Annotated in this window: 46 protein-coding genes and 2 tRNA genes; 23 read left to right on the top strand and 25 right to left on the bottom strand. The window is 44.8% G+C overall.

All coding sequences use genetic code 11. The annotated features are described in order from the left end of the window. From R8O10_RS21685 to btuD, 4 genes are all read left to right on the top strand, one after another. Positions 1-1,383, top strand: a 1,383-nt coding sequence (locus R8O10_RS21685; RefSeq protein WP_318191722.1) for a M3 family oligoendopeptidase, incomplete at its 5' end; no start/stop codon positions are given. 274 nt (positions 1,384-1,657) lie between these two features. Beyond that, complete coding sequence (locus R8O10_RS21680) at positions 1,658-2,686, top strand: succinylglutamate desuccinylase (RefSeq protein ID WP_017820882.1); 1,029 nt, start codon at positions 1,658-1,660, stop codon at positions 2,684-2,686. Positions 2,687-2,768: 82 nt separating this feature from the next. After that, complete coding sequence (gene btuC, locus R8O10_RS21675) at positions 2,769-3,764, top strand: vitamin B12 ABC transporter permease BtuC (RefSeq protein ID WP_054576447.1); 996 nt, start codon at positions 2,769-2,771, stop codon at positions 3,762-3,764. After that, complete coding sequence (gene btuD / locus R8O10_RS21670; protein ID WP_080960060.1) at positions 3,751-4,518, top strand: vitamin B12 ABC transporter ATP-binding protein BtuD; 768 nt, start codon at positions 3,751-3,753, stop codon at positions 4,516-4,518. Before btuC ends, btuD begins: the two co-directional genes overlap by 14 nt. Before the next feature lie 69 nt (positions 4,519-4,587). On the opposite strand, the gene R8O10_RS21665 is transcribed toward btuD, so the two are convergent. The 3 genes from R8O10_RS21665 to R8O10_RS21655 all read right to left on the bottom strand — a co-directional run bounded on the left by R8O10_RS21665 (position 4,588) and on the right by R8O10_RS21655 (position 7,158). Next, complete coding sequence (locus R8O10_RS21665) at positions 4,588-5,163, bottom strand: nucleoside triphosphate pyrophosphohydrolase family protein (protein WP_318191721.1); 576 nt, start codon at positions 5,161-5,163, stop codon at positions 4,588-4,590. Positions 5,164-5,272: 109 nt separating this feature from the next. Then, on the bottom strand, positions 5,273-5,845 hold the full coding sequence (locus R8O10_RS21660) for a DUF1415 domain-containing protein (protein ID WP_115385896.1): 573 nt from the start codon (positions 5,843-5,845) through the stop codon (positions 5,273-5,275). Between the two features lie 89 nt (positions 5,846-5,934). After that, complete coding sequence (locus R8O10_RS21655; RefSeq protein WP_318191720.1) at positions 5,935-7,158, bottom strand: MFS transporter; 1,224 nt, start codon at positions 7,156-7,158, stop codon at positions 5,935-5,937. A gap of 106 nt (positions 7,159-7,264) precedes the next feature. On the opposite strand from R8O10_RS21655, the gene R8O10_RS21650 reads away from it, so the two are divergent. Next, the gene (locus R8O10_RS21650) at positions 7,265-8,134 is read left to right on the top strand and encodes a LysR family transcriptional regulator (RefSeq protein ID WP_182016179.1); all 870 of its coding nucleotides are present in this window, start codon (positions 7,265-7,267) and stop codon (positions 8,132-8,134) included. A 27-nt stretch (positions 8,135-8,161) separates the two neighbouring features. Here R8O10_RS21650 and R8O10_RS21645 read toward each other — a convergent pair whose 3' ends face one another. Continuing rightward, positions 8,162-8,392, bottom strand: a complete 231-nt coding sequence (locus R8O10_RS21645) for a glutaredoxin family protein (RefSeq protein WP_005377871.1) — start codon at positions 8,390-8,392, stop codon at positions 8,162-8,164. Between the two features lie 138 nt (positions 8,393-8,530). Between R8O10_RS21645 and R8O10_RS21640 the strand changes: the two genes are divergently transcribed. Together R8O10_RS21640 and rlmF are read left to right on the top strand one after the other, a co-directional pair. Beyond that, positions 8,531-9,046 (top strand): M48 family metallopeptidase, encoded by a 516-nt coding sequence (locus R8O10_RS21640; RefSeq protein ID WP_054574069.1) that lies wholly within the window; start codon positions 8,531-8,533, stop codon positions 9,044-9,046. Continuing rightward, the gene (gene rlmF / locus R8O10_RS21635; RefSeq protein WP_318191719.1) at positions 9,033-10,160 is read left to right on the top strand and encodes a 23S rRNA (adenine(1618)-N(6))-methyltransferase RlmF; all 1,128 of its coding nucleotides are present in this window, start codon (positions 9,033-9,035) and stop codon (positions 10,158-10,160) included. The genes R8O10_RS21640 and rlmF overlap by 14 nt, the downstream gene beginning before the upstream one ends. A gap of 71 nt (positions 10,161-10,231) precedes the next feature. Here the strand turns inward: rlmF and R8O10_RS21630 are convergent, their stop codons facing one another. The 6 genes from R8O10_RS21630 to R8O10_RS21605 all read right to left on the bottom strand — a co-directional run bounded on the left by R8O10_RS21630 (position 10,232) and on the right by R8O10_RS21605 (position 16,760). Further along, a complete protein-coding gene (locus R8O10_RS21630) occupies positions 10,232-10,552 on the bottom strand; it encodes a hypothetical protein (RefSeq protein ID WP_005397755.1) in 321 nt (106 codons plus the stop codon). 70 nt (positions 10,553-10,622) lie between these two features. Continuing rightward, a complete protein-coding gene (locus tag R8O10_RS21625; RefSeq protein WP_053303156.1) occupies positions 10,623-12,218 on the bottom strand; it encodes a S41 family peptidase in 1,596 nt (531 codons plus the stop codon). A 364-nt stretch (positions 12,219-12,582) separates the two neighbouring features. Beyond that, positions 12,583-13,347, bottom strand: a complete 765-nt coding sequence (locus R8O10_RS21620) for a hypothetical protein (protein WP_005377865.1) — start codon at positions 13,345-13,347, stop codon at positions 12,583-12,585. A gap of 30 nt (positions 13,348-13,377) precedes the next feature. Continuing rightward, a complete protein-coding gene (locus R8O10_RS21615; protein WP_139060186.1) occupies positions 13,378-14,052 on the bottom strand; it encodes a GntR family transcriptional regulator in 675 nt (224 codons plus the stop codon). Positions 14,053-14,204: 152 nt separating this feature from the next. Then, entirely contained in the window at positions 14,205-15,737 is a 1,533-nt protein-coding gene (locus tag R8O10_RS21610; RefSeq protein WP_318191724.1) for an aldehyde dehydrogenase (NADP(+)), read from the bottom strand. A 21-nt stretch (positions 15,738-15,758) separates the two neighbouring features. After that, positions 15,759-16,760 (bottom strand): 4-hydroxyproline epimerase, encoded by a 1,002-nt coding sequence (locus tag R8O10_RS21605; RefSeq protein ID WP_005389764.1) that lies wholly within the window; start codon positions 16,758-16,760, stop codon positions 15,759-15,761. 109 nt (positions 16,761-16,869) lie between these two features. On the opposite strand from R8O10_RS21605, the gene R8O10_RS21600 reads away from it, so the two are divergent. The 7 genes from R8O10_RS21600 (at position 16,870) to R8O10_RS21570 (ending at position 24,680) form a co-directional block, all read left to right on the top strand. Then, positions 16,870-18,126: an FAD-dependent oxidoreductase gene (locus R8O10_RS21600; protein WP_318191718.1), complete on the top strand. Its 1,257-nt coding sequence runs from the start codon at positions 16,870-16,872 to the stop codon at positions 18,124-18,126. A gap of 124 nt (positions 18,127-18,250) precedes the next feature. Next, complete coding sequence (locus R8O10_RS21595; RefSeq protein ID WP_017633955.1) at positions 18,251-19,324, top strand: polyamine ABC transporter substrate-binding protein; 1,074 nt, start codon at positions 18,251-18,253, stop codon at positions 19,322-19,324. 87 nt (positions 19,325-19,411) lie between these two features. Beyond that, positions 19,412-20,386, top strand: coding sequence for an ornithine cyclodeaminase family protein (locus R8O10_RS21590; RefSeq protein WP_213915734.1), 975 nt, complete (start codon positions 19,412-19,414; stop codon positions 20,384-20,386). A gap of 56 nt (positions 20,387-20,442) precedes the next feature. After that, on the top strand, positions 20,443-21,357 hold the full coding sequence (locus tag R8O10_RS21585) for a dihydrodipicolinate synthase family protein (protein ID WP_005377851.1): 915 nt from the start codon (positions 20,443-20,445) through the stop codon (positions 21,355-21,357). Positions 21,358-21,430: 73 nt separating this feature from the next. Beyond that, positions 21,431-22,552, top strand: a complete 1,122-nt coding sequence (locus R8O10_RS21580; protein ID WP_005377849.1) for an ABC transporter ATP-binding protein — start codon at positions 21,431-21,433, stop codon at positions 22,550-22,552. Next, on the top strand, positions 22,549-23,829 hold the full coding sequence (locus R8O10_RS21575; RefSeq protein WP_191116081.1) for an ABC transporter permease: 1,281 nt from the start codon (positions 22,549-22,551) through the stop codon (positions 23,827-23,829). Before R8O10_RS21580 ends, R8O10_RS21575 begins: the two co-directional genes overlap by 4 nt. 2 nt (positions 23,830-23,831) lie before the next feature. Further along, positions 23,832-24,680 carry an ABC transporter permease gene (locus tag R8O10_RS21570; RefSeq protein ID WP_006741629.1) on the top strand — a complete coding sequence of 283 codons (849 nt, stop codon included), beginning with the start codon at positions 23,832-23,834 and terminating at the stop codon, positions 24,678-24,680. A gap of 120 nt (positions 24,681-24,800) precedes the next feature. Here the strand turns inward: R8O10_RS21570 and R8O10_RS21565 are convergent, their stop codons facing one another. Further along, positions 24,801-25,235, bottom strand: a complete 435-nt coding sequence (locus R8O10_RS21565; protein ID WP_318191717.1) for a hypothetical protein — start codon at positions 25,233-25,235, stop codon at positions 24,801-24,803. A gap of 302 nt (positions 25,236-25,537) precedes the next feature. On the opposite strand from R8O10_RS21565, the gene R8O10_RS21560 reads away from it, so the two are divergent. After that, the gene (locus R8O10_RS21560; protein WP_318191716.1) at positions 25,538-27,982 is read left to right on the top strand and encodes a collagenase; all 2,445 of its coding nucleotides are present in this window, start codon (positions 25,538-25,540) and stop codon (positions 27,980-27,982) included. A 161-nt stretch (positions 27,983-28,143) separates the two neighbouring features. On the opposite strand, the gene R8O10_RS21555 is transcribed toward R8O10_RS21560, so the two are convergent. The 7 genes from R8O10_RS21555 to R8O10_RS21525 all read right to left on the bottom strand — a co-directional run bounded on the left by R8O10_RS21555 (position 28,144) and on the right by R8O10_RS21525 (position 36,924). Beyond that, a complete protein-coding gene (locus R8O10_RS21555; protein WP_017820900.1) occupies positions 28,144-29,940 on the bottom strand; it encodes an aminopeptidase P family protein in 1,797 nt (598 codons plus the stop codon). Then, on the bottom strand, positions 29,940-30,932 hold the full coding sequence (locus R8O10_RS21550; RefSeq protein ID WP_318191715.1) for an oligopeptide/dipeptide ABC transporter ATP-binding protein: 993 nt from the start codon (positions 30,930-30,932) through the stop codon (positions 29,940-29,942). Before R8O10_RS21550 ends, R8O10_RS21555 begins: the two co-directional genes overlap by 1 nt. 9 nt (positions 30,933-30,941) lie before the next feature. Then, positions 30,942-31,925, bottom strand: coding sequence for an ABC transporter ATP-binding protein (locus R8O10_RS21545; protein WP_017820901.1), 984 nt, complete (start codon positions 31,923-31,925; stop codon positions 30,942-30,944). A gap of 10 nt (positions 31,926-31,935) precedes the next feature. Next, entirely contained in the window at positions 31,936-32,868 is a 933-nt protein-coding gene (locus R8O10_RS21540) for an ABC transporter permease subunit (protein WP_005377839.1), read from the bottom strand. Positions 32,869-32,877: 9 nt separating this feature from the next. Continuing rightward, positions 32,878-33,798: an oligopeptide ABC transporter permease OppB gene (gene oppB / locus R8O10_RS21535; RefSeq protein WP_005377838.1), complete on the bottom strand. Its 921-nt coding sequence runs from the start codon at positions 33,796-33,798 to the stop codon at positions 32,878-32,880. 144 nt (positions 33,799-33,942) lie between these two features. Next, positions 33,943-35,553 (bottom strand): peptide ABC transporter substrate-binding protein, encoded by a 1,611-nt coding sequence (locus R8O10_RS21530; RefSeq protein ID WP_318191714.1) that lies wholly within the window; start codon positions 35,551-35,553, stop codon positions 33,943-33,945. Positions 35,554-35,817: 264 nt separating this feature from the next. Further along, a complete protein-coding gene (locus tag R8O10_RS21525; protein WP_115385911.1) occupies positions 35,818-36,924 on the bottom strand; it encodes a M20/M25/M40 family metallo-hydrolase in 1,107 nt (368 codons plus the stop codon). A 538-nt stretch (positions 36,925-37,462) separates the two neighbouring features. Between R8O10_RS21525 and hppD the strand changes: the two genes are divergently transcribed. The 8 genes from hppD to R8O10_RS21485 all read left to right on the top strand — a co-directional run bounded on the left by hppD (position 37,463) and on the right by R8O10_RS21485 (position 43,075). Continuing rightward, a complete protein-coding gene (gene hppD, locus R8O10_RS21520) occupies positions 37,463-38,536 on the top strand; it encodes a 4-hydroxyphenylpyruvate dioxygenase (protein ID WP_005377835.1) in 1,074 nt (357 codons plus the stop codon). Beyond that, positions 38,529-39,659 (top strand): homogentisate 1,2-dioxygenase, encoded by a 1,131-nt coding sequence (locus tag R8O10_RS21515; protein WP_318191713.1) that lies wholly within the window; start codon positions 38,529-38,531, stop codon positions 39,657-39,659. The genes hppD and R8O10_RS21515 overlap by 8 nt, the downstream gene beginning before the upstream one ends. Positions 39,660-39,668: 9 nt before the next feature. Continuing rightward, positions 39,669-40,706, top strand: coding sequence for a fumarylacetoacetate hydrolase family protein (locus R8O10_RS21510; protein WP_318191712.1), 1,038 nt, complete (start codon positions 39,669-39,671; stop codon positions 40,704-40,706). Between the two features lie 21 nt (positions 40,707-40,727). Beyond that, complete coding sequence (maiA, locus tag R8O10_RS21505) at positions 40,728-41,396, top strand: maleylacetoacetate isomerase (protein WP_005377832.1); 669 nt, start codon at positions 40,728-40,730, stop codon at positions 41,394-41,396. Between the two features lie 195 nt (positions 41,397-41,591). Further along, entirely contained in the window at positions 41,592-42,251 is a 660-nt protein-coding gene (locus tag R8O10_RS21500) for a DUF2726 domain-containing protein (RefSeq protein ID WP_047100684.1), read from the top strand. Between the two features lie 119 nt (positions 42,252-42,370). Continuing rightward, positions 42,371-42,709: a hypothetical protein gene (locus R8O10_RS21495; protein ID WP_005377830.1), complete on the top strand. Its 339-nt coding sequence runs from the start codon at positions 42,371-42,373 to the stop codon at positions 42,707-42,709. 179 nt (positions 42,710-42,888) lie between these two features. Beyond that, positions 42,889-42,965 (top strand) — tRNA-Val (locus tag R8O10_RS21490). 33 nt (positions 42,966-42,998) lie between these two features. Further along, positions 42,999-43,075 (top strand) — tRNA-Val (locus R8O10_RS21485). A 257-nt stretch (positions 43,076-43,332) separates the two neighbouring features. Here R8O10_RS21485 and R8O10_RS21480 read toward each other — a convergent pair. The 7 genes from R8O10_RS21480 to R8O10_RS21450 all read right to left on the bottom strand — a co-directional run bounded on the left by R8O10_RS21480 (position 43,333) and on the right by R8O10_RS21450 (position 47,489). Then, positions 43,333-43,563: a hypothetical protein gene (locus R8O10_RS21480; RefSeq protein WP_017820907.1), complete on the bottom strand. Its 231-nt coding sequence runs from the start codon at positions 43,561-43,563 to the stop codon at positions 43,333-43,335. A 129-nt stretch (positions 43,564-43,692) separates the two neighbouring features. Further along, on the bottom strand, positions 43,693-44,331 hold the full coding sequence (locus R8O10_RS21475; protein WP_213915745.1) for a DJ-1/PfpI family protein: 639 nt from the start codon (positions 44,329-44,331) through the stop codon (positions 43,693-43,695). 164 nt (positions 44,332-44,495) lie between these two features. Further along, positions 44,496-44,894: a VOC family protein gene (locus R8O10_RS21470; protein WP_031780991.1), complete on the bottom strand. Its 399-nt coding sequence runs from the start codon at positions 44,892-44,894 to the stop codon at positions 44,496-44,498. Between the two features lie 205 nt (positions 44,895-45,099). Then, on the bottom strand, positions 45,100-45,738 hold the full coding sequence (locus tag R8O10_RS21465) for a hypothetical protein (protein ID WP_054865570.1): 639 nt from the start codon (positions 45,736-45,738) through the stop codon (positions 45,100-45,102). A gap of 126 nt (positions 45,739-45,864) precedes the next feature. Continuing rightward, positions 45,865-46,314 carry a nuclear transport factor 2 family protein gene (locus R8O10_RS21460; protein ID WP_005377826.1) on the bottom strand — a complete coding sequence of 150 codons (450 nt, stop codon included), beginning with the start codon at positions 46,312-46,314 and terminating at the stop codon, positions 45,865-45,867. A gap of 128 nt (positions 46,315-46,442) precedes the next feature. After that, positions 46,443-46,832 carry a lysozyme inhibitor LprI family protein gene (locus tag R8O10_RS21455; protein ID WP_318191723.1) on the bottom strand — a complete coding sequence of 130 codons (390 nt, stop codon included), beginning with the start codon at positions 46,830-46,832 and terminating at the stop codon, positions 46,443-46,445. A 405-nt stretch (positions 46,833-47,237) separates the two neighbouring features. Then, complete coding sequence (locus R8O10_RS21450) at positions 47,238-47,489, bottom strand: TIGR03643 family protein (protein WP_005377824.1); 252 nt, start codon at positions 47,487-47,489, stop codon at positions 47,238-47,240. Positions 47,490-47,674 lie beyond the last annotated feature (185 nt).

The following is a 47,674-nucleotide window of genomic DNA, read 5'->3' as shown; positions in this document are numbered from 1 at the left end:
GAGCCTAGTGCGGTGAAAGTTGCACGCTGGGTTCTTAGAGGGACGGCACTTGGTAACAAGTGTCGTCTACTCGACAACCTATACGATAACCTGACTGGCTCATTGAAAGTGAAGCTTGAGTACACAGATGGTAATAGTGAAGAGCTTGGATTTTCTCAAGCGGCAAGCATTCTTTATGGTTCTGAATTCGAGCGTCAAGAAGCCGCGTGGCGTGGCGTACAAGATGCAATGCAAACGCACCAAGAATCATTCGCTGCGATTTTGAATGCGTTAGCAGGATGGCGCTTAACTGAAAACAAAAAGCGTTCTACGAAGCGTGAAGTTCACTTCCTAGAGCCGAGTTTGCATGGTAGCCGAATCCAAGCTGAAACTTTAAATGCGATGATGACAGTAGCCAAAGACAGTCGAGCTATTGGTCAGAAAGCAGGTTTATTGATGGCGCAAGTACATGGTCTGGATGAGATGAAACCTTGGAATCATCTGGCGGCTATGCCTGCTTTGAGCGGTGAAGCGAAGGTTTACGACTTTGATGAAGCGATTGATGTTATTTGTGAAGCATTTGAAACAGTAAACCCTGAGATGTCGGAGTTTGTCCGTTTGATGGTACAAAATGGTTGGATTGATGCCGCGCCAAATGCTAACAAGCGTCTTGGCGCATACTGCACCAAACTGCCAGCAACGCGAACACCACTTGTGTTTATGACTTGGAGTGGCAGCCGTTCAGACCTTATGACTCTGGCACATGAACTTGGCCATGCGTTCCATAACTGGGTTATTCGTGATTTGCCACTTTGCCAAACTTACTACCCAATGACGTTAGCAGAAACCGCCTCTATCTTTGCAGAAAACATCGTTCGTGATCATTTGATTTCGAAAGCTGAGAGCGTTGATGAAAAGCTCGAGATGTTGTGGGAAGAGTTGTCATCTGCGCTAGCTTTAATGATCAACATTCCGGTTCGCTACGAGTTTGAAAAATCGTTTTATGAACGCCGCCAGGATGGAGAGTTAACCGCAGATGATTTCTGTGAGTTGATGTCAGAAACTTGGAAAGAATGGTATGGCGACGTAATGAGCGAACCGGATCCGTACTTCTGGGCAAGCAAGCTGCACTTTTCTATTGATAGCGTGAGCTTTTATAACTACCCATACCTATTTGGCTTCTTGTTTAGCAAGGGTATCTATGCACAGCGAGAAACCAAAGGCGAAGCGTTTTACACCGATTACATCAATTTGCTGCGCGATACAGGCTGCATGATGGCGGAAGATGTCGTCGAAAAGCATCTGTCTATGGATTTAACCCAGCCAACGTTTTGGCAGCAGAGTGTTGAGCTAGTGCGTGAAAAAGTCGATGAGTTTGAGCGTTTGCTCGTACAGCGCGGCTAAGTTTTTCGCAGTGTTGATGCATAATCTGCTTTATAGCTACAAAAATTTGATCAAATCATAATGATCTTAATCAGGGCTGTGGTAAAGTTCACAGCCCTAACACTTTGTAATTGTTTGAAAATTAAACGCCTCAATGCTTGATTTGAGTGCCTGGCGCGAAAAGGCATCGGATTTTCGAGGGAAATAGTGATTTCTACTCATAAGTGAGATCGCAGCAACAAAAATCCTTTGTACAATTTATTAACATATCCGCCGTGCTATTAAGGAGTAACGCATGACGAAGTCTCTCTTTCGCCAATCGTTTTTAACTGACACGTTAGATGTTCATATTGATGTTGCACCAGCGGAGCAGGTGCTTTCTAGCGGTGTAAAACTTAAACTCTATCAGCGTGGTGTATTAGAAGTAATCCCTGCGAATTATACTCAGGATACGAAGAACATCATCATCTCTTGTGGAGTTCACGGAGATGAAACCGCACCGATGGAGCTGGTGGATTCCATTATTCAAGACATAGAATCTGGGTTCCAGACGGTCGATACCCGTTGTCTGTTCATTATCGCTCACCCAGAATCCACTCTGGCGCACACGCGATTCCTCGAAGAAAACCTCAACCGTCTGTTTGACGAAAAAGAACACAAACAGACAAAAGAGCTTGTTATCGCCGATACACTTAAGCTGCTTGTTCGAGATTTTTATCAGGATACCGACCCGACAACACGCTGGCACCTTGATTTACACTGCGCGATTAGAGGCTCGAAGCACTATACGTTTGCAGTAAGTCCTAAGACTCGTCATCCAGTGCGCAGCAAGGCATTGATCGATTTCTTGGACAGTGCACACATTGAAGCTGTGCTCCTGTCAAACTCACCATCGAGTACGTTTAGCTGGTACAGTGCTGAGAACTTTGGTGCGCAGGCTCTCACGATGGAGCTTGGACGTGTGGCTCGTATTGGTGAAAATGACCTCGATAAACTGACCGCGTTTGATTTGTCTTTACGTAATTTGATTGCGGAAACGAAGCCAGAACACCTACCAAAACCATGCATTAAGTATCGCGTAAGTCGCACAATCGTTCGTTTGAACGAAGACTTTGACTTTATGTTCGACGACAATGTTGAAAACTTCACCTCATTTGTTCACGGCGAAGTGTTTGGTCATGATGGCGACAAACCATTAATGGCAAAGAACGAAAACGAAGCGATTGTCTTCCCAAACCGCCACGTCGCAATAGGTCAACGCGCAGCTCTGATGGTTTGTGAAGTGAAAACCCGTTTTGAAGAGGGTGAGTTGGTTTACGATTAATCCAACATTGCTTTGAGAAGTTAATTGCAATTTACCGAGGCTTAACTGTAAGGTTAAGCCTCGTCTGTTTTTATCGGCTGCTATGGATTTTCAACAACTTATCCTGAACAAGGAGCGACGCTGGCAACGTAACCTGATGGTTATGTCGATCGTGCTCGCTGTACTCTCTGCCATTCACTTGATGGTCGGAGAAATTTTCCTTTCTCCTTTTCAATCCTTATCTGCATTTGAACAGAAGTTATTGGTGGACTTGCGTTTACCGAGGTTAGTGTCTGCGGCAATTATTGGTGCTGCGTTAGCGGTATCTGGCGCGACGTTACAAGTGTTGCTTGGGAACGTGTTGGCTGAACCTGGCGTGCTTGGTATCTCTGGTGGTGCAAGCTTAGCAATGGTCTTAATCATGTTCGCGTCACCTGTTCTTCCTACCCCGATTGTTTTTATGTTGGCAGCGATTGCAGGCTCGATGGTATTCACGTTTGTTTTGGTGGCGATAGCAAGGGCAATGGACCTGACGACGGCTCGATTGCTTTTGGTTGGGGTCGCATTGGGTATTTTATCGAGCGCGATTGTGACGTGGGCATTTTACTTTAGTGATGATCTCAGTTTACGCCAACTGATGTATTGGTTAATGGGTAGTATTGGCGGTGCAAGTTGGTATCAACATACCGTTACTTTGGTGATGTTACCGGTGCTCATCTGGTTATGTTGTAAAGGCAAGTCGCTTGATAAATTGATGCTGGGTGAGATTCATGCGACCCAATTGGGTGTCGATGTGCATCAAATGCGTTGGAAATTGATCCTCGCCATTTCTGTTTTGGTGGGTAGTTCAGTCGCTTTGGGTGGCATCATCAGTTTTGTTGGTTTGGTGGTGCCGCACTTGTTGCGTTTGGCTTTTGGTACGGAAAACCGTTATTTATTGCCACTTTCTGCAATATCTGGTGCTGCGTTGCTTGTATTTGCTGACATCGGCGCAAGACTGTTATTGGACTCCGCAGAGTTACCTTTAGGTGTCATGACAACATCGATTGGCGCACCTATTTTCATCTGGATGCTGGTGAAGAGTCATGATGCACGTTAAACATATGTCGGTTGGTAGTCGATTATTGCCTCTTTCTTTTGAATGCAAAGCTGGCGAAATCGTACATATCGTTGGGCCTAATGGTTCCGGTAAGAGTACTTTATTGGCTGCGATTTCTGGTACGTTAAGTCACCGAGACGGTATGAGTGGTGAAGTGTACGTTGGCAACAAAAACTTGCTTACTTTACCGTTGTCAGAGCAAGCTCATGTTCGAGGTTATTTGTGTCAGCAATCGCGCCCAGCGTTTAATGTTGATGTGTTTCAGTATCTCGCTTTATCTCTGCCAAGTGGTGCTGAGATTGCGGATATCAAAGTGCGTGATGCCGTCAATATGGTGGTGGAGCTGGTACAACTGCAAGATAAGCTTCATCGCAGTATTCAAACATTATCCGGTGGTGAGTGGCAGCGTGTCCGATTAGCAGGTGTATGTTTGCAGGTGTGGCGTACCATTAATCCTTTTTCGCAGTTTTTAATTTTGGATGAGCCAGCAGCACCGTTAGATATTGCGCAAGAGGGTCTGCTCTATCAATTGATTAACGCTATGGCGGCGCAGGGAATTGGAGTATTAGTTGCTAATCACGATCTCAATCGCACATTAAAGCACGCAGATAAAGTATTGCTGCTTAACAACGGTGTGCTGCACTCATCAGGAAATGCCGATACTGTGCTAACGGAAGAAGCTCTCGGGGAAGTGTTCAATACTCAAGTCAAAAAGGTCATCGTAGATGAGCAACCTTATTTAATCTTTGATTAGTATTTAGGGACAATAAAAAAACGACCTACTTGAGGTCGTTTTTTTAATCGAGATAGCCAAACTCAACGCTTATTGAGTTAACGGTTTTAGATCTGCTGGGCGGTAGTAAACAGATTTGAGTACTTTGCCTTTACGAATGGTTTTACCTTCCGATACGAAATCTTCGGCGCATTTCGCGATGATGTGTTCACCTTTCTGCACCGCCATCAACTTGATGCCTTGTTCTGCGTAGAATGCTTCTGTTTCTGAGTACTCTTGCTCGTTACGGCATACTTTGCTCATGTTGCTTGAATGTACTTCATCCCAGCAAGGAATAAACTCGATACCACGGTTTACCGCAACGTTTAATAGAAGATCAATTAAGTAGCTGATCGCCAGGTTGTCTTCTACTTTGCTGTGGCCAAGATGAACGAGACGGCCCATTAATACATACACGCTGTCTACGATGGCATCTGCTTGCTCAGTTTTACAATCTGCTTCTGCTAGCTCTGTTAGCTCTTCGATCGCCAAAGAGGTGTGTAGTGTATCTGCTTGTGCATCAAGGCTTGCAGCGTCTGCGACTGGTAAGTCGAACGTACTACGGAACTCGGTGATATCACGGTATAAGTGATCAAAAATCTCTTGGGTTAGCTTTGACAGTTGCATTCTAATTTCCATTGAATCGATTGAAGCGGCAATGATACCAAACCGCACTTTGAACCCCAAGGGCATTGCATCTAACTGGTGATAAATCTGCCTTTGGGAATGGTGGTGCTTAACGAAATAGGTAAGGGAACAGCTTTTTACGTTCTTCCTCTGAAAGGGAGGAAACACGAGCGATGTTCGTATCGGGAATGGATTCAGGATCAGGATAGTGTTTTAGTACCTTTTCCATACTCTCTTCGCGAATCAAATGGAAGATTGGGTAAGGAGAACGATTGGTTAGGTTTTCGTCGTCTTCAGGCCTTGCGCCGCCAAAACAGTAATCAGGATGGAAAGTCGCTACTTGGAAAATACCTTCCCAGTTTTGCTGCTTAATTAATCCTTCAACCCAATCTATGCAAAAGTTGTAGTCCCAGAAATCTTGTAGCATGTTGGGAACCACAACCAACGTGGTCTCAAGTTGTTCGGGCTCTGTGTTACTCAGCTCAATCAGTTGCAATAAAATATCTTCAAGAAGCGTTTCTTCTTGAGTCGCTTCACTAACAAAGATTTTGATTTGTTTATTACGTTGCGGCTTGGCAGCAAACGGACAAAGGTTGAGTCCGATTACCACGTCGTTGAGCCATTGATCGACCTGTTGAGTGATCGCTTCGATATCTGTGTTTTGTGTTGAACGCGTTGACATACGACTTTCTGGTTTTTATTAAAGTAGCGCAAGCATAGCAGAGTTGGTTATCCAAGTAACCAGAGAGGTATTACGCAAATGAGCGTACCTTAGCTACTCTTTAAACTCGCAGCGTCAGGTGTTTGGTCAGTATGCTTTCTTTCGGCAATGTGTTTCAAATACGCAATCGCAGCAAACATCGCTAGGTAGACGGCGCTTCCCCCCATAAGAACACTCGACCAACCACCATGCTGCCAACAATAAAGAAGTATGAATCCTCCCAAACTACCGCCTACGTAGTAGTGTACTAAGTAGAGCGCTGTTGCGGTGGCTTTGGCGCGAGTGGCGTTCTGACCGACCCAACCGTAGGCGAGGGTATGAGTAAAGAAGGCACCAAAACTTATCAGCAACAACCCAAATAGCATTGCAGTCAAGCTTTCAACCGCCGCAATCCACATCCCCGTCATGCTCACTATCGCGCCCAAGAACATGCCGAGGATTGATGAATAACGTTTACTCCAGTGGCCTGCGCAACGAGAGGAGAAAGTTCCTCCCAAGTAACAAATAAAGATCAGTGAGGCCAACCCGACGGGCACATTGTGAGGTTCACTCACCAGACGGAACCCCATTACGGAGTAAAGGTTGACGAACAAAGCAAAGTTGAGTCCTCCTATCAGCATCGCGAACCACACGCGTTGGTTTTTAAAATGACCAATAAGCGCACGATTTTGATGGCGCAAGCTGCTTGATGACGGGGTGAAGTTGCGCTGTGTTGGCAATAAATAGTGAACGCCAATGACACCAAGAAGAGTGAACACCATCATAACTTCAATGGCAACATCAACATTGAAATTGTCCGCCAATAAGCCGCCGCTAATACGTCCTGCAATACCGCCTAATGAGTTAGCCGCAATGTACGTTCCAATTGCCATCGAGAAAGCGTGCTTGTCGAGCTCTTCTGCCATGTAAGCCACGGCGACCGCAGCAAAAGCGGCGAGCGCGACACCGATCAGTGCTCGACATACCACCAAAAACAGAAATGAGTCACCAAATAGCATCAAAGCGGAAAGGGTAGGAATCGAAAACAGACCAGCCATCATGACTGGCTTTCGTCCCACTGATTCTGACAACACAGCCATCGGAACGAGGCTAAAAGAGAGAGCGAGTGTTGAGGCCGCAAATAACCAGTTCACTTGCGTTTCTGAGATCGTGAAAATTTGGGCAAAAGTGGGCAGCATTGGCTGTAGTAGGTATAAATTTGAAAAAACCAAGAAGGAACCAAGCGCTAGCGAGAGCGTAATGCGTTTGTATTCCGGTGTGCCAAAACTGACCATGAATCCTGCCTAATGTGAGCAAATGGAGAGACTGTGATCAATCTATCAGTTCGTTGTAAATTAAAAAAATATATTAAAAATATGGACACCATATATTTTTGATCTAATGGAATCGAAACAACTTAAACATTTTCTGGCGGTCGCTGAACATGGAAACATTACCCATGCGGCGAAAGCCCTGCATATTGCCCAGCCCGCATTAAGCATTTCTATCAAAAAGTTTGAGCAGTCTTTGGGCGTTACCTTATTTCGCCGTGATGATAAAAAAATCAGCTTAACGAAAGAGGGCGAAACGCTACTTATACATGCCAAGCGGGTGATTCAACAGTTGCACGACGCGCAGCTCGCGATTGATGAGTTGAAAGGCTTAGCGAAAGGAGAAGTACGACTCGGAACGCCATCAATGATGGGCAGTTATTTCTTTCCACGAATTGTGATGGCGTTTAAAAGCCAATTCCCGGAGTTAAAATTGACCTTGGTCGAAGCTGGGACTCAATCGATTCGTCGTATGCTGCTCAATGGTCAACTCGATATCGGTGTGATCAGTTGTGATAACGTGCCTGATGACCTAGAAACTGACCATTTGTTTACTAGCCAAATGGTCGCAGTTGTTTCACCTGAGCATGAGTTAGCCCAGCGACACGCTCTTACTTTTGATGAGTTCTTTGAACACGATTTGGTTATGTTTCAGCATGGCTATTTTCACCGCGAATTTTTGGATCAGGTGAGTGAGGAGCATGGGTTTACCATGAAGTCATCATTCGAGACCAACTTACTGCCTTTGATTTTGAGTATTGTGAAACAAGAGTTTGCGATTACCGCGTTACTGGAATTGGTGACCCAACATGAGTCAGGCGTTGTTGGCGTGCCGTTTGAACCACCAGTGACGCTGGATCTGGCACTTGCTTGGCGCAAGCAGGGGTACTTATCAATAGCAGATCGAACGTTTATCGACTTTATCAAGCGCTACGTTTAAACGCAGCGCAGATTCATCGTCCGAGCACTAGTCGCCTTTGTACATCTTCTCGAAGTTCTTTGGGTTCCAGCCAATCATTACCCGATCACCAATTTTTAAAACTGGCACTGAACGAGCACCAAGCGCATCAAGTTCTTTGCGACCGCGTTGCATCTTAGCATTGCACAAACGATAGTTAATATTTTTCGAATCCAGATAACGTTGAGCATCTTTGCAGTGAGGGCATTTGTCTTTGACGTAAAGGACGACACGTTTCATTGAATTTCTCTCCATTATCATTGGGAGGCGAAGTTTAACGGCCTTTCGTCATAAATGAAAGGCGAAAGCTAAGGTGAAACTGTCCTTTATCTCAGGTATATTGAGCGCCTTTATTTTGTCATAACAGACGTTAACTCTATGCATCCGTCACTTCGATACATTCAAGGCTACCCACAAAACATCGTAGAGCAGGTGAGCTCATTGATAACGAGTGGCAAGTTTGTTCCTTGGTTCGAAAAGCGTTATCCCGATAGGCACCAAATCAAAAGCGAAAGGGCGCTCTATGAGTACGCCATGGCAATCAAAAACTGCTACATGAAGAAAGCCGCGCCAATCAGTAAAGTTGTCTACGATAAGAAAATTCATGCGGTAAACAATGCGCTTGGTTTGCACAGTGTTATCAGTAGAAACCATGGCGGTAAGCTGAAGTCGAAAAACGAGATTCGCATTGCCAATGTATTTAAGGATGCGCCCGAGCCACTATTAAGAATGCTGGTGGTACATGAGTTGGCGCATACTCGTGAGAAAAACCACGACAAGGCGTTCTATCAGCTATGTTGCTACATGGAGCCTGAGTATCACCAACTCGAATTTGATGCTCGTTTGTTTATGATTTACCTCGATTTAAAAGCGAATTTGAATGAAGAACAATAATCACAACGCGAAGCAAGCAAAGCCAAAGGCTTCAAAGGCGGCTCAGAATACAGACGCGAATAAAGCCAAGCCGAAGCGTGTTAAAGACAAAGTTGCGCGCAAATCTCCGCAGCCTGCAGGAAAGAGCGAAGTCGAGTTCATAAAAATAGCGAAGAATGGTTTGCATGAGCGTAATGTTCATCGAGGTCGTTACGATTTTAAAAAACTCATGGAAAGTGAACCACAGTTAAAGCCATTCGTTATCAAAAATCCGAAAGGGGAAGACTCCATAAACTTCTCTGATCCTAACGCTGTTAAAATGCTCAATAAAGCATTGCTTGCTGCGTATTATGGTATCAAGTTCTGGGACATTCCCGACACCTACCTTTGCCCACCGATTCCGGGCCGCGCTGATTACATTCACCGAGTGGCAGAGCTACTTGATGGTGAAGTAAAAGGTCAGTACACGCACCAAAAAGTGAAAGCGTTGGACATTGGCGTGGGAGCAAACTGTATTTATCCGATTGTTGGTGTAACAAAATACGGTTGGCACTATACGGGCAGCGATGTCGATCCAAAATCCATCCAATCGGCTCAAACGATCGTAGAGCACAATCGTGTTTTGACGGGAAAAATTGCACTAATACAGCAACACAATGATGCCAATATTTATCGAGGTATCATTCAACCGAATGATCGTTATGATGTGACGACATGTAATCCGCCATTCCACCGTTCGGCGGAAGATGCCGCTATGGGCAGCCAGCGTAAAATCGATAATCTAAAAGCAAACCAGCGTAAGAAAGGGCTAAAACCTCAAACCGCACAAGTAAAGACAAGTAAGCCTGCGTTGAATTTTGGCGGTCAAAACGCTGAATTGTGGTGTGAAGGCGGAGAAGCGGCGTTTATCCGAAAAATGGCGAATGAAAGCCAAGCTTTTGCCGCACAGGTCTTGTGGTTTACGACACTTATATCCAAAAAAGACAACGTTCGCCCGATGCGCAAGCAGCTTGAAAAATTGGGTGTGAAGGCCATTCGTGTGGTTGAAATGAGTCAAGGGCAGAAAGTGAGCCGCTTTGTAGCTTGGTCATACATGGATAAGCAACAGCGCAAAGCATGGATTGAACTAAAGTAACGTTGACCGTTTCACACTGAACAATAAAGTAGAAAGCCCGCTGATATCAGTGGGCTTCTATTTTGGGAGATCTAAAACTTAATGATGGGCTCACAATCTAGTGAACTGAGAGAGACAAAAGTATCTGTTTTGGCATAGTACAAGCCACAGGTTTCACCTCTTATCTGCAACGTATATTGGTCTGGAAGATCCGTATAGCTGCCATCCAGCAGTTGATTGTTGTTACCTTTTACTCGTCCTTTTTCAATCAACAAATGCGGTGAGGATTCAAATACGTTATTTGCGATTCTAGGTGCTGGTGTCCCTTGGATTTCTGCGATCGCGTTTTGAATCTCTATGACTGTTTCCGGAGAGTTCTTTTTACTCAATGCTTCAACGGGTTCTTGTGACATAGCTTGGCATCCAATCAAAGAAATCGAAGTGCCTAAGAAAAGCGCAACCCGAATCAGCATTCGTAAAAAGTTAGTTGATCTCAACATGAATTGCCTCTGTTCGTAGCGGAGAGCGAAGATCGCTTAACTCCGGAGATGAAATGTTACGCGGCATGGCGTTGAAACTTGAAGGGGATACTGGCGGACAGGTTCCTGTTTCCATGTAGTTTAGCGCCGCAGAAAGCATACCTTCAGACGGATCGCCTAATGGTTTTGTTAGGTCGTCATTGACCCAGCAACCTTCCACTCTGTTGTTTAAGCCTAGCTCGGTATTGATTTGGCTCTTTGGAGTAGGAATAAAACCATCAGCGAAGTCGCCAAATTTTTTCTCGTTCGCCGACTTGAACTGAATAGTGTAGTACATAGTGCCGCAGTTTTGTTCTGGTGAGAACCCGTACGGTTTACCTGTGGTTGTTGAGCCTATTTGGATAACCTCGACATCAATGCCGCGCAAAGCGTTGATTAACAGTTCACTTGAGGAAGCCGTGCCTCCTGAAGTCAGCACATATACGCGCTTTTTGTTCAGTGTCGGAAGCACTTGATCCGAATATTTCTGTGCTGCCCAGTCTATTGCTAGATTCGTAAAGCGATAGATGTTATCCCCATCTTTAATGGTACGCATCACTTTGTCATTATGAATCAACTCACTGAAGACTCGGTTCTGACCAGCACCGCTTAGCATGTAGCCTACTTGCGAGGACTGAAGGACTAAACCACCGCCGTTGTAACGTAAATCAACGACGATCTCGTCAACATTCTCTGCTGAGAGCGTACTGAATGCCTCAATAAGCGGGGCTTGAGCGCTTGGTTCAAAGGAGTTGTATTGCAGATAGCCGATCCGCATACCATTGTGTGTAATCACTTTGGCATTTTTAACTGGAGAGGTCATGACATCAGAGGCGGTAAGCGTCACGGTTTTCTCTAGACCGTCAACACTCTCAAATGTGAAGGTGTAATCTTGATTGATGTCAGGGTTAAAGAGCGTTTTGTTGATAAAATCAATGTCGGACTGACTACCGGTGTTAACCACATCAATATTATTGATTTTCAGAAGCTTATCACCACGAGCAATGCCGCTTCTATCAGCTGGCGAGGCTTCTTCAGTGTAGGAAATACGAACGTCTCGAGGTTGTACGCCACGTAGGAATGCCCAGTTAAAACCAAATCCAGCAACTAAACCGGATTGCGATGATTTCATATCATCCTCATAAGGGACGGTAAAATGGAAGCGATCTTTTGGTTTACCCGTCGCGGTAGTAGCAGAGGTGACCAGCGTATTGAAGTAATCAGTAACAGTTTTGTAGTTTGCTGGATTATTATCAGGAACCTCGTCATACCATAGATACGTTTCGTTAGTAAAAGCTCTTAAAAAGAGTTTTTCGTGTAATGCAGAGCCCAATTTATCTGGATAGGCGGCATAGTTGTCATATGGGTCCAGTCCGACGCGGGGCGTTTCACATTGGTTGATAAACGTTTTCGACGATTGGCTAAAATCATGAACTTTCCATGTTGGACCGTTTGCACTGCTAGTGGACGGAGTAGGTGATGAGCTATCACCGCCGCCACCGCCACAGCCTTGTAATAATGCGAGAGTGACTGCCGTTGCTAAAGAATACTTAAATTTCACTTTTCTATGTCCTTATAAATAATAGAATTATAATTATGTGTTTTGCTTTTGTTTTTATTAGCTAGGTGAATGTATTAATTTAATTTGTTCGTCTGCAAATTTATAGTTAAATAGTGTGAGGTAAATAACGTAAAAAAGTTGTCTTTTATCCTTAAGCTAAATTAGTCATTACTTAAGTTTTCTGTCTATTTCAAAAGATCTAACAAGACAATTAATAAGTGTGAAATTAAGACAAGTTCTTAGTTGACTAAGCGATGCTTGCTAAATAAAAATCAGAATTAGATTCAGGAAACGCTTTGAATCAATAGTTTGGTAGGGGTATATGATGTTATCTGGGATTTGTTTGATTTATTTGTCTGATGCTTTAACTTAATTTAGTGAGTTGAGCGACGTGCTTTAATAGGCTTCCGTCAATGTTAGGTAAATCATCAGCGAAAAATATCTGAGCACCGGGAGTGCAGCGCATTAATATATTTGTTAGTTCACCTTCATTGTTGGAAGTGTTAACTGCGTTAAGTTTCGCTAATTTATTACAAAGCTCGTCCTCTATTTGCACTTTCTGCTCTTCGGTGAGCCTAATGCGACCTATACATACGCCTGGGTTGATATCATGAGAAAGCGAATCTTGTTGAAATCGCTCTTTGAATAAGGTGTCTAATGCCGTACCTTCTTCCATAATAAATCGACGACCAGAACGGTAAAACAAGCCGTCTCCGAAGTTTTCGACATATCCTAGAATTTCCGCGATACGCAAATAGAATCGTAAGCTTGTATCAGAAAGTCCGTAAGTTTGGGCTATCTCTTGCGGTTTAATATCACGAGAAGTCAGCATATAAATAAAATCAAGTAAATAAGGATGCTCAACGAAAAGGGCGCTCTCTTCATCTGTTAGCATTTGCTCGTTTTGGTGCTGAAGCTCGTTGGCTAAGGTTGCGAGTTCGATGAGATCGGTATTCAGGTAGTTCAGATAAATAAGTACTTTATCCAAACCTAAAGCTGGATTATGTAGGTGGCGTTTAATACTAGATAAAGGGATGCCACTTTTTTCTGACAAGGAATTGTAGCAAAGCCCTTCTTCTTTAATCTTTTGTCGTAGCGCTGCGAGTAAAAATTTTGGTCCAACATTCATCCTTGAATATCACCTTATTCGTTATTCCGTTTACAGGCTGATATTTTGCCTTTCAAGCAGCAGGTTTCGAATCGCTGTGCCTGCTTCTAGAATGTGTTTTTTCAGCAGGTACTTGGCGCCTTCGATATCACGATTTTGGCACATTTCAAACAAGCTTAAGTGCTCTTCTTCTGCCTTTTTAATGCCTGTAGTAAACAATAGCTGCATGCGTATGTATCGGTCACACTTTGTGTTCAGGTTGTAAATGACGTCCATAGTTTCAGGCATGTTGGCTGGCGCATATAGGGCTTTGTGGAACTCGTAGTTGTAGTTGCTCCATTCTTCTACTTCGTCGCCACTGTTCACTACTGACTCGAAACGTTCGCGAACTTCGCGCGCGCGTTCAAGGTCAGCGTCTGTCATATTTTGAATCGCGCGCTCTAAAATGTGGCATTCCACGACAGCGCGCAGTTCAAATAGCTCATTGATTTTCTCTGGAGATAGCTCAGTGACCGTCGCACCTTTGTGAGGTTCAAAGCTAACGAGTCCTTGTGCTTCCAATTGAACTAACGCTTCACGCACAGGAATTCGGCTAACATTAAACTCTTTTGCTAACGCATCTTGACGTAAAGGTTGACCAGTTTTTAACTCGCCCTTCAAGATCTGAGTTCGAATTGCTTCCTCAACGAGCTGAGTGCGCGTTTTAAAAACAGGTTTCTGTGACATTGAAGTCTCCCGTGAAATTAATATTGTATCCAATCCATTTTACTTTAGTAGTTTATTGTTTTTCTGGCACAAACCAACTAGGAAAGAAGGTTTTGAGAAGTAGAGTGAAATAAAAGGCATCAGTTGATGCCTTTTTGAGCCATTTGTTGATCTTATTGGGACACACTGCCATCTATGGCGCGTTGGATACCCAGTGGGTTCGACGCTTTTAATGAATCCGGCAATAAAGATTCTGGCAAAGCTTGATAAGCGACCGGACGCAACCAACGATGAATAGCCTCCGCACCGACAGATGTTGAGGCAGAATTGGTTGAAGCCGGATATGGTCCACCATGAACCATAGCGTAACCAACCTCGACGCCAGTTGGCCAACCGTTGAATACAAGGCGTCCGGCGATTTCTTCCAAACTTGGAAGCAGTTGCTTGGCTTGTTCTTCGTCTTCAGCGGTAGCGTGAAGGGTTGCGGTGAGCGATCCAGTCAGTGAATCACTCAGTTTCAACATGTCATCGAAATCTTCACAGATTACGATTAACGATTGAGGACCAAATATTTCTTCCTCCCATTGCGGGTTTTCACGCCAGTTTTTACTGTCCGTCACGAACAGTGCTGGTGAGACATTGGTCGCTTCTGCTTGTTCAGAACGAGTGACGTTAATGCCTGTTTCGGAAGCTCGCTTATCCACTTCGGATTCATACGTTTCTCGGATACCTTGCGTTAGCAAAGTGGCCGTTGATTGCTGTCGAATTAACCCTTGAGCGATTTCGATAAAGGCTTGCGTTTCTGGGCTATTCAAGACAAATACAACGCCTGGTTTTGTACAAAATTGTCCACAGCCCAAAGTCATAGAAGCCACAAATTCTTCAGCCAATGATGCGTTTGCCCGTATGGCTGAAGGGAGAATAAATGTTGGGTTAATCGCCCCTAGTTCACCATAGAAGGGGATTGGCTCTGGTCTTTGCTGAGCTAGATTGAACAGCGCGCGGCCACCACCGACGGAGCCTGTAAACCCAACCCCTTTAATTTTTGGATGGGTAACGAGTGCTTGGCCAAGTGCACGTTTGTTGCCTTGCAATAGCGTGAAGATGGCTTGCGGTAAGCACTCTTTCTCAAGTGCAGCCTCAATACACTCGGCAACAAGTTGACTGGTGCCAGGGTGGGCGGTATGGCCTTTTACAATCACAGGACAGCCAGCTGCCAGTGCCGAAGCCGTATCACCACCTGCCGTAGAAAATGCGAGCGGAAAATTAGACGCACCAAACACGGCGACAGGGCCAATTGCGATTTGTTGACGGCGAATATCTGGTTTTGGCAGTAGTTGACGGTTTGGGTTTGGCGTATCGAAAATTGCTTGATGGTGATTACCCGATCTCACAACCTCGGCAAATAGTCTTAATTGGCTCGCGGTACGTCCTATTTCACCGCTTAAACGTGCTTCGGGAAGGGCAGTTTCTAAATGAGCACGAGCAACGATTTCTTCACTCTTCACTTCCAATTCAGAGGCGATAGAGCAAAGTAAGCTCGCTCGCTTTGCATTGCTTAGTTGGCGAAACTCACGCGCAACGCTTTGGGCGGCTGAGGCGGCTTGATTAACTTCTTGCTCTCCATGTACCGGAAACGCTATAGGTAGAGGCTCACCAGTAAAGGCGTTGACTGCGTAAAAAGTGGTTGGTTCTTGTGGGTTCATCATTCTTCCTTACTATCCTTATTACTTCACTTCAAATCCGTACGCATATGGGTCTTCATCGTCTACCCATATCGTGTTGTGACCGTATACTTGTGCCCATCCTTCAATGCTTGGCAAAATAGCGGCTTTGCCATTCACTTCGGTAATGCCTTCTATACGTCCTTGAAATAGGCTGCCGATGATACTTTCGTGAACAAAGTCTTCCCCTTGATTGAGCTTGCCTCTTGCATGCCATTGCGCCATACGTGCACTTGTTCCCGTACCACATGGCGAACGATCCAACGCTTTGTCGCCGTAAAACACAGCATTTCGAGCGGTGGCGTTTTCTTGAGTGGGCTCTCCGGTCCATAGCACGTGAGAAACACCGCACACTGTTGGATCTTCTGGATGTACGCACTCAACCGCTCGAGATACCGCTTCGCGAACTTTTGGTGAAAGCATCAAAATTTCATCTGGAGAGTAGTGTTCAAGTCCGGCGTAGTTTTCTTGAGGATCGACGATTACGTAATAGTTTCCGCCATAAGCAACATCGACAGTGAGCTCACCTAAGCCCTCTATGTCCACGGTTACGTCTTGGTGGGCAAGGTAAGCTGGTACGTTAAATATCTTCACCGACGTGACCTTGTCACCTTTTGTTTGGTAGTGCACTTCGATTTGTCCTGCTGGGACATCAAGTATCAAACGGCCTTCTTTTTTGGGAGTGATAAGGCGATTCTCGATAGCGGTAGTGACGGTTCCAATGGTGCCGTGGCCACACATTGGTAAGCAGCCACTGGTTTCAATAAACAGAATTGAAGCGTCTGCGTTATCGCTGCAAGGAGGCAAGACAACGGACCCCGACATCATCGAGTGTCCGCGAGGCTCAAACATGAGTGCCTGACGAATCCAATCATAATGCTCAAGAAAGTATTGGCGCTTTTCGCTCATGGTATTGCCTTCGAGTGGAGGCACACCGCCTGCTACCAGCCTAACTGGGTTGCCGCAGGTGTGGGCATCAATACAGAAAAAAGTTCCTTGTCTCATTTTTCGCTCCTTGCTGAAAAAATGGTTGAATTAAACAATAGTGATGTTAACGTAATGTAAAATATATTGTATACAATATACGTTTTCAAGTGTGACTCGGAGCATATTTATGTTGGTCAAGGATGAAACTAAAAAGGAAAGGATCGCTGTGATAGGTGCGGGGATTATTGGCTTATCAATTGGCTTGAAATTGCAGCAGCAAGGTTATCAAGTCACGATTTTTGATCCCAATGGCGTGGGGAATGGATGCTCTAAGGGAAATGCAGGCCATATCGCGACTGAGCAAATCTTCCCTCTTGCAACGCCAGCGCTGCTTCCACAATTACCTAAAATGCTGCTAGATCCGAAAAGTCCGGTTTCGATCCGTTGGCAAGATATTCCAAACACAATCGGGTGGATGATTCGTTTTCTATTACAAACCAAGCCATCAGCCGCGGAGCGGGCAAAAAACGCGATTAAGAGTCTTAACGAGCGGTCAGTGGCAAGTTGGCGTGGCATGCTTGATTCAATCGGAAAAGCGCATCTAATAAAAATGAATGGTTCATTGCTCACTTTTGAAAACGAGAAACTGTTTCAGAATTATCAAAGTACGCTTAACTCACTGGCTAAAAACGGTGTGACGCATCAAGTTTGGACACAAGAGGAGATTCGAGAGCGGATACCTGATCTCAGCCATAAGGTTCGTATCGGAGTCTTTTTTCCCGAAACCGGTCATACGCTAGACCCTTATCAGCTCTGTGCTGAGCTAAGTGAAGCCTTTGAAGAGCTTGGCGGTAAGGTTTTACAAAAAGGTGTATCTGCGTTGGCGAAAAATGGCGATGTGCTGGTTGAGTCTCAAACACATTCATTTGACCGAATCATTGTTGCCGCTGGTGTACATTCTAAGCCTTTGATACGGGAACTAACCGGAGTCAAAGTGCCTATTCAAGCCGAGCGTGGTTATCACCTAATGGTGGATGACAAGCGTGATGTACTGCCATTTCCTATTAGCTCTGCCGATAGAAAATTCATCATGACTCCGATGTCTGGTGGGCTACGCTTGGCAGGCACTGTTGAGTATGCCGATGTAGAATCACCACCCAATATGAAACGTTCAGAAATGCTTTTTCAGTTAGGTGATGAGATGTTTGAATCGGGGTTAAATCCACTCAAGCAAGGAGAAAAGTGGATGGGGAATCGGCCTTCAACAGTCGACTCGTTACCGGTTATTGATAGCATTTGGGATGGAAATGTATTACTGACATTTGGCCACCAACACCTTGGATTAACTCAAGCGGCGATTACGGCAGATCTCCTTTTAGAGCTTATCGAAGGAAAGCCAACATCGATTGATCTTTCACTTTTTTCACTACAACGATTTGCCTGAAAAATTTAATATTAAATATTGTATAAAATATATTAAATGCTAATGTTAACTTAATTTTAACAAAAACTGGTATCCAACAGCCGTACTCGGATGCCTCCAGAAAAACAACCAAAAGGAGTAAAACATGTCACGAATGACCAAAGCACCATTGGCGCTGTTGATTTCAGGAATGCTGTTGGGGACCTCTGCTTATGCTGAAGACAAATTGACGGTCGTATCTTGGGGTGGTGCATTCACCAAGAGCCAAGTGGAGGCATATCATAAGCCTTTCATTAAAAAAACAGGTGTTGAGATCGTATCCGAGGATTTCAGTGGCGGATTAGCCGAAATTAAAGCGCAGGTGGAAGCGAACAATGTGCGCTGGGATTTGGTTTCTCTCGACAAGCCGGACATTGTTCGTGGTTGCGCCGAAGGGTTACTAGAACCAGTGAGCCCAAGTATTTTGCCTCCGGGCGCAGATGGAACACCAGCACAAGAGGATTTCATTGACGGTGCGATTCACGAATGCGCAATCAATACCATCGTTGTGTCCACAGTATTAGCGGTGAACGAAGACGCGTTTAAAGGTAAGGCTTTGCCTAGCAAGTTGACCGATCTTTTTGACCTAAAAACTTTTCCAGGTCGACGTGCATTGCAAAAACAACCTCAGGGCAATCTTGAGTGGGCACTATTGGCTGATGGTGTAAAGCCAGAAGAGGTCTACAGCCTGCTCGAAACCGAAGCGGGGCGTGAGCGTGCTTTTGCTAAGTTGGATACGATCAAATCAGAAGTGCTGTGGTGGACAACAGGTGCCCAGCCACCTCAAATGCTTGCAGACAAAGAAGTGGTGATCGCCTCGGCGTTTAACGGCCGAATCCACAATGCCCGTAAGGATGAAGGTCAACCATTTCGGATTATATGGGACCGTCAAATGGGTTACATGAATGGATGGGCGATACCTAAAGGGAGTGAGAACACAAAGCTTGCATTGGACTTCATTGCTTTTTCTTCAGGAACAAAACCATTAGCTGATCAAGCTAAGTACGTTGCCTATGGGCCTACGCGTAAGTCGTCTTCGGCGGAGGTGAACCCAGACATTTTAGCGAACCTTCCTACCGCACCTCAAAACTTCCAAACCGCCTTCCTGATTAACGATGAATGGTGGTCAGACTACGCAGATGAACTCAATGAAGAGTTCAACACTTGGCTGCTTAACTAGGCGTTAATTTGTGTATAGGGCCGAGTTTTCATCCATAAGCGAGGTTCCGTACTTTTCCTCAACTGTATTTATGTTTTCGGAGAAATGATGAAAGTCATCGAAGCACAGCAAGTCGCGCAATGTTTAACAATGAAGTCTCTTATTGAAACGATGCGTGAAATGTACTCGCGGCCAGCGACAATACCTCAACGCCGAGTCATGCCCTTAGAAGAGGGAGAATACGAGGCGTTTGCGCTACTTCCAGCTTGGAACCAGGAGTTGATTGCGGTGAAAGCCTTTACGTATTTCCCGCATAACCCTGAGCAAGGCAAAGATACGCTTGCATCTAAGCTGCTTGTTTTTAGACGAAACGATGGTGAGCCGCTCGCACTCGTGGACGGTAAAGTTTTAACGTTTTGGCGCACCGCCGCAGCTTCTGCGTTGGCAGCGGACTATTTGGCGCGTCCCGATGCTGATCGTCTGTTGATCTGCGGAACGGGCAATCTTGCGCCTTATTTTGCGTGGGCATACGCTGCGGTTCGCCCACTTAAGCAGGTTTATATTTGGGGGCGTAACTCAGATAAAGCCGAGGCGACGGTAGATGCCATTGTGTCATCTTCAGAGTATCAGTCGCTTCCTGATGAGCGTCGGTTCCGTGTTTCAGTCGTAGAAAATGTGGACCACGTTATCAAACACGTTGACATCATCAGCTGTATTACCGCATCAGCAGAGCCTGTGTTTAATGGCGCAGACGTGCAGCCGGGCACCCATATTGATTTGGTCGGTAATCATGACTTGGATAAGCGTGAATGCGACTCCGAAGCAGTGCAACGAGCACAGGTGTATGTTGATAGCCGTATTAATGTATTAGCCGAAGCGGGCGATCTTCTCATTCCAATTCAAGAGGGCGTGTTCACGTCAGACGATATTAAAGGGGAATTACCGCAGCTTTGCGCCCAACAAATCTCAGGACGTCAAAACGATGAGGTCATTACTTTATACAAATCAGTTGGCAGTGCTTTGGCTGATTTGGCCGCTGTAAAGGCGGTGTTGTTAGAAAATGGCATAGATACCCATGCCTGAGCATTTTTGCTCGTTCATTTAAATTGCATACAATATACATATAAGGAAAGTAGTTCATGAAAATTGATTGGAAAGGTGTTTATCCGGCGGTCAGTACGCAATTTCGTCAAGATCAGTCAATCGACTTAGACGCAACGCAAACTGTTATAGATAACCAAATTAAAGATGGTGTGAATGGCATTATCTGCTTGGGTACTGTCGGTGAGAACTGTGCGTTGTACCCGGAGGAGAAACGCCAGGTTTTGCAAGCGGCAAAAGAAGTCGTAAATGGCCGTGTGCCTTTGATTGCTGGTACAGCAGAGTCTATTACCACAGCAGCTGTTGATTACATGCAGGATGCGTACAAAATTGGTATCGATGGTTGTATGGTGATGCCTGCCATGGTTTACCGCACGTCTGAGAGCGAAACGTTCGAATATTACCGCACGCTAGCAGAAGCAACGCCAGAAATGCCAATCATGATTTACAACAACCCGGTTGCTTATGGTGTCGATGTAAACCTCGATATCATGGCGAAACTGGCTGAGTTTGAAAGTATTGTAGCTATCAAAGAGTCGACCACTGATACTCGTCGTATCACCGAGCTTTACAATAAATTTGATGACCGCTTTACCGTGTTCAGTGGTGTTGATGACATCGCTCTTGAATCATTGATGCTAGGTGCGACCGGCTGGATTTCTGGTTTAACCAACGCATTCCCAGAAGAGTCCGTTGCGATTTATAAACTGGCAAGCCAAGGTCGTTATGCTGAAGCGTTAGAGATCTACCGTTGGTTCTTACCCCTACTGCGTTTAGACACCATTCCTACGCTGGTTCAGTGCATAAAATTGGCCGAGCAAGTCTGCGGACGTGGCTCTGAACAAGTTCGTGCGCCACGCCAACTCTTACAAGGTGAAGAGCGTCAACAAGTCATTCAAATGGTTGAACATGCGTTAGAAACCCGCTTAGACCTATCCAAATACAATCTGTAATTGTGCTGTTTAGTAGAGCGTTAACTGACGCTCTACTCATTCGTAATATTCAAAAAATGAGAAGAGGGAAGTCATGAGCACGGAAAACAAGGACTATGTCAGCTTTCAACACGTTAAGAAAACCTACGATGGCACGAATTTGGTGGTGAAAGACTTCAACTTAGATATTACTCCTGGAGAGTTCGTTACTATGTTGGGGCCGTCAGGATCGGGCAAGACCACTTGCTTGATGATGCTAGCAGGCTTTGAAACTGCGACCGGTGGAGACATTTATATCGATGGCGTTCCTGTCAATCATCTCGCGCCGCACAAGCGCGATATTGGTATGGTGTTTCAAAACTATGCGTTGTTTCCACATATGACCATTGCTGAGAATCTTGCGTTTCCTTTAAAGGTGCGAAAACTCGACAGTGACACGATTCAAAGCAAAGTTCAGAGTGTATTAGAAATGGTCGAGCTTGAGCATGTTGCGACTCGATACCCGAAGCAGTTATCAGGTGGTCAACAACAGCGTGTTGCGTTAGCGCGAGCATTAGTGTTTGAGCCTAAACTCGTGTTGATGGATGAACCACTAGGCGCGTTAGATAAGCAGCTGCGTGAGCAAATGCAGATGGAAATTAAACATTTGCATGAAAAGCTTGGCATTACCATTTTGTATGTGACGCACGATCAAGACGAAGCTCTCACTATGTCCGACCGTATTGCGGTTTTTAATCACGGCGAAGTGCAACAACTCGCGACACCAACCGAGCTTTATGAATCTCCGAGTAATACGTTTGTTGCGCAGTTTATCGGAGAAAACAACCAACTCTCAGGTTTAGTCAAAGAGTGGAACGGAAAGTATTGCCAAGTGCTCGTTGGGAAAGAGTTATTTACTGCGAAACCTGTCAGAGTCTCTGAGCAAGGGCAGAGAACAACACTTTCCATTCGACCAGAAAAGATTGTTATTCAACCAGAGAAAGCGTCTTGTGAGAACCAAGTCTCGGGCGTCCTACGAGAATTGATTTATCACGGTGATCATTATCGTCTGGTCGTCGAAGTAGAGAGCGTTGGTCACTTCATCGTTAAAGTACCTAACGATAATCGTAAACACTTGCAGTTAACGCCTGGCTCAATTTGTCGTATTGGTTGGCAAAGTGACGATTGCCATGCTCTTGATGGGACACAAACTCAAAGTAGCGAGGTAGCAGCATGAGTCGAGAGCTAACCGCATTAGATTCTGTATTGGAAATCGAACGCCAAGTTCATGAGCAAGAAACCAATCTGAAAGCGCAGCTGCAAAAGGCAGAGCGCCGAAAAAAGCTTCGCTCCATTATGCTCACAACGCCATTGGTGTGTTTTATTCTGCTTACGTTTGCTTTTCCTATCCTCGACATGCTTTTTCGAAGCGTGGATAACCGAGAAATATCCCAGTCACTCCCACAAACTATTCAAGCTTTAGAAAGTTGGGATTATCAAGGTCAGCCTCATCAAGAAGTCATTGAGGCATTCTCTGTTGAGGTACTTGCGCTTTATCAAAGCAAAGAGCTACCGAAAATAGCCAACCGGATGAATATTGAAGAGTCTGGTATGCGCAGTTTACTCATGAAAACCGGCAGAAAGTTGTCTCGGTTGACGTCGCTGCCGATCTCGGTGACACAGCTAGCTAAGCTGGATAAGCGTTGGGCTAATCCTAAATATTGGGCGGCGTTTAAGAATCTTAGTGGCGCATTAACATTCAGTCATTATCTTGCAGCGCTAGACTTGCAAGTGAATGAGTTTGGAGACATTGAGCCCCAACCAGAAAAACGCCAAATATACGTCGACCTTTTCTTTAAAACTTTTTGGATGTCTATCTCAATCACCTTAATTTGTTTGGTGATGGCGTACCCCGTTGCTTACCTGCTTGCCAATTTACCTGATAAGCGCGCGAACTTACTTTTAATTATTGTGCTGCTGCCATTTTGGACATCATTATTAGTCAGAACCACGTCTTGGATTGTTCTGCTGCAAAACCAAGGGGTCATTAATGATCTCCTTATTTGGTCGGGTTTTACTTCTGAGCGAATTCAGATGATTCACAATACCTTCGGAACGGTGGTGTCTATGGTTCACATTCTGTTGCCGTTTATGATCCTGCCTCTGTATAGTGTAATGAAAGGAATTAGCCCAACTTATTTCCGTGCCGCTCGTTCTCTAGGCGCGACGCCTTTCATTGCGTTCATGAAAATTTATATGCCGCTTACGTTACCTGGGATAGGTGCGGGGGCCTTGCTCACTTTCATTCTTTCTATTGGTTTCTACATTACGCCCGCTTTGGTTGGTGGAAGAAGCGGACAGATGATCTCCAATATGATTGCCTATCATATGCAGACATCACTGAACTGGGGGATGGCTGGCGCATTGGGTGGACTGCTTTTGTTCGTTGTACTGGTTCTGTTTTATATGTTCAACCGTGTGGTTGGCATTAACAACCTTAAGGTAGGGGGATAACCATGGCATTACCAAACTATGCATCAAAAGTAGAGCGAGTTGCTTACGCAGGTTACTTAGCTTTTTGTGGGGTGGTGCTGTTCTTTTTAATCGCTCCAATTCTGACCATCATCCCGTTATCGTTTAATGCAACGCCTTACTTTACTTTTACCGAGGGGATGTTAAACCTTGACTCGGCAGCGTATTCTACTCGCTGGTATCAAGAAATGTTTACTAGTGATCAGTGGCTGTTGGCGCTGAAAAACAGCACGTTTATTGCTTTTATGGCGACACTCGTTGCAACAGGGCTAGGAACTCTGGCGGCGTTGGGTTTAGCAAGTAGTAACTTGCCTTTTCGCAATACGATTATGGCGCTGTTGATCTCGCCCATGATCGTACCAGTCATTATCTCTGCTGCTGCGATGTACTTTTTCTACACACGCCTTGGCTTATCACAAACTTATTTAGGCGTCATTTTGGCACACGCTGCGTTAGGTACGCCTTTTGTCGTCATTACCGTTACTGCGACGTTAAGCGGCTTTGACCATAGCTTGGTAAAAGCGGCGGCTAGCTTAGGAGCAAACCCTGTTTATACTTTCAGACACATTACCTTTCCTCTGATTCGTCCGGGGATGATTTCTGGCGGCTTGTTTGCTTTTGGCACTTCGTTCGACGAGGTTGTGGTGGCGTTATTCCTGACTGGGGCAGAACAAAAAACCGTTCCTAGGCAGATGTGGTCAGGAATTCGAGAGCAAATCAGTCCGACTATATTGGCGGTCGCTACGTTGCTGATTTTTATGTCGGTGTGTTTGCTCGTGACTTTAGAAGTTCTACGTAGGCGTAATGTACGCATTCGAGGCATTCAAGAATAACCAAACTTTTTCTTTGTTGCTCGCTACGCACTTTTGTTTAGGTGCTCCTCAATTTTTGACCAAATGCGCCTCATTGTAGGCGCTTGTCTTTTGTGTTTATCATCAGCGATGACTGACATGTCACTCCTGTAGATTAATGCCAGCCTGCTCGAAACGTGCCAAAGGCGACTTGTTTGATCGCTGATACCAACTAGCTGGCATGTTTGGTTTAAGTCGGGCTTTCTCTTCCTTGCTAATCACAACATAGTGCAAAAACGCATTAAGTGTGGTTACCATCACGTTAAACGTCATTTCCCCATCTTTGCTGATGGATTTCAATAACCCAACGACGGTTTCCTCAGAGACTAACGGTTCAACCACCGCCTTTTTTCGCTCTTTTATTGAGGTTGAAGCGCGCAGTCTTGCACGTGCCGTCTCCCAACAAACTTTGTTGGTTTTACTGACAAGGTTGTGCTTGCAGCAGTAGTAACTGAATAAAAAGCGTGGCAGGTTTTGCCAGCGTTCGGCTTGGACTTCTAACCAAAGATGTTGTAGCTCAATATCAGCGTCGGTCATAGGAGTTGTTTAGCAAAAAGAAAAGAAACCATTTTATCGCTTTTGTGAGGAGCAATAAAAGATATTTGAATGGAAAGATAAACAACTAGTTGATCAATATTACTAAAGCAAATCGATTTCTGGCAAGCTCGTGCAACGGCAACTCGAGTACCAAAAACTGACACCGCCACGTTCAGTTGTTAACAAAATGTTTCATCTTGTCTTGCGAGTAGATTATATGGAGATGCTCTTGCAGTAATAAGGGCAGTGGCGATGCAAAAGACGTAATGCATTTAAGGAAAACTCAATATAGAAGAAATTAGATGGAACTGAAGATTTTGAGTGTCGCGATTGCGACAACATTAACCAGTACTGGCGTATTTGCGTTAAGCGAGCCAGTTTCTCAAGTTACAGAGCAACATGCACATTCGGCTCATACACACGGTGTTGAATCCAATCGAGTTGAATACCAACCAACCGCAACTCTCCCTATTCAGCCCTCCAAGGCAACTCGAGTACAGTCACTTGAAAGCCTTGATGAGTCGAGCACTGCTTGTGATTTGGAAGCATTGGTTACCGAAAGCAGTAACCAATTGATCGGCGAAATTTTAAGTCAGGGCGCGACGTGTGTGAACCAGCTATTCTCTGCTGAAAGTCGGATTCAAGAGTCGGTATTTAGCTCCGATCATATGTACAACATTGCGAAGCGTACTACGACATTGGCGAAGGGGTATACAGGTGGCGGGAGCGATGAACTAGAAACGTTGTTCTTATACTTACGCGCAGGTTATTACGCCGAGTTTTACAATGACAACATCTCATTTATTGAATGGGTCACCCCAGCGGTGAAAGAATCAGTGGATGCGTTTGTTAACAACGCAAATTTCTACGAGAACAGCGACCGTCACGGCAAAGTGCTTAGTGAAGTCATCATCACTATGGATAGTGCGGGCTTGCAGCACGCGTACTTACCGCAAGTGACCCAGTGGCTTACACGTTGGAATGATCAATACGCCCAGCACTGGTATATGCGCAATGCGGTTAATGGTGTTTTCACTATTTTGTTTGGTGGGCAGTGGAACGAGCAATTTGTGCAAATAATTGGCAACCAAACGGACCTTGCCAAAGCTTTAGGCGATTTCGCTCTAAGGGCGTCATCAATCGGTGCTGAAGATGAGTTTATGGCCGCGAATGCGGGGCGAGAGCTCGGGCGTTTGACCAAGTATGCGGGTAACGCGAGTTCTGTGGTGAAGAGTCAGCTAAGTCGAATCTTTGAACAGTATGAAATGTATGGTCGGGGTGACGCGGTTTGGCTTGCGGCGGCGGACACCGCCTCATATTACGCAGATTGTAGTGAGTTCGGAATTTGTAATTTCGAAACTGAGCTAAAAGGCTTGGTGCTATCGCAAACTTATACTTGTAGCCCGACAATCCGAATTTTGTCTCAGAATATGACGCAAGAGCAACACGCGGCCGCATGTTCTAAAATGGGCTACGAAGAGGGTTACTTTCATCAGTCTTTAGAAACGGGTGAACAACCAGTAAAAGATGACCACAACACTCAGCTCCAAGTCAATATCTTCGATTCAAGCACTGATTATGGTAAGTACGCAGGGCCAATTTTCGATATTAGTACTGACAATGGCGGTATGTACTTGGAGGGCGACCCTTCCCAGCCGGGGAATATTCCCAACTTTATTGCTTATGAAGCCTCTTATGCGAACGCGGATCACTTTGTCTGGAACTTAGAGCACGAATACGTGCATTACTTAGATGGTCGATTTGATCTCTATGGAGGGTTTAGTCATCCAACTGAAAAAATAGTGTGGTGGAGTGAAGGCATTGCAGAGTATGTCGCTCAAGAAAATGACAACCAAGCAGCACTTGAGACGATTTTAGACGGCTCGACATATACCTTAAGTGAGATTTTCGAGACTACTTATGATGGGTTTGATGTCGATCGAATTTATCGTTGGGGGTACTTAGCTGTACGTTTTATGTTTGAAAATCATAAAGATGACGTAAACCAAATGCTGGTGGAAACACGCCAAGGGAATTGGAGCAATTACAAAGCAACGATCACCCAATGGGCGAATTTATATCAAAGTGAGTTTGAGCAGTGGCAGCAAGCCCTTGTCTCAAATGGTGCACCTAATGCAGTCATAACCGCAAACAACAAGGGGAAAGTCGGTGAAAGCATTACATTTAGCAGTGAAAACAGTACAGACCCAAACGGGAAGATCGTCAGCGTCTTATGGGACTTCAGTGATGGCTCGACAAGTACACAAACCAAGCCGACGCACCAATATGGGAGTGAAGGGGAGTATTCGGTCAGTCTAAGTGTGACAGACAGTGAAGGCTTGACGGCAACCGCCACTCATAGTGTTGTTATCTCAACGTTGGGCGGTAATGACACATTGCCACAAGACTGCGCGGTGCAAAGTAAAGTAAGCGGTGGGCGCCTAACAGCAGGAGAGCCTGTTTGCTTGGCAAATCAACAAACCATTTGGCTGAGCGTGCCAGCGGTGAATGAGAGCTCAAATCTGGCGATAACGACGGGGAACGGTATGGGCAACCTAAAGCTTGAATACAGTAACTCTGGTTGGCCGGATGGTGCTAATCTTCACGGGTGGTCAGATAATATTGGTAATGGAGAGTGTATTACGTTGTCAAATCAGAGTAACTACTGGGGCTACGTTAAAGTCTCTGGTGACTTTGAGAATGCCGCCATCGTCGTTGATTTTGATGCTCAGAAGTGTCGTCAGTAGGGCATTTTAACTGCATCATTTTAATTTAATTGATCGCCTCGCTAACATTGCGGGGCGTTTTTGTTTTTCACGCCGTTATCTCTATAAAAAAAACCAGCCCGAAGGCTGGCAAACAAGGAGTTTGAGATGAAAATGAAAACGTTATAAAGCTTGCTGATATCCTATTTCTCAATAAGTTGGGTTGTGCGTTGAAGCCAGTTTTTATCTTGCGTATCAAGAAAAGGGCTAAGTGCTTGATAGACTCGTGAATGGTAATGATTGAGCCAGTCTAGCTCTGCTTGATCTAGCATTGATAAATCAAGGGCGTTGGTCGCAATTGGAGCAAGAGTGATGGTCTCAAAACCGTAAAACGTGCCGAACTCATTTTGTTCTACTTCTACAACTTTAAGAATGTTCTCTATTCTTACCCCGTACTCACCTTCGCGATAAACGCCTGGTTCATTAGTAATGACCATACCCGGTTTTAGCTCAACCTCATGGTGGCTTTGCGAGAAATTTTGTGGGCCTTCGTGAACATTCAAGCAAATGCCCACGCCGTGTCCAGTGCCGCACTTGTAATCAATACCATGTTGCCATAAGACGCCACGCGCCATGATATCAAGATTGGCACCCGTAGAGCCTTTCATGAATCGAGTCTGAGTCAGTCGGATGACCGCTTTGAGCACCAAGGTATAATCTTTGCGCTGCTTAATGGTCGGTGACCCGAAGTGGAAAGTACGGGTGATGTCTGTTGTCCCGCCAAGGTATTGGCCACCAGAATCGACGAGAAAGAAGTTGCTTTCATTGACTGCCGCATTGCTTTCTTCATCGGCGGCATAATGCATTTTTGCCCCGTGAGCTGCGAAGCCTGCGATAGTGCGGAAACTGTCACTCACATAATGTCGGGTTTGACGGCGATAGTGATTCAGTTGTGCCTCAGCAGACAATTCTGTAACGAGTCCGCTTGGAACTTGCTCTTCGAGCCAGTTCATAAACCTTACGATTGCCACACCATCATCTGTTAATGCCTGTTCTAGGCTAGTTAGCTCGGTCGCATTTTTTATGGCCTTCATTGCCGTTACAGGGCAAGCCATTGGCTTTAGATTCACATTCCCTTCAATCGAACTCACCAATAAGCTGTCTGTGTGGGTCGGGTTAAAAGCGAGCGATAATCCCTCACATTGCTGATTCAAATACTGACTTACGTAGTTGTAATGGCGAATGTGTACACTCTGCTCGGTCAGCGCTCTTTCAACGTCTTGAGGCAGTTTGGCTTTATCAATAAACAGTGTCGCAAGTGATTGCTCTACGACTAGATAGGCTTCAGAAACTGGGCAGTAATTCGTATCACCACCTCGAATATTCATTGTCCACATGACATCATCTAGCGTTGACACTAATAAGCTATCTACTTGGTTCTCGGTTAACCAAGAACGGATTCTCGCTAACTTATTTTCAGTGTCAACGCCAGCAAAAGCGGTGGGGTGCTCGAATACGGGTGCACTTGGGCGAGGTGGTCTTTCAAGCCAAATCGGTGTGAGTAAATCCAGGTCGACAATGATCTTAATGTTTTTCGCTTCAAAGGTTTGTTTGAGGCCTTGATAAAAAGCGTAACTGATGGCGCGCCCGTCAACCGCGATAATACTGTTTTCTGGTAGCGTGGTAGCCAGCCATTTGGCAACTGTCGGCGTTTCTGGTTGTTTGGCTTTAAACAGTTCAAGTCCTGTGCCGTGTAACTGTTCTTCAGCTTGAATATAGTAACGACCATCAGTCCACAGGCCACCACCTTGTTGGGTAATGACGACATCGCCTGCTGAGCCGGTAAAACCTGAAATCCAGCTTCGCGCTAACCAATGATCCGCTGAGTATTCACTGTTATGTGGGTCATTGTTGGTCACGATATATGCAGACACGTTGTGAAAGGACATTGCCTCACGCAATAACGTAAGGCGTTGGTTTACTGAGTTAGTATTGTTCATTAAATGGTTCCTAAAGTCATATTTGAGCAATAGATATGATGCTGCTCCGAGCCTGTTTTTATTGGGTTCTGTTGCCCGCATACTTCTGTTGCTTCTGGGCATCGAGTACGAAAAACGCAACCGCTCGGTGGGTTAAGTGGAGAAGGAAGATCGCCGGGCAATAGTTGTATTTCACGGTCACGTGCTAATTGCGGATTAGCTATCGGGACAGCAGATAACAGTGCTTTGGTGTAGGGGTGTTGAGCATCATCAAATACTTGATCGTAACGTCCTACTTCCATAGGTTTACCAAGATACATCACCATAACGCGGTCGCTGATATGGCGCACCACGCTTAAGTCATGCGCAATCATCACCAGTGTTAACCCCATTTCTTGTTTAAGATCATCTAGAAGATTGATGACCTGAGCTTGTATGGAGACATCTAGTGCACTAACGGGTTCATCACACACGACCAAATCTGGATTGAGAATTAATGCTCTGGCAATGCCCACACGCTGGCATTGACCTCCGGAAAATTCATGTGGATAGCGGTTTCGCTGGCTCGCCAAGAGACCCACTTTATCCATCATAGCGATGACACGCTTTTCTACCTTTGCCCGTTTAAGCTTTGGCTCGTGGGTGAGCAGTGGTTCGGCGATGCATTCTGAGATGGTTAACCTCGGATTCAAACAAGCGGATGGGTCTTGAAACACCATCTGAAATTCTCTGCGTCGAGAGGAAAGCTCTTTTTTACTAAACCCGAGCATGTCTTGACCTTTCCAAGTCAACTCGCCATGTGTAGGTTCAATTAAGCGAAGTAAGGCGCGAGCAAGTGTTGATTTTCCGCAGCCTGATTCCCCCACAATGCCAAGTGTCTCACCTCGGTAAACATCTAAGTCGATACCATTGACCGCTTTCACGATTTTACGTCGACTTGGAATAAGATGACGTGAAACAGGAAAGTGGACGTTTAAATCACGAGCAGACATGAGGACTTCTTTTTTATTCATAACGCCTCCTTAAGCTTTTATTTGAATGGGAGTGATAACACTGGGTGCTTTAACGTGACAGGCAATGGACTGGCTCGTGTTTAATGGAGAAAACCGTGGGGTTTCGTATTGGCAACGCGTCTCTCGATGCTCGCACCGCTCTTTAAACGGACACCCTTGATGGTTAATCAACGCACTTGGTGGGTTACCTGGGATGGTTGGTAAACGCGGCATATCTTCAGTGATGGAAGGAATCGCCTTTAGCAGGCCTTGAGTGTAGGGGTGCGCAGGTTGAGCGAACAATGTCTCGGTATCTGATTGCTCCATTTTTTGACCACCATACATGACCAATACGCGATCACACATCTCGGCGACGACGCCCATATCGTGAGTGATCAGTAAAATAGCCGTATTGAACTCTTGTTGTAAGTCTCGTAATAGCGTCAAAATTTGAGCTTGAACGGTTACATCTAACGCGGTGGTTGGTTCGTCTGCAATTAACAACTCGGGCTTACACAACAAGGCCATCGCTATCATGATTCGCTGACGCATTCCGCCAGATAATTCGTGAGGGTATTGATTCATCCTAGTTTCGGGAGAGGGAATACGCACCGCATCCAACATGTGAATCGATTCAATTTTTGCTTGTTTTCGGGTCATTCCTTTATGAATCATGAGAACTTCACAAAGCTGTTTGCCAATTTTCATAAATGGGTTGAGTGACGTCATCGGATCTTGAAAGATCATTCCGATTTTCTCTGCACGGATGCGGTTGAGCTGCTTTTTAGACATCGCGAGTAAATCATCACCGTGGAACATTGCGCTTCCAGACACGGCGCCGTTATCCGCGGTTAACCCCATTAATGCGAAAACAGACTGGCTTTTTCCCGAACCTGATTCCCCAACAATCCCAAGAGTTTCGCCCGCTTTAATCGAGTAGGAGAGATTACTGACCGCTTGCACTTGCCCATCTGGCGTATCGAAGCGCACGTTCATGTTTTCAATAGATAGCATGGGTTTGTCCTTATCGGTCTTTCGGGTCAAGAGCATCACGCAAGCCATCGCCGATGAAGTTAAAACAAAAGAGGGTGGCAACTAAAAACAGAGAGGGAAAAAGCAGCATCCACAATGCAACGTCAATCGTTTTTGCGCCTTCGGAAATTAGGATTCCCCAGCTCGTGTCTGGTGGTTGAACACCAAGCCCTAAGAAGCTCAAAAACGATTCGAACATAATGAATCCTGGTACCATTAAGGAGGAATAAACCATCACGATCCCAAGCACATTAGGCAGAACATGGCGTCGGACAATTGTCAATTTAGAAACCCCAATAGAGTGTGCGGCTTCGATGAACTCTCGCTTTTTTAGACCGAAGGTGACACCACGTACAACACGGGCAATGCCCAGCCAAGATACCATTCCGATCACGATAAAAATCAGGTAGATGTTGTTGCCAAAAAGGGTAACAAACAGGATAACCATAAACATAAATGGCACCGAATCGAGCACCTCAATAATGCGCATCATTACGCTATCGACAACGCCGCCAAGATAGCCGGAAATACTTCCCCAAATCGTACCAATAACAACGGCGACTAAGGCGCCAACAAAACCTACCAAAATAGAGAGCCTGCCACCTTGCATCGTGCGAGCGAAGACATCTTGCCCGAGATCATCGGTACCAAAGTAATGGCCACTGCTCAGTGAAGGTTTCCCTAGCTCGTATGGATCGATGAGCACTTCCCAGTCAATTTCATCATGGCCAAAAGCGGCAAGAGAGGGGCCGAAAGTGATGCATAAGGTAATGAAAGCCAAAACATACACTGATGTCATCGCGGCTCTGTTTTTACGAAATCGAGTCCATGCATCCTGCCAAAGACTGCGACCTTCGACGGCTTCAATATTGTCGACGACTTGATCTTGAAGAGCTTGTGTATCCAGTTTTTTGATCGTTAACATACCGGACTCCTAAACGCGTATACGAGGGTCGATAATCGTATATAGCAAGTCGACCACAAGGTTAAAGAAGATAGTGAGTGAAGCGACAATCAGAGTAATGCCCATTACTAGGCCGTAGTCGCGGTTGAGAGCCCCAGACACAAAGTGTTGTCCCATGCCACCTGTACCAAAGAAAATGTCGATAATCACCGAGCCTGTCACAACAGACACAAACGCAGGGCCGAGCATCGCAACGACGGGAATCAGGGATGGTCGCAAAGCGTGATGGAATAAAATGTAGGTTGTGGACAAACCTTTGGCTTTTGCCGTTCGAATGTATGGTTGGTTGAGCGTTTCAATCATTGCGCCACGCATGACGCGTGCAATACTCGCAATGGAGCCAATCGCTAAGCTGAGCACGGGAAGAACAAGAAAAGCCAGCTTTCCTCCTTCCCAACCACCAGCAGGGAACCAGCCAAGCTGAATAGCGAAAATCATGACTAAAACCGGAGCAAGCACGAAAGCCGGAACCACAACTCCAGTCATCGAAAGTGTCATCAGGCCGTAATCTAGGCGGCTATTTCGGTTCAATGCCGCAATGGTGCCAAGCAACATGCCAAGTGGAACGGAAATACAAAAGGAGAGTACGCCTAATACTGCTGAAACTGGCCATGATTGTGCGACGAGCTGTGTAACACTGAAGTCTTGATAAACGAAGCTCGGACCGAGATCTCCTTGTATGAAATTACCAATGTAAATCCAAAACTGAGTAAGGAAGGGCTGGTCCAAATGGAATTTTGCTTCGATATTCGCACGTACCACCTCTGGCATAGGCCGTTCCATATCAAATGGCCCCCCTGGTGCAATGTGCATCAGCCAAAATGATACGAGTGCGATGAATAGAAGCGTGGGGATAGCGATAGCTAATCGCTTAACAATGTACCAAATCATGATCCATCATCCTTTGGTCATCCGAAATCACTTCGAACGGTTATGAATAAAAAATGGTCTGAGCTCAGGTTGCCTTCTCCACCGAGAGATATGAGGAACGGCAAGTAAACATTGAACTTGCCGACTCAGACCGAAAACATGCTTTTAGTGGGCTTTTACATAGACATTCTTGCGGTAGTACGACGACTCAGGGTTTGTCAGTTCGTAGCCGCCCACGTAAGGCTTGATGAGGTATTGATCGTTACCCGGACGATAAATAGGAATAATGGCCATGTCTTCAATCAGCATGCTTTCTGCTTGTAGATACAGTTCTGATGGGTTGCTCATGGTCTTTGAGCGAGCCATTAACTCGTCGTATTGCGGGTTGTTATAACGAGAATCGTTGTACTCGCCACTAGAAACGAAGATATCCAACCATGTAGAGGCTTCATTGTAGCCAGCCGTCCAGCCGCCGCGAGTAATGTCGGTCGGCTCTTTAAGTGCGTAGAACACTTTCGGTTCTAGCTGTTTTATCGTGACTTGCGCACCCAATCGGCTTTTCCACATGCCTGCCATGGTGGTTGCCATTTTTACGTCCATCGAGAAAGTTGGTACGGTAAACGTTAACTTAAGCGGATTGCTTTTATCGTATCCAGCTTCTGACAGTAATTGCTGCGCTTTTTCGATACGTTTATGGCGGTTCCAAGTTGCGAACTCAGGAGTGTGAGATTTAAAACCATCTGTTTGAGGTGGCACAAGGGTATACATTGGAACCCCACCGTTTCTCAAAATAGCACTTGTTAACAGTTGACGGTCAATGGCATATGAGAGGGCTTTACGAACCCGCACGTCTTTTGTTGGCCCTTGTTGAGTGTTGAGGTAATAGAATGTGGAGCCAAGAGACGCACTGGTGCTTGCCACTTCTTGTGGGCGTTGTTGAATTAACTTTTTCTTCTGAGCGGCAGGAATGGAAACCGCTTGGTCTATCTCACCAGCTAGGTAGCGGTTTAGCACTACGTTTGCATCACCAATTGGTAGCCAGGTGACTTTTTCCAGCACTACATTGCTTGCGTCCCAATAATGTGGATTTTTAACCATCACCAGTTTTTCGTTAACTTTCCATTCAGAGACAGTAAACGCACCATTTGTAACGATATGCTCAGGCTGGGTCCAACGGTTGCCATGTTTTTCGACGGTCGCTTTGTGAACGGGTGCAAGTACGGGATGACTTAATAGTTTCGTAAAGAAGGGAATAGGCTCTTCGAGTGTTACCTGGAACGTTTTTTCATCCAGCGCCTTCACGCCCAAAGACTCAGGCTCGGCTTCGCCCTTCATAATCGCTTGCGAGTTTTCGATATTTGGAATGGCCGCAAACCAAGCGTACGGTGAAGCAGTGTTTGGATTCAGTAAGCGTTGCCAGCTGTAGACAAAATCTTGTGCAGTGACCGTTTCGCCATTTGACCATTTTGCATCACGTAAGTGGAAGGTATAAACCGTATTGTTGTCATTGACTGACCAAGACTCAGCAACACCAGGAATGGTTTTACCTTGCTTATCTTGAATGACCAGACCTTCAAACAGGTCTCGACCGAGATTAAAAGCGGGCTCTGCGGCTTGCTTGGCTGGGTCAATAGAAGTAACTTCAGCCCCATTGTTTAGCGTAATTTCTTGTGTCTCATCGAGGGTCACACCTGAGGGATACGGCGCGGCATAGCTTGATGTTGCCAGTATTGGACTCATCATCGACGCTAATAAAAGCAACTTAGGTAATTTCATCCTTGTCTCACTCTTTTCATCCTGAAAGATGCCAAAAATGTATATTGTATAAATTGTCTACACAATCGAGTTTTAACATTACTGTAACAGGGTGTCAGGTGTTGAGCTGTCTGGTCTCAAAAAGTGAGCTAGGGGAATTTCTTTGAAGATCTGATATCAAGTTGGCATGACGGGAAGTAATTTTGCTTCGATACAAATTAAAATCCCCTTCAAGCACAGGCTAGAAGGGGAAGATAGTCAGTCTGCTCTTCAAAAAGCACGACGTTAACTGACTAGGAAATGTTTCACGAACTCAGTGATTTTGACCATATCACTTACCGCGATAAACTCTTCTGTCGTGTGTACTTTTGCCATGCCAGTTGAAAGGTTGACCGTTGTGAGACCTTTCTTGTTAAAGTTGTTGGCATCGCTACCGCCGCCAGTGCCTTTTGTGAAGGCGTCAATTCCCAACTCTGAAAACGCTGCTTTTATAGCGTTTACGTGTGGGTGGTTTTCTTCAATAACAAAAGCGTCGTAGGCTCGGCTAGATTCAGTTTCGACTTCTGCACCGTGCTTTTCACAGACAGACTCTAATGTTGAGATCATATGATTGACCTGAGCATCTAGTTTATCGCCATTCAGGGAGCGTGCTTCTGCCACGATTTTTAATTCAGGCATAACAATGTTTGTGGCCTGACCGCCGTTAACCATACCGATGTTGGCTGTCGTTTCTTCGTCGATGCGAAGCAGCTTCATTTGGTTGATGGCATCTGCCGCCACCATGATCGCACTGATGCCTTCTTCTGGCGCAAGCCCTGCGTGTGCTGGTCGGCCTTTGATTTTTGCCATGATCTTTTGCTGGCCTGGGGCTGCGGTCACAATGGTGCCAATAGGGCCACCTGTATCTAACACGATTGCTTCCGTTGAAGTGACGTGTGACATATCGAAGTATTGTGAACCGAATAAACCGCCTTCTTCATACACGGTGAAAGCAAGTTCTAACGTTTTGTGCTCACGGTTTTCCGCTTGAATACAACGAACGGCTTCCATGATGGCAGCAATACCAGATTTATCATCGCCACCGAGAATCGTATGGCCTTTTGAACGGATAATGCCGTCTTCGATGAGTGGCTCAATGCCAATACCTGGAGTGACCGTATCCATATGACAGCTCATTAGGATAGAGCCGTCTTTTTTGCCGTCTAAACGGGCGTACACGTTAAAACCGTTAGAAATGTGCTCAGGCACTGGAAGCTTGTGCACGGTAAAGCCTAGCTCGCCTAGCTGTTCTGCCAGTGTTTCTGCAATTTGTTTTTCGTTTTTTGATTCGCTGTCGATACGTACTAGTTGGCAAAAGTGTTCAACTAAGCGTTCTTGATTAATGTGCGTCATTAGATGTCTCTTTTTCTGATCGAGCGTGAAGCCTTGTGGCTCGGCTCGAAAGGGAACAGAGCACCACTTATGGCATAGTTACTTTTGAATAAAACTGAGGTGAATCAATAAAGGGGTATCCATGACACGATTCTGACCGATGAGCCTTTCGAACTGTATGAAGCGTCACGAAACATTACTTTTGATGTTTTGCAGGAGCAAATGAATAAATCGGATAGAGATAGGGGGCAATAGATTTTCCATCCCCTTTTACTTTTTGAGTTACGTTGCCAAGATAAAATGCCAAAGTAACAACTTGTTTACATTTTATGTGATGGCGTAAAGCCGAAAATATCAATCTAATATATTGAAAGTAGGCAGTTTATTTAATGTTTACAAAAGTGGATTCGACGTGCACTCTTCGTGTAACATATATTTTACAATTGTGCGTAAAAATCGCCAAGATAAAGATTTCTCCCCACGTATTCCAATTTCTCAATACCTGCGCCAAGTTAGAAAAATAAGTCCAAACAAAAGCTACTGAGACAAGGAGAAAGTCATGGTTGATGCATATAACCCATTAGGAACAGACGGATTTGAGTTTGTTGAATATACCGCTGCTGACAACAAAGGCATTCAACAGCTTAAAGATCTGTTTATATCGTTAGGTTTTGCGGAGATTGCAAAGCATCGCTCAAAAGAAGCGTGGTTATATCGACAAGGTGACATTAGCTTTATTGTGAATGCGCAGCCGCATAGCCAAGCTGAGGGATTCGCCAAAGTTCACGGTCCGTCGGTTTGTGGCATGGCATTTCGTGTGAAAGACGCCACCGTTGCTCTGGCGCATGCGTTAGAGAATGGCGGTAAAGAATATAAAACGGAAATTGGGCCGATGGAGCTTAGCATTCCTGCTATTTATGGCATCGGTGAAAGCTTGCTTTATTTTGTCGATCGTTATGGAAAGCAGAGCATTTATGATGTCGATTTTCGTTTTTATGATGATGCTGATGAGCGTTTATCAAAAGCGAATGTTGGTCTTTACGAAATCGACCACTTAACGCACAACGTTAAGCAAGGCAACATGGATGTCTGGTCAGGTTTCTATGAGCGCATTGGTAACTTCCGCGAAATTCGTTATTTCGATATCGAAGGTAAGCTGACTGGTCTTGTCAGCCGTGCGATGACCGCACCTTGCGGCAAAATCCGAATTCCTATCAATGAGTCGTCAGATGATAAATCACAGATTGAAGAGTTTATCCGTGAATACAATGGCGAAGGTATTCAACACATCGCATTGACCACTGACGACATCTACGAAACGGTCAAAACCTTGCGTGAGCGAGGCATGGACTTTATGCCAACGCCAGATACTTATTACGAGAAAGTCGATCAGCGTGTTGAAGGCCACGGCGAAGATGTAAGCAAGCTTCGTGATTTGCAGATTCTTATTGATGGTGCGCCAACGAAAGATGGCATCTTGCTACAAATCTTTACTCAAACCGTTATCGGCCCTGTGTTCTTCGAAATCATCCAACGTAAAGGCAATGAAGGCTTTGGCGAGGGTAACTTCAAAGCGTTGTTTGAATCGATAGAAGAAGACCAAATTCGCCGAGGAGTATTGAGCGATGCATAAATGGATCACATTCCCTCATCGGGAGGGAGTGTGCTCTAAACAAGCACATGCTGACTTCCCGGAAGAGGCAATTTATGAACGTGAGGCAGGTCGAAGTGGCTTCTTCGGCCCCGCAACACATTTTCATCATCAACATGCCCCAACGGGGTGGTCTGAGTGGGAGGGCGAGCTACGTCCACGAGCGTTCGATTTTAATCTAGTGGAGAAAGCCAGCCATATTACCCCGTGGGCAGTCCCGCATCTATTACACAACGCGAATTGTAAAGTTCGTGTTTGGCGTATGGATGAAAAAATGGACTTCTTGGTGAGAAACGCTGATGGCGACGAACTGCTATTCATCCACCAAGGTACGGCAGATCTCTACTGTGATTATGGTCATTTGAAAGTGAGCGAAGGGGATTATGTCATGATCCCTCGCTCAACGAGCTGGCGTTTAGAGCCAAGCGAGCTGATGTTCATTCTGATGATCGAAAACACCGATGCGGCTTATACATTGCCCGAAAAAGGCATGGTTGGAAACCACGCGGTGTTTGATCCGGCGGTTTTAGAAACGCCGTCGATCAACGATCAGTTCCGTGCTCAATATTCTGAGAATCAAACACAGGTTCAGGTGAAACGCCACGATAAAGTCAGTGTTATCACTTACCCATTCAACCCGTTGGATGCGATTGGGTGGCATGGTGATTTGGCGGTAGTAAAAGTGAACTGGCGTGATATTCGTCCACTTATGTCACATCGTTACCATTTACCGCCTTCTGCACATACTACATTTGTAGGAGCAGGATTTGTGGTGTGTACCTTCGTTCCTCGTCCAATTGAAAGTGATCCTGGAGCGCTCAAAGTACCGTTCTACCACAACAATGACGATTATGACGAAGTCTTGTTCTACCATGCAGGTGATTTTTTCAGCCGTGACAACATTGAAGCGGGCATGGTGACATTCCATCCAGCAGGATTTACACATGGCCCTCACCCGAAAGCTTTCAAAGCAGGGCGAGAGCATAAGAAGACTTTTGCCGACGAAGTCGCGGTCATGATTGATACGCGTCACGCACTTCAGTTTTCGGATGAGCTGGAAAAAGTAGAAAACAAAGAATACGTCTATAGCTGGCAAGAGAAGTAAGAGGCAAGGATGAAATTAGCAACCAAGAAAAATGGCACTCGTGACGGTTTGTTGATGGTCGTGAGCAAAGACTTAACGCGCTGCGTACCAGCGACAGAAATTTTCCACCCCATGAACTTAGCACCGACGATGCAGGTGGCACTTGATAACTGGGATACGCTAGCACCGCAACTGGAAGAGCTATACGTTGCACTGAACAATGGCACGGTTGCAGGGTATGAAGAGTTTGAAGCGCACTACTGCGAGTCGCCGCTTCCTCGCGCTTATCAGTGGGCTGATGGCAGTGCTTACGTAAACCACGTTGAGTTGGTTCGAAAAGCTCGCGGCGCTGAAATGCCAGAGAGTTTTTGGACGGACCCGTTGATGTACCAAGGAGGCTCTGATGCCTTTATTGGACCTTGTGACAATATCGAGTTTGCCAGTGATGAATGGGGTATTGATTTCGAAGGTGAAGTTGCTGTGGTAACTGGTGACGTACCAATGGGCGCAAGTGTTGCAGAGGCTCAGGAATCGATTCGTTTGATCATGCTGGTGAATGATGTCTCACTGCGTGGGCTAATTCCGGCAGAGTTAGCTAAAGGGTTTGGTTTTTTCCAATCTAAACCTTCTTCTGCGTTTTCTCCTGTGGCAGTAACACCAGACGAACTAGGCGATGCGTGGTACGAAAACAAAGTGCATTTACCATTGGTCTCGATCTACAACCACAAGCCGTTTGGTCGCCCAAATGCGGGTATCGATATGACGTTTGATTTTGCAGACTTAATTGTTCATGCGACTAAAACGCGCCCGCTATCTGCTGGGGCAATTATAGGTTCTGGCACGGTATCTAATAAGCAAGGCACCGAACATGGCACTTCGATTGAGGAGGGTGGTGTTGGTTATTCATGTATCGCGGAAGTTCGCATGATTGAAACCATTCGTGATGGTAAGCCGTCGACTAACTTTATGTCGTTTGGAGATTCAATCAGATTGGAAATGTTCGATGCGGATGGCAACAACATATTCGGTTCGATTGACCAACAAGTTAGCCAATATCTCAAGCACTAATAGTGCTGGTTGGGAGACGATATGAGCGATAGCATGATTTTATACGGATACTGGCGATCATCGGCGGCGTATCGTGTGCGTATTTGCTTGAATCTTAAAGAGTTATCGTATGATTCAAAATCGGTACACTTGGTGCGCAATGGTGGCGAACAACATAGTGACGAGTACCATGAGTTAAACGCTTCTGAACTGGTTCCTTTGCTGGTGGATGGGGAGGTTCAGTTAACCCAGTCACTGGCGATCATTCAATACTTAGAAGAACACTACCCGGATGTCACTGTGATCCCCGAGCAAACGCCGCTTCGATACCAAGCGCTAGCTTTGGCTCAGGATATTGCAATGGAGATTCATCCCCTGAATAACTTAAGAGTTCTACAGTATTTAGAGGGGGAGCTAGCTTGCGAACCAGAGCGCAAAGTCGCTTGGATTCATCACTGGATCCACAAAGGTTTTACAGCATTAGAAGAGAAACTTCAGAAGCATCGTAAACTAAATGGTGATTGCAAGTTTAGCCTGACAAGCTCGCCATCTATTGTCGATATTTGTCTGGTACCACAATTTTATAACGCACAACGCTTTGGTGTAGATACTTCTCTTTATCCAACCATTAACGCTGTTGTGCAGTCATGCAATCAACTGCCAGCTTTTATTGATGCGATGCCAGAGAATCAGCCAGACGCTAATAGTTGATTCTTAGCATACATAATGTATTAACAAAATTTAAACGAGCCAATCCAAGTGTGTGATTGGCTCGTTTTTATTGGTGAGCAAAATTTTCTGTTTCTCGCTATCGTCGTGGCGCCTCAAAATTGCGAGGTTTTGTTGCTCTGCATAACATTTCCATTTACGCTTTGAGCAACGAGTTGTTTTGGATGCACTTTATTTATGACCAACATTTTTATCATTGTTGTTCTTCTGGTTTTATTCTTCTTTGTTATTCAAAAGTACGTGATTAAGCACGATGACACGCGTGATTATCCTTATCGCTCGAAAGGCCCTCTGCTCAGAGGTCAAGAGGGTGCGTTCTATAATGCGTTAAGAGCGGCGGTCGGGGAGCATGCCGTAGTATTCGCGAAAGTAAACATGTCCAGTTTGGTTACGCCAAAAGAAATCAAAAATAAGAAGCAGTTTTTTGTCGCGAACAATCGTATATCTCGAAGCTATTTTGATTACGTTATTTGTGACCCAAGGACACTAGAGCCGCGCGTTATCGTTGAATTGGATAATGGGCAGGAGCTAAACAAGGGTAAGATAGAAAGACAAAAGTTATTGATTCATGTTTGTAAGACGGCCAACCTGCCTTTAATTGGCGCCTCGGTAAAGCACAGTTATCAAGTTGGGCGATTACGTCGTTTGCTTGCGGCACACATTGATTTGATTGAGCCCGATAAAGAAGTGCGTTTTTGTAAAAAATGCGGCAGTCCGATGATCATTAAAACCGCAAGCCAAGGTGAGTTCAAAGGGAGACGTTTCTTTACTTGTAGCCGTCAGCCGAATTGTACATACACCGAAAATTATAACGTTGTGTTTGAGGCGGACGACTAAACACGATAATTAACCTGCAGAAATAAGGGGCTTTGATTAGAGGTGATCAAAGCCTTTTTTGTATCAGTCATCAAGGCAGGGCCTATACTTTGAAAAAGAGTGCAGAATAGGGCAGCCATATGCGATACGGATGGATTTTGTCAGCATTGTTCATCGCATCTAATGTTAGTGCGATACCTAATTTGAAACCACTAGAGTGTGAATTGACAGAGACACCCCAAGATCATTTCTTGTTTTACCGAGAGCAAATGGTTTACCACAGTGAGCAGTTTGTCATATTTCAAAACTTCAAAGGCAGGGTGAGCACTCAAGTAGACGTCAAAACAGGAGAGTTGATCCGTACAACCTATATCGGCGAACCATTTAAACCTAAATATCAGATTTTGTTCGGCACTTGCCCTAAGGTATCGCAAACCTTACAGATTTGGATGCTCAGTGAAGTGCCTTACGACAATTAAGTGAGATAATAAAAGTTATATAGATCACACTTTTAAACCCTGCAGGCTCCGTCCTTGTCGATAAAATCATCTGAAAACGCGTGTTGAGTTTACATTTTCGCCAAACGGTTCAAAGTTGGTAAATTTGTGCTTGCACCGTCGTTCGCTTATAGCTAATATCCTCGTCGTTCCAGAGAAATGCGTCCGTAGCTCAGCTGGTTAGAGTATCGCCTTGACATGGCGGGGGTCGGTGGTTCGAGTCCACTCGGACGCACCATTCTGAATTGAATGGTTAGGAACATAAAAATTTGGGTCCGTAGCTCAGTTGGTTAGAGTACTACCTTGACATGGTAGAGGTCGGCGATTCAAGTTCGCCCGGACCCACCAAATTTTAAAAAAGCCCACCTTTTGGTGGGCTTTTTGTGTCTGTAATTCATTGATACTCAAGTAAAACTACTTCTTTTCTTGTCCCTTGTTTTTGCTCTGCTTTAGCCCCTTGTCAGAGATAAAAGCGCACTACTTGATCCGCAACACAACCTCAAAACCCTAAATGCAATGCATAAGGTGCATACGCTTCAAACCCACTAGAGCCGTCTATAAATCATGTTGCGTGCCACTAGCCGTGGCATTAGAGACACTGACTATTAATCTAAATTATCTGGCGTGTGAAGATTGGTGCCGCATATTGTACATTTGTAGTCACCAGTCGCTTCGCCTTCCATTAATGAGCTAATTATTGCTGCAAATAGACCTGAGAAGAAACCTTTAGCTTTTTTCTCGGTCTTTTCCTGCGCTTTAGAGAAGCTTTCGTACCGATGTAGCGTTACTTCTTTACAATTACAGCAAAACGCTCTTGTCTCTTCAGAACCGTACATTTTTACCAATTGATTTACTCCCTGTAAGTTAATTTCCCCAAGTGGCGTTATGTTCAAGGGTAAGTCACACAAGACTGATGTGTGACTTACCCTAAACACTAAAACTAACGTAATGTAAAACACCACATGTTATGAATGATTATTTAACGCCTTGTTATCCGAGCTTGCTAACTCTGCTGATTGAATAGTTGTGGCAATAAGCTCTTCAAATAGATCTAATTGCCCAGCAGGTATCAATTGATTTTGTATAGCTTTTCGTTTGTTTGAGTCAAATAGCCGCTCTGTTAACCAACCAATTAGATACATCAGTGAAAGACAGCCACCAGCCGTCGCTACATTACCGTCTATCACGAGAGGCAGATCCTGAACATCTCCTCCCATACTTTGTAGAACGTCCTTTGCATCTGGGTTTGTTGTTAATCGCTTGCCTTTTAGTAAACCGAGTTCATGGAGGATGAATGATCCCGCACAAATCGAACCTATTAGCTGCCTATTTGGATCAAGATTCAACGCTGACATAAATTCAGCATCTTTTAAAGCGGCTGGAATACCCCGTTTGCCGCTTGTAATAAGAACGACATCTTGATTCGTCACCTCAGAAAGGTGTCCGTCTGTTTTAACTTTCATACCGAGGTGGGAATGATGTTCAGATTTAGTTCCAAGTATACTTACTGTCCAACTGTCGGTTGTGCGACCTAGCAAGTCATACATAAGAAAGAAATCGACATCCGTGAAATCATCAAATAAAACAACGCCGATTTTATACATAACATTTATCCTTTTGGACTTACTCGTAAGTCGCAAAATGTGTAGTAGGAGGGGAGGGCATTCAATACACAAGCTTCTGCTGAGCACCTTAAACACCAAAGGCGGTGCAAACTAACAATGCCATGTGTACCAAATCCCTATTATAAAACTTTGTTATGTTTGTTTTATGAGCCCGCCCAGAAAAACTCAACCCTAATACCACTTGGGTCGTAACACATTAAATGTTTTGCGGGTCCTGTTTTAACAAGCTCGGGACCAAACTCAATTTCGATTCCCGACGCCATAAATTGATCACGCAACTCATAGAGTTGCTTCTCAGTCTCTACCAGTAAAGCTAAGTGATGCAAACCAATATTCGTTTTTCTGTCAAATGGAGTGGCGGCATCAGCCTTAGCCGCCCATAGTGTAAGCATGATATGCCCATCACTCACAAATATTGCCGGGTAGTCTGGATTTCTTTTTACTTCACTCCAACCTAATTGTTCAGTGAAAAACTTCGCGCTTGCTTCTAGGTTAGATACGGTTAAACCTACGTGGTGTATGCCTTTTGTTAACACAGTCACTTTGTTTCCTTACTCGTTTTAATGGCTATCAAACAAAGATAACTCGATAAAAAGTAAGCATCAATACACATATATTGATTAACTTCGTCAATCTATTCGAATACGGTAATCCAACTGGAAACATAACATTGTAAACACGAAACCCAACCTTGGACTAAAAATTAAACTTTGAGTTCATTCTTAAGGGCTTTATTAATCAAATGCATTAATAGCCATAATATTTAAGCCAGCCTATAGGGCATATCATTCCATTAAACGTTTGAATGTTCTTATTCAAGCTAACGTCTTCCAATTTGTAACAGTGAACAACATTACTAGTCGAAGTAGATGCTGGTGTTGAATAGGTCACAGGTTTAGAAGCGTTTGCTTTATGTATTTCATGTGCTCGCTGCTGGTTTATCGCCACTTGATTCTTGTGATTGTTAACTTCTCGCAATCCAGATTCTAAGGGTAGGTGCCAATCCTTACATGTTGTTCCTAAACCATCATTCTGAGACTGATATTCTGATAACGCTACACGAGCTTCATTTACAGACTGATCGATATCGGACTGATCGACTAGCCAAGTAGAAAAAGAATAGTTAATGGCCTCTCGATAGTTTACGGATTGCTCTAAGCTATAAGCATCGGAGTGAAAACAGGCCTCTACCACTGCCCATTGAGTCGATAGGTTTGATAATACGTTTTCAGGTATAGGCTGAAGCTGGCTTTGCGTAGACTGGCAACCGGTTAGAAGAAAAGGGACAGGGAGTAGTTTTAGAAAAAATTTTTGGTTCATTTTAATTTTAAAATTAGTGCAATCTTTTTCATTATCATAATACAGGACGATTGAAGAAAGTAGCATTTCTATCAGTAAGGGAATATAGCTAACGTACTGATAAGGTGCGAGTAAAGCAATGCCAAAGCCCTTAACACACCTTAACTACGAATACTACCGCATAACAAAGATGCTATGCGGTAGCGGTAGTATTCAGGCTTGAACAGTTTGTCGCACGTTGCTCTCGCCTGACAGCACGGAAATTCTCTCAAAATCTCGACTCGGGAAGTCAGGATCTACGTACACAAACATACGACTTATCATTTTTCCTTCAAACTCAAATACACTACAAAAACGCCCTGTGGAAACTTTGTTGTCCGGCCAAGAGGTACCATCACTCATTACGCCGCCTTCCTGTCCTTCAACAATGACCTTGTTTCCAGCAGTCGTTATTTGAAAGCCGTCTATGTCGTGCCAGATACTAATCAACGAGCTACCAATCCTATTGCCAAACTCCACTAAGGCACTCTTTCCTTTCGCTTGCCCAAATTTAGGAAAGAAAAAGTCAACATCCTCTGAGAATAGATCCAGATAGCTAGGATCACCGGCATCTATTTTCTCGAAATACTTAACTACTAGCCCAACTAAATCGTCTTTTTCCATAATTGTTTCACACCCATATAAGCTTTACGCACAACCTGAACGCTTGCATCTTAAACACAGAGTGCATTTAAACTGAAATTGCCAAGAGTTGCGAATCTTATTGAAGTGCCTTGTTAGATGTAATCCGTTTAGCCTACGTATACACCATTGAAGTATTCGACGCGTTCTAACGTCATTCTTAACTTACATTCTTCAATCTGGACACCTTGCCAGGGTGAGGGTGTGGAAGACAGGCCCGTAAATTCACATTCGGCGTCTCTGTATTTTAGCCAAGCTCTTTGGGCCTTTCGAAATGGCTCTACCAGTTCGGTCTGAGACCATGTTTCCCTTAGTGCTTTTTCTTCCTCACCTATTCTAGCGATTGCTTCCTTGTAACTTTCGTTAAGCTCTTTATCTGCAGATTCCATCTTCTTTTCTACACACTGATAACCAGCCATAACGCCACCGCCTTTTACTTTGCAGGGAGCTTCAACATCATCAGAGGCCAAGCAAGGTAAAGAAACCAACGCAAATATCATTAGTAATTTGTTCAAAATTGCCTCCAAGCTCCGAGTGCTTGTTAAACCGTTATCCGCTATTTTTCCTTTTTAATCATGCATCTTTTTATCTGTGCCTTCAAAGATAAAATAGAAGGTTAGTGATTCTAGTGCCTAAATAGAAGGTAAAAGAAGATTGATACACGGGTTAAATGACGCCTTAATCTGAGTTATTTTTAGTGGGCGTTTGGTGTTAATCTTTTCTGTGGAATCATTAGTTTGATGGCGTCTGAGGATGTTAATATGACTCCCATTGAATTTATTATCGCCCTGAAACACCTAGGTTGAATTAAGTGGTGACTATTCCCCTTCAATCATGGAGTTGATTCAAAGGTAGGGCGATAAATGTTGCGATTCGTAATAAAAATTTATGCCAAGTGCAGTTCGCTATCGCGGCTTATATTGAGTTGGGCAATAACCTCTGATGATGTCTGAGTTTCGTAGCTTGTTGTGTTTTGTATTGCGCCCCGAAACCCTTTTACGCCACAATTTAAAGCTACTTGATTTGAGCCGGCTACGCATAAACTGAATCACGTCGGATTCATTCAAACCAAATTGGAATTCGATAGCCTCAAATGGGGTGCGGTCTTCCCATGCCATTTCTATTATTCTTGACTCAGTTTCCGAGGTCAGTTTCATTTCAAATAACCTATTTTAGAAAAGAGATTTCTACGACGGAAATTGAGTCTTGGTTCAAATGTTCTTATATGCGTGCTTAGTGTTTAGCGACTTAACACCTACAAAAACTGGCTTTGTTGCTTAATTCGGTGAGAAGACATGGTAGCCCCATGTTGATCAGTTCTTAAACAACATACCGAGTTTCA

Origin of the sequence: Vibrio sp. 1727, assembly GCF_033344415.1 — a bacterium.
In the GTDB taxonomy this organism is placed as follows: domain Bacteria; phylum Pseudomonadota; class Gammaproteobacteria; order Enterobacterales; family Vibrionaceae; genus Vibrio; species Vibrio alginolyticus.
This window is presented reverse-complemented; position numbering and strand designations above follow the sequence as displayed.

Bases quoted from the DNA above. Each gene is read 5' to 3' on its own strand.
- R8O10_RS21680 (WP_017820882.1), top strand. From the start codon at position 1,658: ATGACGAAGTCTCTCTTTCGCCAATCGTTTTTAACTGACACGTTAGAT.
- btuC (WP_054576447.1), top strand. From the start codon at position 2,769: ATGGATTTTCAACAACTTATCCTGAACAAGGAGCGACGCTGGCAACGT.
- btuD (WP_080960060.1), top strand. From the start codon at position 3,751: ATGATGCACGTTAAACATATGTCGGTTGGTAGTCGATTATTGCCTCTT.
- R8O10_RS21665 (WP_318191721.1), bottom strand. From the start codon at position 5,163: ATGCAACTGTCAAAGCTAACCCAAGAGATTTTTGATCACTTATACCGT.
- R8O10_RS21660 (WP_115385896.1), bottom strand. From the start codon at position 5,845: ATGTCAACGCGTTCAACACAAAACACAGATATCGAAGCGATCACTCAA.
- R8O10_RS21655 (WP_318191720.1), bottom strand. From the start codon at position 7,158: ATGGTCAGTTTTGGCACACCGGAATACAAACGCATTACGCTCTCGCTA.
- R8O10_RS21650 (WP_182016179.1), top strand. From the start codon at position 7,265: ATGGAATCGAAACAACTTAAACATTTTCTGGCGGTCGCTGAACATGGA.
- R8O10_RS21645 (WP_005377871.1), bottom strand. From the start codon at position 8,392: ATGAAACGTGTCGTCCTTTACGTCAAAGACAAATGCCCTCACTGCAAA.
- R8O10_RS21640 (WP_054574069.1), top strand. From the start codon at position 8,531: ATGCATCCGTCACTTCGATACATTCAAGGCTACCCACAAAACATCGTA.
- rlmF (WP_318191719.1), top strand. From the start codon at position 9,033: ATGAAGAACAATAATCACAACGCGAAGCAAGCAAAGCCAAAGGCTTCA.
- R8O10_RS21630 (WP_005397755.1), bottom strand. From the start codon at position 10,552: ATGTCACAAGAACCCGTTGAAGCATTGAGTAAAAAGAACTCTCCGGAA.
- R8O10_RS21620 (WP_005377865.1), bottom strand. From the start codon at position 13,347: ATGAATGTTGGACCAAAATTTTTACTCGCAGCGCTACGACAAAAGATT.
- R8O10_RS21615 (WP_139060186.1), bottom strand. From the start codon at position 14,052: ATGTCACAGAAACCTGTTTTTAAAACGCGCACTCAGCTCGTTGAGGAA.
- R8O10_RS21610 (WP_318191724.1), bottom strand. From the start codon at position 15,737: ATGAACCCACAAGAACCAACCACTTTTTACGCAGTCAACGCCTTTACT.
- R8O10_RS21605 (WP_005389764.1), bottom strand. From the start codon at position 16,760: ATGAGACAAGGAACTTTTTTCTGTATTGATGCCCACACCTGCGGCAAC.
- R8O10_RS21600 (WP_318191718.1), top strand. From the start codon at position 16,870: ATGTTGGTCAAGGATGAAACTAAAAAGGAAAGGATCGCTGTGATAGGT.
- R8O10_RS21595 (WP_017633955.1), top strand. From the start codon at position 18,251: ATGTCACGAATGACCAAAGCACCATTGGCGCTGTTGATTTCAGGAATG.
- R8O10_RS21590 (WP_213915734.1), top strand. From the start codon at position 19,412: ATGAAAGTCATCGAAGCACAGCAAGTCGCGCAATGTTTAACAATGAAG.
- R8O10_RS21585 (WP_005377851.1), top strand. From the start codon at position 20,443: ATGAAAATTGATTGGAAAGGTGTTTATCCGGCGGTCAGTACGCAATTT.
- R8O10_RS21580 (WP_005377849.1), top strand. From the start codon at position 21,431: ATGAGCACGGAAAACAAGGACTATGTCAGCTTTCAACACGTTAAGAAA.
- R8O10_RS21575 (WP_191116081.1), top strand. From the start codon at position 22,549: ATGAGTCGAGAGCTAACCGCATTAGATTCTGTATTGGAAATCGAACGC.
- R8O10_RS21570 (WP_006741629.1), top strand. From the start codon at position 23,832: ATGGCATTACCAAACTATGCATCAAAAGTAGAGCGAGTTGCTTACGCA.
- R8O10_RS21565 (WP_318191717.1), bottom strand. From the start codon at position 25,235: ATGACCGACGCTGATATTGAGCTACAACATCTTTGGTTAGAAGTCCAA.
- R8O10_RS21560 (WP_318191716.1), top strand. From the start codon at position 25,538: ATGGAACTGAAGATTTTGAGTGTCGCGATTGCGACAACATTAACCAGT.
- R8O10_RS21555 (WP_017820900.1), bottom strand. From the start codon at position 29,940: ATGAACAATACTAACTCAGTAAACCAACGCCTTACGTTATTGCGTGAG.
- R8O10_RS21550 (WP_318191715.1), bottom strand. From the start codon at position 30,932: ATGAATAAAAAAGAAGTCCTCATGTCTGCTCGTGATTTAAACGTCCAC.
- R8O10_RS21545 (WP_017820901.1), bottom strand. From the start codon at position 31,925: ATGCTATCTATTGAAAACATGAACGTGCGCTTCGATACGCCAGATGGG.
- R8O10_RS21540 (WP_005377839.1), bottom strand. From the start codon at position 32,868: ATGTTAACGATCAAAAAACTGGATACACAAGCTCTTCAAGATCAAGTC.
- oppB (WP_005377838.1), bottom strand. From the start codon at position 33,798: ATGATTTGGTACATTGTTAAGCGATTAGCTATCGCTATCCCCACGCTT.
- R8O10_RS21530 (WP_318191714.1), bottom strand. From the start codon at position 35,553: ATGAAATTACCTAAGTTGCTTTTATTAGCGTCGATGATGAGTCCAATA.
- R8O10_RS21525 (WP_115385911.1), bottom strand. From the start codon at position 36,924: ATGACGCACATTAATCAAGAACGCTTAGTTGAACACTTTTGCCAACTA.
- hppD (WP_005377835.1), top strand. From the start codon at position 37,463: ATGGTTGATGCATATAACCCATTAGGAACAGACGGATTTGAGTTTGTT.
- R8O10_RS21515 (WP_318191713.1), top strand. From the start codon at position 38,529: ATGCATAAATGGATCACATTCCCTCATCGGGAGGGAGTGTGCTCTAAA.
- R8O10_RS21510 (WP_318191712.1), top strand. From the start codon at position 39,669: ATGAAATTAGCAACCAAGAAAAATGGCACTCGTGACGGTTTGTTGATG.
- maiA (WP_005377832.1), top strand. From the start codon at position 40,728: ATGAGCGATAGCATGATTTTATACGGATACTGGCGATCATCGGCGGCG.
- R8O10_RS21500 (WP_047100684.1), top strand. From the start codon at position 41,592: ATGACCAACATTTTTATCATTGTTGTTCTTCTGGTTTTATTCTTCTTT.
- R8O10_RS21495 (WP_005377830.1), top strand. From the start codon at position 42,371: ATGCGATACGGATGGATTTTGTCAGCATTGTTCATCGCATCTAATGTT.
- R8O10_RS21480 (WP_017820907.1), bottom strand. From the start codon at position 43,563: ATGTACGGTTCTGAAGAGACAAGAGCGTTTTGCTGTAATTGTAAAGAA.
- R8O10_RS21475 (WP_213915745.1), bottom strand. From the start codon at position 44,331: ATGTATAAAATCGGCGTTGTTTTATTTGATGATTTCACGGATGTCGAT.
- R8O10_RS21465 (WP_054865570.1), bottom strand. From the start codon at position 45,738: ATGCTACTTTCTTCAATCGTCCTGTATTATGATAATGAAAAAGATTGC.
- R8O10_RS21460 (WP_005377826.1), bottom strand. From the start codon at position 46,314: ATGGAAAAAGACGATTTAGTTGGGCTAGTAGTTAAGTATTTCGAGAAA.
- R8O10_RS21455 (WP_318191723.1), bottom strand. From the start codon at position 46,832: ATGATATTTGCGTTGGTTTCTTTACCTTGCTTGGCCTCTGATGATGTT.
- R8O10_RS21450 (WP_005377824.1), bottom strand. From the start codon at position 47,489: ATGAAACTGACCTCGGAAACTGAGTCAAGAATAATAGAAATGGCATGG.